54 protein-coding genes and 1 tRNA gene (2 of these 55 running past the window's edge) are annotated in these 57,218 nt (G+C 54.7%); 42 read left to right on the forward strand and 13 right to left on the reverse strand.

All coding sequences use genetic code 11. The annotated features are described in order from the left end of the window. The 5 genes from BQ5383_RS12270 to BQ5383_RS12290 all read left to right on the forward strand — a co-directional run. Positions 1 to 317, forward strand: the final stretch of a protein-coding gene (locus BQ5383_RS12270; protein ID WP_071432394.1) for a ComF family protein. The gene continues 331 nt to the left of window position 1, outside the view; only the last 317 of its 648 coding nucleotides appear in the window; the start codon falls outside the window, past its left edge; its stop codon occupies positions 315 to 317. Between the two features lie 413 nt (positions 318 to 730). Further along, complete coding sequence (gene mreB, locus BQ5383_RS12275; protein ID WP_071432397.1) at positions 731 to 1,750, forward strand: rod shape-determining protein; 1,020 nt, start codon at positions 731 to 733, stop codon at positions 1,748 to 1,750. A gap of 74 nt (positions 1,751 to 1,824) precedes the next feature. Further along, a complete protein-coding gene (locus BQ5383_RS12280) occupies positions 1,825 to 2,553 on the forward strand; it encodes a DUF2461 domain-containing protein (RefSeq protein ID WP_071432399.1) in 729 nt (242 codons plus the stop codon). Between the two features lie 316 nt (positions 2,554 to 2,869). After that, positions 2,870 to 3,430, forward strand: a complete 561-nt coding sequence (locus BQ5383_RS12285; protein WP_071435066.1) for an RNA polymerase sigma factor — start codon at positions 2,870 to 2,872, stop codon at positions 3,428 to 3,430. Further along, positions 3,427 to 4,449 (forward strand): hypothetical protein, encoded by a 1,023-nt coding sequence (locus tag BQ5383_RS12290; RefSeq protein WP_071432401.1) that lies wholly within the window; start codon positions 3,427 to 3,429, stop codon positions 4,447 to 4,449. Before BQ5383_RS12285 ends, BQ5383_RS12290 begins: the two co-directional genes overlap by 4 nt. A 427-nt stretch (positions 4,450 to 4,876) precedes the next feature. Here the strand turns inward: BQ5383_RS12290 and BQ5383_RS12295 are convergent, their stop codons facing one another. Genes BQ5383_RS12295 through BQ5383_RS20800 form a run of 3 tightly spaced genes read right to left on the reverse strand, consistent with a single transcriptional unit; the run spans position 4,877 to position 5,993 of the window. After that, positions 4,877 to 5,110 carry a hypothetical protein gene (locus BQ5383_RS12295; protein WP_071432403.1) on the reverse strand — a complete coding sequence of 78 codons (234 nt, stop codon included), beginning with the start codon at positions 5,108 to 5,110 and terminating at the stop codon, positions 4,877 to 4,879. Positions 5,111 to 5,150: 40 nt separating this feature from the next. Further along, a complete protein-coding gene (locus BQ5383_RS12300) occupies positions 5,151 to 5,636 on the reverse strand; it encodes a COG2426 family protein (RefSeq protein ID WP_235821978.1) in 486 nt (161 codons plus the stop codon). A gap of 54 nt (positions 5,637 to 5,690) precedes the next feature. Further along, positions 5,691 to 5,993 (reverse strand): hypothetical protein, encoded by a 303-nt coding sequence (locus BQ5383_RS20800; protein ID WP_139193418.1) that lies wholly within the window; start codon positions 5,991 to 5,993, stop codon positions 5,691 to 5,693. A gap of 258 nt (positions 5,994 to 6,251) precedes the next feature. Here BQ5383_RS20800 and hrcA point away from each other — a divergent pair, with 258 nt between their 5' ends. The 4 genes from hrcA (at position 6,252) to dnaJ (ending at position 11,130) form a co-directional block, all read left to right on the forward strand. Further along, complete coding sequence (gene hrcA / locus BQ5383_RS12305; protein WP_071432405.1) at positions 6,252 to 7,295, forward strand: heat-inducible transcriptional repressor HrcA; 1,044 nt, start codon at positions 6,252 to 6,254, stop codon at positions 7,293 to 7,295. A 20-nt stretch (positions 7,296 to 7,315) separates the two neighbouring features. Then, complete coding sequence (gene grpE, locus BQ5383_RS12310; protein WP_083389956.1) at positions 7,316 to 7,891, forward strand: nucleotide exchange factor GrpE; 576 nt, start codon at positions 7,316 to 7,318, stop codon at positions 7,889 to 7,891. A gap of 99 nt (positions 7,892 to 7,990) precedes the next feature. Next, positions 7,991 to 9,817, forward strand: a complete 1,827-nt coding sequence (gene dnaK, locus BQ5383_RS12315) for a molecular chaperone DnaK (RefSeq protein ID WP_071432409.1) — start codon at positions 7,991 to 7,993, stop codon at positions 9,815 to 9,817. A 140-nt stretch (positions 9,818 to 9,957) separates the two neighbouring features. Then, positions 9,958 to 11,130, forward strand: coding sequence for a molecular chaperone DnaJ (gene dnaJ / locus BQ5383_RS12320; protein WP_274952758.1), 1,173 nt, complete (start codon positions 9,958 to 9,960; stop codon positions 11,128 to 11,130). Between the two features lie 607 nt (positions 11,131 to 11,737). On the opposite strand, the gene BQ5383_RS12325 is transcribed toward dnaJ, so the two are convergent. From BQ5383_RS12325 to BQ5383_RS12335, 3 genes are all read right to left on the reverse strand, one after another. Then, positions 11,738 to 13,096: a sodium-dependent transporter gene (locus BQ5383_RS12325; protein WP_071435069.1), complete on the reverse strand. Its 1,359-nt coding sequence runs from the start codon at positions 13,094 to 13,096 to the stop codon at positions 11,738 to 11,740. Positions 13,097 to 13,397: 301 nt separating this feature from the next. Beyond that, positions 13,398 to 14,291, reverse strand: coding sequence for a DMT family transporter (locus BQ5383_RS12330; protein ID WP_071432413.1), 894 nt, complete (start codon positions 14,289 to 14,291; stop codon positions 13,398 to 13,400). Beyond that, positions 14,288 to 14,887: a hydrolase gene (locus BQ5383_RS12335; protein ID WP_071432415.1), complete on the reverse strand. Its 600-nt coding sequence runs from the start codon at positions 14,885 to 14,887 to the stop codon at positions 14,288 to 14,290. Before BQ5383_RS12335 ends, BQ5383_RS12330 begins: the two co-directional genes overlap by 4 nt. Positions 14,888 to 15,251: 364 nt before the next feature. Between BQ5383_RS12335 and BQ5383_RS12340 the strand changes: the two genes are divergently transcribed. Further along, positions 15,252 to 15,328 (forward strand) — tRNA-Val (locus BQ5383_RS12340). A gap of 50 nt (positions 15,329 to 15,378) precedes the next feature. Here the strand turns inward: BQ5383_RS12340 and BQ5383_RS12345 are convergent. Next, positions 15,379 to 15,936 (reverse strand): hypothetical protein, encoded by a 558-nt coding sequence (locus tag BQ5383_RS12345; RefSeq protein ID WP_071432417.1) that lies wholly within the window; start codon positions 15,934 to 15,936, stop codon positions 15,379 to 15,381. A gap of 301 nt (positions 15,937 to 16,237) precedes the next feature. Between BQ5383_RS12345 and BQ5383_RS12350 the strand changes: the two genes are divergently transcribed. The 3 genes from BQ5383_RS12350 to BQ5383_RS12360 are packed head-to-tail and all read left to right on the forward strand — an operon-like array spanning position 16,238 to position 19,816. Further along, the gene (locus BQ5383_RS12350) at positions 16,238 to 17,191 is read left to right on the forward strand and encodes an AAA family ATPase (RefSeq protein ID WP_071432419.1); all 954 of its coding nucleotides are present in this window, start codon (positions 16,238 to 16,240) and stop codon (positions 17,189 to 17,191) included. Next, positions 17,191 to 18,537 (forward strand): DUF58 domain-containing protein, encoded by a 1,347-nt coding sequence (locus BQ5383_RS12355; protein ID WP_071432421.1) that lies wholly within the window; start codon positions 17,191 to 17,193, stop codon positions 18,535 to 18,537. Before BQ5383_RS12350 ends, BQ5383_RS12355 begins: the two co-directional genes overlap by 1 nt. Further along, positions 18,530 to 19,816, forward strand: coding sequence for a hypothetical protein (locus BQ5383_RS12360; protein WP_071432423.1), 1,287 nt, complete (start codon positions 18,530 to 18,532; stop codon positions 19,814 to 19,816). The genes BQ5383_RS12355 and BQ5383_RS12360 overlap by 8 nt, the downstream gene beginning before the upstream one ends. 301 nt (positions 19,817 to 20,117) lie before the next feature. On the opposite strand, the gene BQ5383_RS21350 is transcribed toward BQ5383_RS12360, so the two are convergent. Further along, positions 20,118 to 20,960 (reverse strand): hypothetical protein, encoded by an 843-nt coding sequence (locus BQ5383_RS21350; protein WP_071432425.1) that lies wholly within the window; start codon positions 20,958 to 20,960, stop codon positions 20,118 to 20,120. 272 nt (positions 20,961 to 21,232) lie between these two features. On the opposite strand from BQ5383_RS21350, the gene BQ5383_RS12370 reads away from it, so the two are divergent. The 11 genes from BQ5383_RS12370 (at position 21,233) to BQ5383_RS12420 (ending at position 29,361) form a co-directional block, all read left to right on the forward strand. Next, complete coding sequence (locus BQ5383_RS12370; RefSeq protein ID WP_071432427.1) at positions 21,233 to 21,601, forward strand: putative DNA-binding protein; 369 nt, start codon at positions 21,233 to 21,235, stop codon at positions 21,599 to 21,601. A 21-nt stretch (positions 21,602 to 21,622) separates the two neighbouring features. Next, positions 21,623 to 22,966, forward strand: coding sequence for a signal recognition particle protein (ffh, locus tag BQ5383_RS12375; protein WP_071432429.1), 1,344 nt, complete (start codon positions 21,623 to 21,625; stop codon positions 22,964 to 22,966). A 78-nt stretch (positions 22,967 to 23,044) separates the two neighbouring features. Then, positions 23,045 to 23,287 (forward strand): 30S ribosomal protein S16, encoded by a 243-nt coding sequence (gene rpsP / locus BQ5383_RS12380; protein WP_071432431.1) that lies wholly within the window; start codon positions 23,045 to 23,047, stop codon positions 23,285 to 23,287. 111 nt (positions 23,288 to 23,398) lie between these two features. Beyond that, complete coding sequence (locus tag BQ5383_RS12385) at positions 23,399 to 23,632, forward strand: KH domain-containing protein (RefSeq protein ID WP_071432432.1); 234 nt, start codon at positions 23,399 to 23,401, stop codon at positions 23,630 to 23,632. 78 nt (positions 23,633 to 23,710) lie between these two features. Then, positions 23,711 to 24,232, forward strand: coding sequence for a ribosome maturation factor RimM (gene rimM, locus BQ5383_RS12390; RefSeq protein ID WP_071432434.1), 522 nt, complete (start codon positions 23,711 to 23,713; stop codon positions 24,230 to 24,232). Further along, positions 24,222 to 25,007: a tRNA (guanosine(37)-N1)-methyltransferase TrmD gene (trmD, locus tag BQ5383_RS12395; RefSeq protein ID WP_071435071.1), complete on the forward strand. Its 786-nt coding sequence runs from the start codon at positions 24,222 to 24,224 to the stop codon at positions 25,005 to 25,007. Before rimM ends, trmD begins: the two co-directional genes overlap by 11 nt. Before the next feature lie 252 nt (positions 25,008 to 25,259). Then, the gene (locus BQ5383_RS12400; RefSeq protein WP_071432436.1) at positions 25,260 to 25,523 is read left to right on the forward strand and encodes an HPr family phosphocarrier protein; all 264 of its coding nucleotides are present in this window, start codon (positions 25,260 to 25,262) and stop codon (positions 25,521 to 25,523) included. A gap of 94 nt (positions 25,524 to 25,617) precedes the next feature. Beyond that, complete coding sequence (gene uvrC, locus BQ5383_RS12405; RefSeq protein ID WP_071432438.1) at positions 25,618 to 27,462, forward strand: excinuclease ABC subunit UvrC; 1,845 nt, start codon at positions 25,618 to 25,620, stop codon at positions 27,460 to 27,462. 120 nt (positions 27,463 to 27,582) lie between these two features. After that, on the forward strand, positions 27,583 to 28,137 hold the full coding sequence (gene rsmD / locus BQ5383_RS12410) for a 16S rRNA (guanine(966)-N(2))-methyltransferase RsmD (RefSeq protein WP_071432441.1): 555 nt from the start codon (positions 27,583 to 27,585) through the stop codon (positions 28,135 to 28,137). Then, positions 28,134 to 28,643 carry a pantetheine-phosphate adenylyltransferase gene (coaD, locus tag BQ5383_RS12415; RefSeq protein ID WP_071432443.1) on the forward strand — a complete coding sequence of 170 codons (510 nt, stop codon included), beginning with the start codon at positions 28,134 to 28,136 and terminating at the stop codon, positions 28,641 to 28,643. Before rsmD ends, coaD begins: the two co-directional genes overlap by 4 nt. 106 nt (positions 28,644 to 28,749) lie before the next feature. Further along, entirely contained in the window at positions 28,750 to 29,361 is a 612-nt protein-coding gene (locus tag BQ5383_RS12420; protein WP_071432445.1) for a hypothetical protein, read from the forward strand. A 228-nt stretch (positions 29,362 to 29,589) separates the two neighbouring features. Here the strand turns inward: BQ5383_RS12420 and BQ5383_RS20805 are convergent, their stop codons facing one another. Beyond that, entirely contained in the window at positions 29,590 to 29,811 is a 222-nt protein-coding gene (locus tag BQ5383_RS20805; RefSeq protein ID WP_139193419.1) for a hypothetical protein, read from the reverse strand. Positions 29,812 to 29,934: 123 nt separating this feature from the next. On the opposite strand from BQ5383_RS20805, the gene mraZ reads away from it, so the two are divergent. The 12 genes from mraZ to ftsZ all read left to right on the forward strand — a co-directional run bounded on the left by mraZ (position 29,935) and on the right by ftsZ (position 44,222). Continuing rightward, positions 29,935 to 30,357, forward strand: a complete 423-nt coding sequence (gene mraZ, locus BQ5383_RS12425; protein ID WP_071432447.1) for a division/cell wall cluster transcriptional repressor MraZ — start codon at positions 29,935 to 29,937, stop codon at positions 30,355 to 30,357. Positions 30,358 to 30,374: 17 nt separating this feature from the next. Further along, complete coding sequence (gene rsmH, locus BQ5383_RS12430; protein WP_071432449.1) at positions 30,375 to 31,307, forward strand: 16S rRNA (cytosine(1402)-N(4))-methyltransferase RsmH; 933 nt, start codon at positions 30,375 to 30,377, stop codon at positions 31,305 to 31,307. A 58-nt stretch (positions 31,308 to 31,365) separates the two neighbouring features. Further along, positions 31,366 to 31,875: a hypothetical protein gene (locus BQ5383_RS12435; RefSeq protein ID WP_071432451.1), complete on the forward strand. Its 510-nt coding sequence runs from the start codon at positions 31,366 to 31,368 to the stop codon at positions 31,873 to 31,875. Positions 31,876 to 31,980: 105 nt separating this feature from the next. Beyond that, positions 31,981 to 34,230 (forward strand): penicillin-binding transpeptidase domain-containing protein, encoded by a 2,250-nt coding sequence (locus tag BQ5383_RS12440; RefSeq protein ID WP_071432453.1) that lies wholly within the window; start codon positions 31,981 to 31,983, stop codon positions 34,228 to 34,230. A 49-nt stretch (positions 34,231 to 34,279) separates the two neighbouring features. Then, positions 34,280 to 35,734 (forward strand): UDP-N-acetylmuramoyl-L-alanyl-D-glutamate--2,6-diaminopimelate ligase, encoded by a 1,455-nt coding sequence (locus tag BQ5383_RS12445; RefSeq protein WP_071432455.1) that lies wholly within the window; start codon positions 34,280 to 34,282, stop codon positions 35,732 to 35,734. A gap of 21 nt (positions 35,735 to 35,755) precedes the next feature. Then, complete coding sequence (locus BQ5383_RS12450; RefSeq protein WP_076944479.1) at positions 35,756 to 37,132, forward strand: UDP-N-acetylmuramoyl-tripeptide--D-alanyl-D-alanine ligase; 1,377 nt, start codon at positions 35,756 to 35,758, stop codon at positions 37,130 to 37,132. Between the two features lie 39 nt (positions 37,133 to 37,171). After that, the gene (gene mraY / locus BQ5383_RS12455; RefSeq protein WP_071432457.1) at positions 37,172 to 38,185 is read left to right on the forward strand and encodes a phospho-N-acetylmuramoyl-pentapeptide-transferase; all 1,014 of its coding nucleotides are present in this window, start codon (positions 37,172 to 37,174) and stop codon (positions 38,183 to 38,185) included. Positions 38,186 to 38,227: 42 nt separating this feature from the next. Next, entirely contained in the window at positions 38,228 to 39,367 is a 1,140-nt protein-coding gene (gene ftsW / locus BQ5383_RS12460; RefSeq protein WP_235821979.1) for a putative lipid II flippase FtsW, read from the forward strand. A gap of 7 nt (positions 39,368 to 39,374) precedes the next feature. Beyond that, entirely contained in the window at positions 39,375 to 40,502 is a 1,128-nt protein-coding gene (murG, locus tag BQ5383_RS12465; protein ID WP_071432459.1) for an undecaprenyldiphospho-muramoylpentapeptide beta-N-acetylglucosaminyltransferase, read from the forward strand. 87 nt (positions 40,503 to 40,589) lie between these two features. After that, positions 40,590 to 41,846, forward strand: coding sequence for a UDP-N-acetylglucosamine 1-carboxyvinyltransferase (gene murA / locus BQ5383_RS12470; protein WP_071432461.1), 1,257 nt, complete (start codon positions 40,590 to 40,592; stop codon positions 41,844 to 41,846). 9 nt (positions 41,847 to 41,855) lie between these two features. Beyond that, positions 41,856 to 42,749 carry a cell division protein FtsQ/DivIB gene (locus tag BQ5383_RS12475; protein WP_071432463.1) on the forward strand — a complete coding sequence of 298 codons (894 nt, stop codon included), beginning with the start codon at positions 41,856 to 41,858 and terminating at the stop codon, positions 42,747 to 42,749. A gap of 270 nt (positions 42,750 to 43,019) precedes the next feature. Continuing rightward, the gene (ftsZ, locus tag BQ5383_RS12480; protein ID WP_139193421.1) at positions 43,020 to 44,222 is read left to right on the forward strand and encodes a cell division protein FtsZ; all 1,203 of its coding nucleotides are present in this window, start codon (positions 43,020 to 43,022) and stop codon (positions 44,220 to 44,222) included. Positions 44,223 to 44,675: 453 nt separating this feature from the next. On the opposite strand, the gene BQ5383_RS12485 is transcribed toward ftsZ, so the two are convergent. Both BQ5383_RS12485 and BQ5383_RS20810 read right to left on the reverse strand, forming a co-directional pair. Next, positions 44,676 to 46,280 (reverse strand): WG repeat-containing protein, encoded by a 1,605-nt coding sequence (locus BQ5383_RS12485; protein ID WP_071432465.1) that lies wholly within the window; start codon positions 46,278 to 46,280, stop codon positions 44,676 to 44,678. Between the two features lie 120 nt (positions 46,281 to 46,400). Further along, positions 46,401 to 46,631: a hypothetical protein gene (locus BQ5383_RS20810; protein ID WP_139193422.1), complete on the reverse strand. Its 231-nt coding sequence runs from the start codon at positions 46,629 to 46,631 to the stop codon at positions 46,401 to 46,403. A gap of 126 nt (positions 46,632 to 46,757) precedes the next feature. On the opposite strand from BQ5383_RS20810, the gene BQ5383_RS12495 reads away from it, so the two are divergent. From BQ5383_RS12495 to BQ5383_RS12510, 5 genes are all read left to right on the forward strand, one after another. Continuing rightward, positions 46,758 to 47,918 carry an exonuclease SbcCD subunit D gene (locus tag BQ5383_RS12495; RefSeq protein WP_071432468.1) on the forward strand — a complete coding sequence of 387 codons (1,161 nt, stop codon included), beginning with the start codon at positions 46,758 to 46,760 and terminating at the stop codon, positions 47,916 to 47,918. Further along, positions 47,915 to 50,899, forward strand: coding sequence for an AAA family ATPase (locus BQ5383_RS12500; protein WP_071432470.1), 2,985 nt, complete (start codon positions 47,915 to 47,917; stop codon positions 50,897 to 50,899). Before BQ5383_RS12495 ends, BQ5383_RS12500 begins: the two co-directional genes overlap by 4 nt. A 127-nt stretch (positions 50,900 to 51,026) precedes the next feature. Then, entirely contained in the window at positions 51,027 to 52,661 is a 1,635-nt protein-coding gene (locus BQ5383_RS12505) for a peptidoglycan D,D-transpeptidase FtsI family protein (protein ID WP_071432472.1), read from the forward strand. A 124-nt stretch (positions 52,662 to 52,785) separates the two neighbouring features. Continuing rightward, the gene (locus BQ5383_RS20815) at positions 52,786 to 53,097 is read left to right on the forward strand and encodes a hypothetical protein (protein ID WP_139193423.1); all 312 of its coding nucleotides are present in this window, start codon (positions 52,786 to 52,788) and stop codon (positions 53,095 to 53,097) included. A 14-nt stretch (positions 53,098 to 53,111) separates the two neighbouring features. After that, positions 53,112 to 53,993, forward strand: a complete 882-nt coding sequence (locus tag BQ5383_RS12510; RefSeq protein WP_071432474.1) for a DegV family protein — start codon at positions 53,112 to 53,114, stop codon at positions 53,991 to 53,993. 82 nt (positions 53,994 to 54,075) lie between these two features. Here BQ5383_RS12510 and BQ5383_RS12515 read toward each other — a convergent pair whose 3' ends face one another. Beyond that, complete coding sequence (locus BQ5383_RS12515; protein WP_071432476.1) at positions 54,076 to 54,804, reverse strand: lysophospholipid acyltransferase family protein; 729 nt, start codon at positions 54,802 to 54,804, stop codon at positions 54,076 to 54,078. A 411-nt stretch (positions 54,805 to 55,215) separates the two neighbouring features. Next, entirely contained in the window at positions 55,216 to 56,811 is a 1,596-nt protein-coding gene (locus BQ5383_RS12520) for an MBL fold metallo-hydrolase RNA specificity domain-containing protein (protein ID WP_071432478.1), read from the reverse strand. 292 nt (positions 56,812 to 57,103) lie between these two features. Between BQ5383_RS12520 and BQ5383_RS12525 the strand changes: the two genes are divergently transcribed. Beyond that, positions 57,104 to 57,218: the 5' end (the start) of a flavodoxin family protein gene (locus BQ5383_RS12525; protein ID WP_071432480.1), read on the forward strand. Its footprint extends 425 nt past the window's final position; only the first 115 of its 540 coding nucleotides appear in the window; the start codon lies at positions 57,104 to 57,106; the stop codon falls past the right edge of the window.

A 57,218-nucleotide genomic window follows, 5' to 3' on the forward strand; every position in this document is an offset into this window, starting at 1 on the left:
ACAGAGGCTATAATCAGGCGGAGGTACTGGCCCGTGTGGTGGCCAGGGAACTTGGTGTGCCGCTGATTTCCAATTTGCTGGAAAAGCAGGATATTCTCACTCAACATAATCTGTCCGGCAGTATGCGGAGAAAAAGGGGAAGTGGATGCCGTCTGATTCCAGGTGTACGGCTGCAGGGTGAGCGCTTGCTACTGGTGGATGATATTTGTACGACAGGGACCACGCTGCAGGAGTGCGGATTGCTGCTGCGGCAGGCAGGAGCGTCAGAGGTAGCGGGCATCGTTTTGCTGCGCCGGCAAAAGGATAAGGAATTTTAAGGGGAAGAATCCGTATGCCCAGTATCAGTCTGCTTACAGCAGGAGGAAGACGGTGGAGGTATACTGGCCGAACCCAAGGTTTATGGCTGCTGCAAGGCCGAAAAAGGAAAAGCATCGTAATTTTGCCGCAGGCTGTGGCGGCAGTTTGAATGCTTTTGCCCCTTGCAGGAATGCAGGCGCTCAAAATGAGCCAAAAAGATTCACAAATTAGTCATAATATTCCCTCAAAGCTGCCTTGAAAGCTGGTATTTCCCCGTGATTTGCTTTTGACAAAGACGCCCGATTCATGGTACAATTTACAGGAATCACAGGCAGAAACAAAGAAATTGTCGGACCGGGAACCCTTTTGTTCCCGGCCTCGGAAGGGCCTTGGGCCTATATAGTTTCAAATCCAAAATGAAGGGGTAATCATCGTGTTCAGTAACGATATTGGTATTGATCTGGGAACCGCCACCACGATCATTTATGTCAACGGCAAGGGCATTGTTCTGAAGGAGCCTTCCATCGTGGCTCTGGACAGCAGCAACAAGGTGCTGGCGGTGGGCGACGCTGCCTGCCAGATGCTGGGCAAAACTTCCGACCGTATTCGGGTGGTCCGGCCTTTGGAGGAAGGGGTCATTTCCGACTATGAGGTTACTGAGCAGATGCTCAAGGAGTTTTTCAAGAAAATCAATCCCAGCAAATTCTTCAAGCCCCGGGTTTGTGTCTGCGTTCCCTCTGCCATTACTGAGGTGGAATCCCGGGCTGTCATTGATACAATGATCTCCGCCGGCGCCCGGAATGTATTCCTCATTGAGGAGCCGGTGGCAGCGGCTATCGGCGCTGGAGTGGATATCACGGTTCCCGGCGGCGTGGCCATTCTGGATATTGGCGGCGGCACCAGCGATATTGCGGTGCTCTCCCTCAACGGCATCGTGTGCAAAACCTCCCTGAAGATGGCGGGAAACAAGCTCAATTCCACCATCATCAAGCATATCCGCAGCACCTACAATGTTCTGATTGGCGATAATACCGCTGACCGCATCAAGAGAGATATCGCCACTGTCTGGATGGACGGGGTGGAGCCGGTGGAGTATGAGGTGAAGGGACGCAACCTGGTTACCGGCCTGCCTCAGAGAATTACCATCACCAATACGGAGTTGGTGGAACCCTTGCGGGCGGATGTGGAACACATCATCCTGGCTCTTCAGTCGGTGCTGGAGCAGACCCCGCCGGAGCTGGTGGCGGATATCCAGCAAAACGGTCTGATCATGACCGGCGGCGGAGCCATGCTTGGCGGTTTGGACAAGCTCATCAGCAGCCGTATCCGTATCACCGCCCGTCTGGCGGAGAATCCAGTGGAAGCGGTGGCTGTGGGTACAGGTGAATCCTTTGCCTATCTGGGCAAGCTGTACGACGGCTTTGTTACCTATACCCGTTATTCCAGCAAATAAAACAGTTGATCATCAGGGGGCGGCCCGCGCCGTCCCCTTTGTGCGTTTCATGATGGATCAGGAGGAAAGAAATCATGGCGTTTTCCCAAAGGACATTGGAGTTTTTGGTAGAAAACAGGCTGCAAAACAGCAAGGCTTGGTTTGACGAACATAAAGAGGAGTACCGCTTGCTGGTGCTGGAACCGATGATCCAGCTGACGGCGGCGCTGGGTCCTACGGTTCTGGATATTGATCCACAGCTGATTGTGGATCCCCGCCAGGGACGGAGTATCAGCCGGGTGCGTCGGGATAACCGTTTTACCCACGATAAATCCCTGTACCGGGAAGTGATGTGGTGCGTGTTCCTGCGGGACAAAAAGCTGTGGGAAGGGCCTCCCGCCTTTTATTTTGAGATCCGCCCGGACCGGTTCGATTTCGGTTGTGGTTATTATCAGGCAGGAGCCAACACCATGGCGGCCATACGGGAGATGATTCTCCGGAATGATCCGGTTTATCTGGAGGCCAGAAAAGCCTGGAAGGAAGGCGGCTTCCAGCTGGAGGGGGATAGCTACAAACGGAGCAAATATCCCGCCCAACCGGAGGAAAAACGGAACTGGCTGGACCGAAAGACTATGAGCTTCAATAAGGACTGCTTTGATTTCCAGCTGCTGTTTTCTGACCGTCTTGCGGATTATGTGGCCCAGGGTTTTCGGCAGTTGGCGCCGGTGTACCGGTTCTTCCTTCAGGCGGAGGCACGGGGACCGGTAGTGGAGGAGCAGCCTCAGCCTCAGGTTATTCCCCAGCGTCCTGCGGAAATGTGGTAAGCTTTATGATGCCCGCAAGACAGGCGGAATAAATGCAGGACCGCTTCCTGCTTTATTAAAATGAAATTCCCGCATCCTTGAAGATGACGGGATAACGCTGCAAGAGCTTAGAAACCGTGGGGCATCTAAGCTCTTTCTCTTTCAGGGGGCAGAAGCAGGGTACAAGGTGGGGGAAGGCTGCCGGTACAGATCATGCAGGTGGATTTTACAGGGAGCGGTCTGCTTCTCCACTGATTTTACCGCCGCCATATGCAAAAAAATTTTTGTAACCGGAAGGATTTTTTTCCGTCTTATAAACAAAGAAGGGGGTGCGGATGTGGAGGATCATGAGATCGTGACGCTGTACTGGGGACGGGACCCCAGGGCTTTGCTGGAAAGCCAGCGGCAGTACGGCGGATATTGCTATCGGATTGCCTGGAATGTGCTGGAAAATCAAGAGGACAGTGACGAGTGTGTAAACGATACCTGGCTGCGGGCCTGGAACGCCATGCCCCCGCAGCGGCCTTCCCGGCTGTCTCTGTTTCTGGGCAGGATCACCCGAAATCTGGCTTTGGACCGATGGCGGGAAAAACGGGCGGAGCGCCGGGGCGGGGGCAGGGTGTCTTTGGCCCTGGAAGAATTGTCTGAGTGCGTTACCAAAGGGGACAGTACCAGTGAGCAGGTGGAAGCCCACCAGTTGACGGAAGCGATAGGGCATTTTCTGGAAACGCTTCCCCGGGAGGACCGCCAGTTGTTCTTGGGGCGGTACTGGTACTGCCGGACCATAGGGGAACTGGGAATCGTATTTTCTTTGAAAGAGAACGCTGTCAAAACCCGGCTGTTCCGCATTCGGGGAAAGCTCCGGGAGTTTCTGGAAAAGGAGGGGATCGCGGTATGACGGGAGAGGAACGGCTGTTTTATGCCATTGGAGGAGTGGAGGACCGGCTCTTGAAGGACTGCGAGGAACTGTTTTCCCGTCCTGTAACGGTTCGCCGAAAGAAATGGCCGCTTCTGCCGGCGGCTTGCCTTTGCGCTGCATTGGCGGCGGGGCTTCTGCTGCGTTTTTATCAGCCCTTTTGGATGGAGAATGATTTGGAGGGAATTGCTCAGGATGAAGCGGCAGGCAGTGCTTGCAGCAGTTCCAGTATTGGAGGCAGCTCTTATAATGAGGGGGACTGTCCAGTGATTCCCTGGGAAGAGTTGTCTATAGCGGAACAATATACCACCCTGACGATAGAGGGACAGGAATATACTACCAGGCGTACGGAAATCTCCCAAAAGCAGCTGGGTCTGCCGCTGGGGGAGGAGCCCCTCACTGGCTGGGACCCTGTAACCTTTGAAGAGCACAGCACCTTGGCGAAGATCTATACCCTTAAGGACATCAACCTGGCCTGTGGAGTGGCAGTGGAGTTTTCTCAGGAGCCTGGACGATATTGGGTATACGGCGCTTTGGATTACCATCCGGAATCCTTGGGACAGCTGATGGAAAATATGGATCTGGAGCGACAGATGACTTTCGGCGTCCTGCGATATGAGGAGAAGCTCCCATTGGGGCAGACACGCACGGTAGAAGTGGAGTGCCCAGACAATGATTTGATATGGGATCTTCTGCGGCAGCAGGCAGATGCTCCGGCCATCACAAACTATGACCAGTGGATTCTCAGACGGGGCGGACAGGATATTGGGATGGAGATTTCTGTGGATCTCCCACTGTTTGGAGTGGAAAATCTCAGCATGACTTTCACCCGGGACGGCTGGCTGACCACCAATATTTTGGGCCATGGCACTGCCTTCTATCTGGGGGAAATCCGGATGGAGGAGCTGCTGGAGCAGATAAAAGGCCTGGAGGGGAGCATGGAATCCTCCTTCACAGAGCAGGACGGAGAAGCCGTACCATCACGCCCTCCTCAAAGATAGACAGCGCAAGAGGCTGAACATCCGGTCATAGCTAAGCCGGTGGCTGGAAGCAGTCCGATAAGGGCCTGATACCGGTACGCGTTTCAAGGCACACTGAATTTCATTTTTTCCTCATCACTAGCCCCACAAACTGTAAATGGGAACTGCTGTTCTGACGAAGGCTTTTTATCGGTGATCACTTTCTGCTGGCAGCTGGCTTCACTTGATGCTTAAAAAGAAAGCTTTTTGCGGGCACCTTCACTATCAGAGCCGATGGTTTTCCATTTCAATCAAAAAGACCGGCATTCCCTGCTTGGGCACAGGAATGCCGGTCTTTTCACTTTTTCTGCAGGACATGGTGCCTGCTATGCCGAAAATACCAGATATCAAAGCAGGATACCTGAGTTTTTCCTGCAGCTCTTTACACCCTGGGAAAAATCCTCACGTTTCATTGCTGCTGGTCATACCGGGAAGGCGAAGCGTCATTTTTCTCCCGCAGCCTGCGCCTATATCGTTTGGCATTGAGTACTCCGGCGCCAAAGTAAAGGATGATATTGAGAAACTGTACCGTCAGCAGCCAATCGGGGCTTCCTCCATCCAGAAAGTTTTTCAGAAAGGTCAGCGCCCATATTCCACAGCCCACAAACCAGAGCAGATACCAACGGGTCTCCTTTTTCTTCATAGGAATCCCTCCTTTGACGCGTCAGAGCAATTTTCACAGTTTACAGGATAATCCCCACTGCGCCCAGCAGACCGAAAGAGACCACTCCCATGATCAGTCCGGCGGTCAGCACCCCTCCGGTAATGACCAGGAATGCGGGAATGAGCCGCAGCCGCAGTACAGCGGCAATGAGACTGCCGGTCCACGCGCCGGTGCCGGGAGCGGGAACAGCTACAAAGAGAAACAATCCCAGCAGCTCATATTTTCCCAGCTTCCGGGCCTTTTCGTCCGCCTTATCAATGAGCCGCTGAAAAAAGCCGCCGCACACCCCTTTTTTAGCCAGGAAGGTGACCACCTGCTTGGAAAAAAGAATAAGAAAAGGTACCGGCAGAATATTCCCCAGCACCGAGATGGGATAAACCTGCCAGAAGTCCAGCCCCATGGCTACGCCTGCAGGGATGCCGCCCCGCAGCTCCACAATGGGCAGCATGGAGATAAAGAAAACATAAAGATACTTGTTTTTCAGTAAATTCATTAAAAAGTTCATAAGCCGCTCCTTTGTACTTCTGGTTGGACCTGAAGAAAATGGCTTTTGATATGATCAGCTTGGTAGTTTAGGTTTAAAAAAGGAGATGTCAGAAGGAAAAATGCCGGACCCCTGTCCTTTCCCAAGGGGACGACCGATGTTTTCAGGCGCTTCCTCCTTTGGGGAGTTTTCCTCCTGTGGGAAATATGAAGAAACTTCTGGAAATAAGTGGAATTCTGAAGGCTGAAGGGCATAAAACAAAGGTCCCATCGCCTGGTGAAGGGATGTTTCCATGACAGCGCCGTTTTTGTCCGATGCTTTGACCCCTTGTTCGTCGAGGAGATGTTCCTTGTTTGCTGCAAGTATAACTGTTTTCAACCTCCGGGAAAGACTTGGGAATGCTGAAACAGGCATTTGACCTTATTGTATCGGGTTTTTTGAAAAAAGACAATGGCAGGGCAATATTTTTTCTGTTCTTGCGGCGTGGAAAAGAGAAATTCGCACTCACCGGGGACGAGTGTCAAAAAAGTTGTAAATTAATTATGAAGTCTCTTGACAACGGCTGAAAATGATGTAAAATAATAATCGTTAGCACTCGAGATAAATGAGTGCTAAAAATGAAAGGGGCGACAAGTGATGGAACTGGATGAAAGAAAACTGAAAATCCTTGCAGCCATCACGGAAACATATCTTAAAACCGGTGAGCCGGTGGGCTCCAAACTGATCGCGGCGCTTTTGGGCGGCAGGGTTTCCCCCGCCACGGTGCGCAACGATATGGCGGTGCTTTTTGATCTGGGACTGCTGGAACAGCCTCATACCTCCGCGGGACGGGTGCCTTCCCATCTGGGTCTGCGGCTGTATATCGATCAGCTGATGCCAACGCAGCCCTTGACGCTGGAAGAGCGGCAGGAGATCGAGGCGCTTTTCAACCGGCGCAATCCGGACCCGGATAAACTGCTGGAGGATTCCGCACGGGCTCTGGCGAAATATACCAACTGCGCGGCCATTTCCACCACAATGTATAAGCAGAACGCTACAGTTCGTAAAATTGAACTGATTCCGGCCACTGCCCATACAGTAGTGATCCTGCTCATCGCCTCCAACGGTATGATCAAAAATAAGGTCTGCCGTGTGGATTTCCGCCTGACACCCAAGATCGTGGATTTCTTCACCAGCTTTGCCAACTCCAGGCTGGCCGGCAGAGGGATCAACGAAATCACCCGCAATTACATCAACTCCATCTCCTTCTCTCTGGGGGAGTACACCGATATCTTCTCTCCGCTGCTGACGGCAATTTATGATCTGTGCCGGGAAGCAAGCGACGGCAGGATCTATCGCAGCGGCACTTCCAATCTGCTGGAATATGGAGAGCTGCGGCAGATCGCCAATCAGTTGTTCCGGGTCATCAATTCCCGGGAAGAGCTGATGGACCTGATTGACCGGGATGAGAATGGTGTCCGGGTGAGCATCGGCAGGGAAAATCAGAAGCTGGAGCTGGCGGATTCCACCGTTATTATTTCCAAGTATAAAATCGGCGAAGACAGCATGGGGGCTGTGGGGCTGATCGGTCCTATCCGGATGGATTATGCCCGGCTGCTGCCCCACATTGAGTATTTTTCCCAGATGCTCGGCAAACTATTGAACGAGACCCTGGAGGATCAGGATGATCCCGGGGCGTAATACAGAAAGGGGAAAGCGTCTTGTCCAGAAAAGACAGCGAAAAGAAACCAGCGGAGGCTGTGGAGGAAGCAGTGGAAACTGCAGAGAATACGGAAACCGTTGGCTCTGAAGAGACAGCGCAGCAACAAACTCAGCAGCAGGAACCTTCTCCCCAGGAAAAGGAGCTGGAGCAGCTTCGGGGCCAGGTAACGGAAGAAAAAGACCGCTATCTGCGGCTGATGGCAGAATTTGAAAACTATCGCCGCCGTACCACCAAGGAAAAGGAAGCTGCATATCCCGAGGCTGTGGCCAACATTGTCAAAGAGCTGCTGCCGGTGGTGGATAACTTCCAGCGGGCTCTGGAAGCCCCCTGCAGTGATGAAGGTTACCGCAAGGGTGTGGAAATGACCTATGACGGCCTGATGGGAGTGCTGCGTACCATGGGGCTGGAGGAGTTCGGCGAAGTGGGAGAAACCTTTGACGCCAACCTCCACAATGCGGTTATGCACGTTGAAGATGAGAATCTGGGAAAAAATGTGATCTCCCAGGTGTTCCAGAAAGGCTACCGCATCGGCGAACGGATTTTGCGCTACGCCATGGTGCAGACCGCCAATTAAGCAAGTGATCAACCGTCCGGAGGGACGGATTTCATAAAAACAGAACCAAAAATCAAATTTTAAATAGGCGCATTGGGCGCCAATAGGAGGAAACAGATTATGAGTAAGATTATCGGCATCGACCTTGGTACAACCAATTCCTGTGTCGCGGTGCTGGAGGGCGGCGAGGCCGTCGTCATCCCCAACCCCGAGGGCGGCAGAACTACTCCTTCCGTGGTTGCCTTTAAGGATAATGAGAGAATGGTGGGCCAGATTGCAAAGCGTCAGGCCATCACCAATCCTGACCGGACCGTCTCTTCCATCAAACGGCATATGGGCAGCGACTACAAGGTGAATATCGACGGCAAGAGCTACACCCCCCAAGAGATTTCCGCTATGATCCTGCAAAAGCTGAAGAGCGACGCGGAGGCTTATCTGGGTGAGAAGGTCACCGAGGCGGTCATCACCGTCCCTGCATACTTCACTGACGCTCAGCGTCAGGCCACCAAGGACGCGGGCAAGATCGCCGGTCTGGATGTCAAGAGAATCATCAACGAGCCCACTGCCGCTGCTCTGGCTTACGGCATTGATAAGGAAAATGACCAGAAGATCATGGTCTACGACCTGGGCGGCGGTACCTTCGATGTTTCCGTCATCGAGATGGGCGAAGGCGTACAGGAAGTTCTGGCTACCGCCGGTAACAACCACCTGGGCGGCGATGACTTCGATGAGCGGGTGCTCAACTATATGCTCAGCGATTTCAAGGCCAATAACGGCATTGATCTGCGCAACGACAAGATGGCTCTCCAGCGTCTCCGTGAGGCTGCTGAAAAGGCAAAATGCGACCTGTCCGGCATGACCAGCACTCAGGTGAACCTGCCCTATATCACTGCTGACGCCACCGGCCCCAAGCACTTTGAGATGACCATTACCCGGGCGAAGTTCAATGAGCTGACCCACGACCTGGTGGAATCCACCATGGGTCCTGTCCGTCAGGCTCTGTCCGATGCCGGCCTGAAGCCCTCTGATATCAACAAGGTGCTGCTGGTGGGCGGCTCCACCCGTATTCCTGCTGTTCAGGAAGCGGTCAAGGAGTTTATGGGCAAGGATCCCTTCAAGGGCATCAATCCCGATGAATGTGTGGCTGTGGGCGCTGCTCTCCAGGGCGGTGTTCTCACCGGTGATGTCAAGGGCCTGCTGCTGCTGGATGTTACCCCCCTGTCCCTGGGCGTTGAGACCCTGGGCGGCGTGATGACCAAGATCATCGAGCGCAACACCACCATCCCCACCAAGAAGAGCCAGATCTTCACCACCCCTGCTGACAATCAGACCACTGTTGAGGTCCATGTCCTTCAGGGTGAGCGTGAGATGGCTGCTGACAACAAGACCCTGGGCAACTTCAAGCTGACCGATATTCCTGCTGCCCCCAGAGGTGTGCCGCAGATCGAAGTGACCTTTGATATCGATGCCAACGGTATCGTTCATGTTTCCGCCAAGGATCTGACCTCCGGTAAGGAGACCGGTATCACCATCACCTCCTCCACCAATATGTCCAAGGACGATGTGGAGAAGGCTGTCAAGGATGCTGAGCGGTATGCCGAAGAGGATAAGAAGCGCCGTGAGGCTATCGATCTGCGCAACAATGCCGATCAGCTGGTGTTCAATGTAGAGAAGTCCATGAGCGAAATGGGCGACAAGCTGCCCGCCGATGACAAGGCTGCCATTGAAGAGCGGATTAATGCGCTGAAAGAAGCGCTGAAGGGTGACAACCTGGATGAGATCCGCAATAAGATGAATGATGTCCAGGCAAAATTTGCTGACCTTGCTCAGAAGGCCCAGGCCGCCGCTCAGGCTGCTGGAGCTGCCGGCGCTCAGCCCGGTGCGGAGCCGCCCAAGAATGATGACGGTTATGTGGATGCCGATTACAGATCGGTAGATAACAACTGATAAGGCCCCCTGACGGGGCGTTGCGGGCAGGGCGGCGGTGCCGTCCTGCCCCCGCCTGTGTTCACAGGCCAATGGACAGAATCTAGTGAAAGGGTCCGTATTGCGGGAGCAATGCCCCTTGCGGAATGAGGGTGAACATTTTGCCGGAAAAAAGAGATTATTATGAGGTACTGGGGGTCTCTAAAGGCTGCAGCGAGGATGAACTGAAAAAGGCCTACCGAAAACTGGCCAAAAAGTACCATCCCGACCTGAATCCCGGTGATAAAGAGGCGGAAGCAAAATTCAAAGAGGTCAATGAGGCTTACGAGATCCTGTCTGATAAAGATAAACGGGCCCGTTACGATCAGTTCGGCCATGCGGGGGTAGATCCCAACTATGGTGCGGGCGCTCCCGGAGGAGCCGGCGGATTCGGCGGATTCAGCGGCGGCTTTGGGGATTTGGGAGATATTTTTGGAGACCTGTTTGGCAGCGGTTTTGGTTTTGGCGGCAGCACCAGGACCCGGGACCCCAATGGTCCGGTCCGGGGCAGCGATGTGGGCTGCCAGGTGGTGCTCAGCTTTATGGAAGCGGTCAAGGGCTGCAAAAAGCAGATCACCTTCCAGCGGCTGGAAAACTGCAGTGACTGCGGCGGCAGCGGCGCTTCTGCCGGCAGCAAGCCGGAGACCTGCCCCAACTGTCACGGCAGCGGCCAGGTGCGGACAGTTCGCTCCATCCCCGGTTTGGGCAGTGTCCAGACCACCAGCGCATGCCCCCGCTGCGGCGGCAAAGGAAAGATCATCAGCAATCCCTGTAAGAAATGCGGCGGCAAGGGTCGTGTCCGGGTCACCAAGACCCTGGAGGTCAGTATCCCCGCTGGTATTGATGATGATCAGACCTTCGCAGTGCGGGGACAGGGCGATCAGGGAATCAACGGCGGTCCTTCCGGCGATGTCCATGTGACAGTGTCGGTGCGGCCTGATCCCCTCTTCAACCGGGACGGTTTCAACATCTGGTGCGATATTCCCATTACCTATACACAGGCTGTGCTGGGTGACGATATCGTGGTGCCCACGGTGGATGGCCGGGTGGAATATCATGTTCCCGAAGGTACCCAGAACGGTGCGGTATTCCGTCTGCGGGATAAGGGTGTGCCTTCCCCCAGCGGCCGCGGCAGAGGCGACCAGTATGTTCGGGTGAACATTGAAGTACCCAAGGGCCTGACCAAAAACCAGAAGGATAAGCTTCGGGAGTTTGAGGCAAGCCTCAGCGACAAGAACTATAATAAACGCCAGGGCTTCTTTGACAAGCTCCGGGAAAAATTTGAAAATAAATAAAGCAGCCTTTTAAATAAGCTGCCGGGATTCGTTCCGGCGGCTTATTTTTGTTATGAGTGGAAACCAACGGCTTTGCCGGCGAAGGCATCATGTAAAAAGCTTTATTTTGGGGCATCGGGCAAAGCAAGAGATAAACAGGTGATCGCTGTCCATAAAAGCTTTCTCAAAACAGGGGCTGCCTGTTTGGGGGCCGTGGGGCAAGTGATGCAAGCAAAATAAAATTCAGTATTCTTTGAGACATATGCAGGAAACGGCCCTTCAGAGCTTGAGCAAACCATCCGCTCAGCGGGCAGTTTTAACTGCGGGCTTTGCGGGGCGGCGGGCAATACGCTGAAAGCTGCTCTCTGGCAACAGATAAAGGCAGTGGGCCGATGTTTTGCCCCGGTTTTTTTCCCTGTGCAGCGGCGCAGAACCATCAGTTACAAAAAACGCCCCCCTGCTTTTAACGGCAGAGGGGCGGTATGCTTGGGATCAGAATGAATATTTTCCAATTTGGATTGCAGCCAATTACAGCACGCAGCCTGATCAATGACTTGTTTCATCTTTGAGAAAGTCACATTGCAGCGAAGTAAGGAAAACCGCAGAAAAGGCAGATGAAGGATACCGCTCAGATTACCAGCAGACCCAGCGCATCCAGAACCGAACTGACCAGAACAGCAATAATAAAGATGGGCGCGATATAGCGGATCATAACAATAAACAGCTTCTCCCGGTGGAAATGGGAAGAGTGCTTTACTTCGCTCAAAATAGAATCCACGCCGATACCTTTGGAAACAAAAATACAGGTGCAGAAAGCAGCCACAGGCATCATCACGGAATTGCTGATAAAATCCAGAGAATCCAGGATGTTTTTCCCAAGGAAGGTGATTGCCGACCAGGGACCATGTCCCAGGGAAGAGGGGATACCAAGCGCAAGGCATATGACCAGCACCGCCATGCAGGCCTGGGGACGGGAAATGTGGAACTGATCCAGGAAAATGGATACAATGGCTTCCATCAGCGAGATGGTGGAGGTAATGGCTGCAAAAAGGACCAGCAGGAAGAAGATCGCTCCTATGATCCCGCCCATATTCATGCTGGCAAACACCTTGGGAATGGTGATGAACATCAGCCCCGCGCCGGCATTGAGAGCATCAGCGTCCCCGCCGGAGTAGGCAAAAACAGCGGGAATGATGATCAGACCGGCCAAAAAGGCGATGCCGGTGTCAAAGATTTCGATCTGTCCCACGCAATGGGCAAGGTCGGTATCCTTTTTCATATAGGAACCGTAAGTGATCATGATGCCCATAGCCAGCGACATGGAATAGAACATCTGCCCCATAGCGGCCACTACCGTCATCACCGAAAAGCGGGAGGGATCGGGAAGGATGTAATACAGCACCCCTTCCCAGGCTCCAGGCCGGGTAATGGAGAAGATAGCGATGATGACAGACAGAATCACCAGAAAAGGCATGAGGATTTTGCTGCATTTTTCGATGCCCTTTTCAACGCCCATCATCACCACAGCAAAAGTGGCCAGCAGACACAGCAGAAACCAGAAAATCGGCGACCAGGTGCTGCGGATAAAAGCGGAAAAATAACCATCGGCTGCGGCTTGCTGTCCGCCTCCGGTGAGGTAAGTGAACAGGTATTTGGCAACCCAGCCGCTGATGACCGTGTAATAGGGGAGAATGATCATTGGCACCAGCGAGGAGAGAATTCCTACAAAACCGAATCTTTTGTCCAGTGCGCGATAGGCTCCAACAGCGCTCAATCCGGTTTTCCGGCCGATGGCGATTTCAGCGGTCATCAGTGTAAAGCCGAAGGTGACAGCCAGGATGATATAGACCAGCAAAAAGATGCCGCCTCCATATTTGGCGGCCAGATAGGGAAATCTCCAGATATTGCCCAGGCCGACTGCGGAACCGGCAGCGGCCAATACGAACCCGATCCGACTGGTAAAACTGCTTCTGGCGGATGATTCCATAAAAACCCTCTTTCCGCTGCCGGATAAATTTTGAAAAAGAAAGGGCAGCCGGTATATTATGACATAAATACCTTTCATTTTCAATGTTACAGGGAAGGTTGAATGGAGTTTTTGGGTTCTTTTCTCCGCTTTTGAGAAAAGGAAGGGCCTTTATCGTGAAAAAGGACGAATTTTATTTCCCCGATACCTCATCTCAGGATAAACAATTTCCCTGAACTGTCAAAAAGGCCCCATCATCCACAGGGGAGTTGGGAAGCCTCTGGGGATAATGGAGCCTGTGAAAATAACAATGGCTGCTGATTTATTGTGCGGTTCCGGTCTGCCGGAGGTTGTGACGGAACAGCAGGACAGCAGTGCCGATAATGATGACATATCCCACCAGGCTCCAGCCATCCGGCAGCTGGTCGAAGATGAAGAAGCCCAAAACGGCGGAAAACAGAACCTGGGAGTAGTCGAATACGGAGATCTCCTTCGCAGGGGCAAAGCCATAGGCAGCGGTGACGCCAAATTGTCCCACAGAAGCCGCGCATCCCGCCAGAATCAGAATACCCAACTGTTCCAAGGTCATGGGGACATAGTGGAAAGCGATCCAGGGCAGCACCGCCAGGCAGGAGAAGAGGGAAAAGAAAAGCACGATAGCGGCTCCAGGTTCACCTCGCTGGGTCAGTCCCCGGACGCAGGTATAAGCCGCGCCGGAAAAACAAGCACCCAACAATCCGATGATGGAAGGAAATACCGCGGAAAAGTCCAGGGAGGGGTGGACAATAAACAGACAGCCGCAAAAGGCTGCCGCCACAGCCAGCTTCTGAATATTGTCTGCCCGTTCCCGCAGAAACAGCGCGGAGAAGATGATAACAAAGAAAGGAGTGAGCTTGTTGATGATGGAGGCGTCGGAAAGAATCAGGTGGTCCACCGCGTAATAATTGCACAGCAACCCGGCTGTTCCCAGGGAAGCCCTCAGTATCAGCAGAGGAAGATTAGGACGCTGCCAGTACCGTGTGGGCAGTTTGCTGCGCCACAGCATCCAGCCGGCCACCACCGCGGCCACCACATTACGGAAGAAGGCTTTCTGCACCGAAGGCAGGTCGCCCGCCAGCTTGACAAACACGTTCATCAGCGCGAAACCCAGGGCGGACAGCAGGATGCAGCAGATTCCCCGGGCGGTGGGGCTGAGGGAAGAAAAGAAGCGCTTCATGTCCGCTGTACCTCCGAGGTCCCTTTTTCCCGCAGGTAGGTGGATTCCAGGTCCGCAAGGTGCAGCTTGACTGCCAGAGGATATTTATCGTAGGCCAGGCTGATGGCAAAGCTGCCGCCCCGACAGGCTTCGTCAAAGCCCCCCATATGCCAGCGGATGGCAGTGGCCTCCGCCGGTTTGAGCCGGACGAACCGCTCGATGAGAAAGACACTTTTTTCCCCGTGACCGTAGGGGAAGGAATCCTCCACTACATAATAGGGCTTTTTCTCCCACTGGCCGGTCTGTTCGTTTTTCACATTCCGGGTGGAGACCTTATAGAACTGGGCTTTGCACAGATCGTGGAGAAGGGCGCACAGAGCGAAGCTTTCGGGGTTATCTTCGCCCTCCACAAAGTGTTTTTCCATCATCGTCTCATACACGCTCACCGAATGCATCACCAGTCCTCCCGCGCAGGCGCAATGAAAGCGGGTGCTGGCGGGGGCGGTGAAAAAATCGGTCCCCTGGAGCCATTTCAGCAGCTCCTGGGCCCCTTCACGATGAATATTCTGCTCATAAATGTCCAAAAAACGCTGTTTGTAATCGAGGTTCAGGTCCATAATGGTCGGTTCTCCTTTTTGGATATTACGGCGGAAAAGAACGTTTTTCTCCTTCTATGTATTGGAAGCGGAGGAGAAACGGATACTTTCCCAAGGCTTACCAGAGGCATTATAGCATATTTTCTCCGGTTATGGTAAGATAAAGGAAAAAAGGAGGCGGTTTGTATGAAAAAGGCGTTTGCGGTTACGGGATTTATTCTGGGGATTGTTGGAGTAGTGTCCGGGGCGGCTGCGGTGGTTTTCAGCAGCATCAGCCTGGGAAGCAGAAAATAAGTTTTTTGGGTGTCCGGAAGAAAAAATGGAAAAAGAAAAATTACCCCTTGATTTTCCGGACAAGGTGTTGTATAATAGCAAAGCACCCAACGGAGGCGTAGCTCAGCTGGTCAGAGTGCCTGCTTCACACGCAGGAGGTCCACGGTTCGAGCCCGTGCGTCTCCACCAAAGAAATAAATCCGAACCTGTTTTATGAGGTTCGGATTTATTTTTTTCTATCAGAAGTTAGTACCTTGCGATGAATTGGCAGGAGCTCCCTGCAAAGTATGTTGGACCAACTGCTTCACCGAAAAATGCTTCGGGTTCAGGTATGGTCTGCCTTCCTCAATGAGGTCGAACAGGTGAAAATCAAAGGGCAGCCTTTCATCGCTGAGAAAATCATCGTTGATCCAAAGGATGGAGGAAAACTCCTCTGGTAAATGATCGGTACAGGTACAAAAAAGGACTTCCTCATCCAGGGAAGGAACACCGATGCAGCTCAGGCTGTACTCCAAAGTGTCCCCCAGAAATTTTTCCCGGTATCGCTCCAGGATGAAGGCCCACCGTTCCTTTCGATCCACATATCCAATGAGGTTTTCCGGTATGGTCTTCACACCGTCCCTTTCCCATTGCCCGGAAGGATCAAAATACAGCGAGTTCCACAGTCCCCGAAAAACTCCGCAGGTTACTTCACTGAGAAAATATCCCCCTACGATGGCCTCCAGTTTCCCGAACAGAGAGATGGAAACAGGAGGCTTCTCCTTTGGGGTGGCGAACAGATTTCCGAGCTCAATCATTCTGCGCACCTTCCTTTCTTTTAAACAGTATATCATACCACCAGATTTTTCCTCAACACAGTTATATCAGGGAAGCGAAAGTGATTGAAAAAAGCTTTTGTGTTGGAAATCTGCCGAATTTTTAAGAAAAATGTGCCTTGCCTCTGCTTTTCTCTCCATGTTACAATAAAGCACAAAGTAAAAGAACAGGAGCCACATCTTTTGCCGGAACGGAACCAAGCTTTTCTTTTTCCAGAACCGGTCATGAGAACAGTGGTTCCATTTTTTCGGATGGGAAGACCTCAAAAAGGGAGGAAGCAATATGGAGGAAATCAAAAAACTGGCGGACCGCATGACGGCGGAAACGGAAAAGATCATTGTGGGCAAGACCCATCAGATCCGTCTGATCTTGATGGCGGTGCTCAGCGAAGGCCATGTGCTGCTGGATGATCTGCCTGGGGTGGGTAAAACCACGCTGGTCAAAACTCTTTCCAAGGTGCTGGGCTGCGACAGCCGAAGGGTGCAGTTTACCCCGGACCTGCTGCCGTCGGATATTGTGGGTATGAGGATCTACGATCAGCAGCGGGGACAGTTCCAGCTGATGGAGGGCCCTGTGATGACCAATCTGCTGCTGGCGGATGAAATCAACCGGGCAATTCCCCGCACCCAGTCCGCCCTGCTGGAATCCATGGAGGAGCGTCAGGTGACCATCGACGGTCAAACTCACCCACTGCCCCAGCCCTTCCTAGTGATGGCCACCCAGAATCCGGTGGAATCGGAGAGCACCTTCCGGCTGCCGGCAGCACAGATGGACCGCTTTCTCATCCGCCTTTCCCTGGGCTATCCCCAGCAGAAGGAGGAGGAGGCGATGCTGGCCAATCTGGGTAACGGTATCCCGATGGACAAGGTGGGACGGGTGGCGAATCCGGAGCTGCTGTGCCGCCTCCAGAAAGAGGCGCTGGAGGTACAGGTGGCCCCCAACGTTACCGCTTATATGGTTTCCATTACTCAGGCCACCCGCAGCCATCCTCAGCTGAAGCTGGGAGCCAGTCCCCGTGGTTCACGGGCGCTGTACCGGGCTTCCAAGGCGTGGGCGGCAATGGCGGGCCGGGATTTTGTAACGCCGGATGATGTACAGACACTGGTGGAGCCGGTATTGGCCCATCGCCTGCTGCCCACCAATGAGGCTCGGGTGGCGGGAGCCACAGCAGGGTCTGTTTTGCAGGAGATCCTCACTGCCGTACCGGTGCCCCCTGGACGGGAGGAGCGCTTCTGATGGCTGTCAAAAAGATGGGCGGTCATATTGATCCCTATGGCAGCAGTCTGCTCATCGGCCCTGTGGCTCTGGCGGTATGGGGAGTGCTGCTGATTGCGGCGATCCTCACAGGACAGACGCTTTTTTCCCTGCTGTTGCTGGGAGCTCTGCTGACCGCTCTTTTGGCCCGGCTGTGGGGCCTCGGTTCCCTTAAAAATGTAAGGGTAGGACTGCGGGCCGATACCACCCGGGTCTACGCCGGAGACCGGCTGACGCTGACCTACCAGGTGGAGAACGGAAAATTTCTCCCCCTCATCTGGCTGGAGGTCCTCCAGCGCCTGCCCAAGGATGGGTGCATGGAACCGGAGGACCAGGAGCTGTTGGGGGAAATGCCTCTGCCGGAGGAGGAGCTGGAACAGGTACGCAGCCGGTATGCCCAAGCGGTGCGGGAAGCGGAAAAGAATCCGGACCAGGGGAAGAAGCTGGGACCGCTGGTGGAGACCTGTCCGGCGCTGCGAAGCAAATTTTCCTTTGTGCTGTGGTATCAGCAGCTGGAATGGGACTGTGTCTGGCTGGCAAAAAAGCGGGGACTGTGGCATCCCAAGGAGCTGCTCCTGCGGTCAGGAGATGGGTTCGGTCTGGCTCAGGCGGAGCAGTTGTGTCCTGTGGAGAAAAAGCCCCTTCTGGTGGTCTATCCCAAGCTGGTGCCGGTAAACGCGGCTCCTCTCCTGGGTAATTTATGGGAAGCGCAGACCGGTTCCGCCGGTACCTACGAGGATTGTACCATCCTTCGGGGAGAGCGGGATTACCAATGGGGAGACCCCTGGAAACGGATCGACTGGCGGGTGGCAGCCCGGGGCGGCGGCTTGCAGGTGAAGCTCTATGAGACCATCCAGCCCAAATCCATCCATTTCCTTTTGGACGGCGCCTCTTTTCTGGGACGCAGCGAAGACAACCGGGAGCTGGAGGAGGCTATCAGTATTGTGGCCTCCCTGATGGTGAACTTATCCGCCGCTCAGGTCCACTGCGGGCTGAGTTTGCCCAGGACTCCCTCCATGGCCTCTGCGGACCTGTTTCCGGGGGAGGAGACCACCGCTGACGATCTGCTTTTGTATCTGGCAGGCTTCCGCTGCATGGGCGATGTGACACGGCTGGATGGCCTGCGGCTGGCAGGACTGCGGGAGCGGATGGGGCAGGTGTATCTGGTTACCTGGAAGGACAGCGACGCTGGAAATCAGATCCTGCTGGAATCAATGGGCAGCGGCGGCGTCACCATCCTCACCTGGGAGACACCCCAGGAACAAGGAGCGGGAGAATACCGGGTTCTGCCGCTCCGTTCCCTGAAAGGAGGTGCGCCCCATGGATGAACAGCGGTATTTTACCCGCTTCTGCACCCTGTTTACCGAAGGAATGTTCCTTTGCTGTCTTTTCGCCATGATCGGCGGCATCAACTCCCAGCCCCCTCAAAGTCTGGAGGCGCTTCCTTATACGCTGTGGTGCGGTATAGCAGGGTTAGTGATGACCTGGTTTTTGGGAAAGGAACGGACGGTTCCTCAGCTGGCTTTGTTTGGTACGGCGCTGTGGGCGCTGGGTTCCGGGGTGGTCCTGGCCCTTTCCTCCCTGGATGGGGTGACCGGATATGCCTTCGGGCTGTTGTTTGTGGCTGAGCCGCTGCTGCGGAGCGTCCAAATAGAGCTGAAACCGGCAGGAAAACGTCAGGCACTGAATCTGTTGGAGCTTTCAGTCCTGGGAACAGCGCTGATGCTGCTGGCAGGAGCGGGAGGTTTTTCTCTGCCTCCTATGGGCCGGGAACTGCTGGTGCTGACCATTCCCCTCAATCTCTTCCATTTAGTCCGCAGCCGTGTTGCGGGAGGAAAAACAGCCGCTCAGGTTTCGGGACGGTTTGTGGGGATGTTGGGAGCGGTTCTTACAGCAGGAGCCATTGCGCTGCTGACAATGGTGATGATAGCTGCCGCTTCCCAACCGGCCAGAAAGCTGCTGTCCGCTTTTTTCGGGGGTATCGTAGCCGGATTTACCTGGATCGGAGATCTCCTCAGCCGGGGTATCATGTGGCTCATTCTGCTGCTGCCCCCAGCTGACGAAGGCTACTGGGCAGAGATGCAGCAGGCAGCCCTGGAAAAGACGCCCCAGGCCCAGGAAGCCCTGGTCAATACTCTGCCCCCCTGGGCGGCGGGAATAGCGCTGCTGGTGATTCTGATACTGGCTGTGGCTGCTGCTGCCGCTTTGCTGCGCGGCGTCCGGGTGGGCCGTATCGGGGGCAAAAGGGTGAAAGCAAAAGCCAAGGTCCGTCGTCCCGGATTATGGAGCGCTTTGAGACGCTGGGGCAGCGGTACCATGGAGCGGTTCCGCTTTTGGCTGAGATCGGTGCGTTTCCGCCATACTCCCCAGGGTCTGCTGATTCGTTTGGAGCGATGGGCCATCCTCCACCGCTGCCCCAGAAAACCGGGGGAAACCTGTCGGGCTTTTCTGGAACGCATAGGGAGCCAGCCTCGTTTTCAAAGTGGAAGAGAAGAGCTTTCCCTGATGGCGGAGGCGCTGGATCGGATTTACTACAAGGGAGAAAAAATTGCGTTGGAGCGAAATGTGACCCAACGTTTGGAGCGGCTGCTGGAGGGAAAGGAATAACTAGCGGCAGCGAAAATGGATAGGACCGGACACTTCCAGGGGGACCCAGTCCCCCTGGATACGCCGCATGGTTCCTGACGAAACCAGCGGCGATACCCCCGGTTTTGCGCCCCAGTGGGCGTGGGTCGAGGTATAAAAATCAGGCATTTATGATTTTGAATTTTGTTTGCTCTTTAAAACAGGCTTTTCTGCAGTTTGAGGCGGCGGGGTTTATCCCCGCCGCCTCGCAGTTTGCCGGCAACCTTATTTTTATAAAGAAGTAAAGACAAAAACTTGTTTTGGCGGCAGGCAGCCAGCGTTTTTATCCCTCTGCCTCGGTTCCTGCCCCACAGATATAAAAAGCGTAGCTGGCAGTTCCGCCATAGCCGTGTTCCGGCTTCCACCGGGCCTGAACCTCATAGACAAAGGCTCCTGGTTTCAGGGTGATCTCCATTCCATTGAATGAGACCTCTTCACTGTCCGTTTCAGGCTGGGACCAGTACCGGTCGCTCCAACAGCGGACCCACAGAATTTCATCCGGTTCCACCTGAAAGCGGAGAAGGGCCGTTTGTTCGGTCGTTTCCAGCAGTGTCAGCATTTCTTTGCAGTCCAATGGATGGAGACTGTCTGCGATGATGAAATCATCGGTGCCGTCGTGATTTTTCTTCTGCCAGGAGTAACCGCCTCTCAGGGCTTCAACACAGGTGCTGTCGCTGACAACACTAAGCGTCGGGGGCTGCTCCAGGATAACAGGAGCGTCGCCGCTGTCAAGGAGCTGGTTGCCGTAGGCGTTGAGGGCGTTACAGGGATCGTGGGCAGTGCGGTACCCGATCCCGTCGATGACCAGAAAGGGAGAATAGGCCAAAACAGTCCTTTCCCGCCCATCATCCATTACCAGGGTGAACAGCACCCCTTGTCCCGCGTACTGGGTATAGGAATCATCCCGATCATAAATCACAGTGTCCCGCAGCAGCTCCGCCAGCTTCTGGTGATCGGTGACCTCCAGGGTGATATCCGGCGGCGTCAGAGTGACGGAGGCAAAGAGAATGTCCTGCGGGTCCAGTCCTTTAAAAGGTCTTTTTGCCCCGCCTTCGCCCAACAGCACAAGGGTTCCCAACAATATTACAGCCACAAGAGCTGACAAAAAAATCTTTTTTCTGCTCATAAAAACGCCTCCCTTTTTGGATGCCTTTGTATTGTTTCTTTCATCCATAACAGACGAAAAAAGTGCTCAAAGGTTACATCTTTCCAAATTCTAGGGGCGATGGAGAAAAAACTTTTCGCTGTAAAAGGGGAGAAAGACAGAAGAAGGCTGAAAAAGATGGATTTTTGAGAAAAGGTGTAAAGGAAAAACCTTGACAACACCCCGGAAAGCCGCTATAATAGCAAAGGTTGAATGAATGTAAAGTAATTTTCTTTACAAGAGGGGGCGTTGGTGTGGCCAAAAACCTGGAAATCTCCATCCTGCTGGATTTCTATGGCAGTATGCTCACCGACAAACAGCGGGATGTGGTGGAGCTTTATTACAATGAGGATCTTTCCCTGGCGGAGATCGCCGCCCACAGCGGCATCACCAGGCAGGGGGTCCGGGATTCCATCAAGCGGGCGGAAGCACAGCTGACGGAATATGAAGAGCGGCTCCATCTGGCGGCCAGGTTCCGGGATATTCAGGAATCTTTGGAGGAGATCATCTTTCAGGCAAAAGAGATCCAGGATTTCAACCGGCGGTTCGGGGCTCATAATGAAATTTTCGACCGAACCCAGCGGATCATCCAGCTGGCCAACCATATTGATGAAGAAGAATAAGGAAAGCGGGGAGAACGCCTCATGGCCTTTGAGGGATTGACCGAAAAGCTTACAGCAACTTTCAAAAAACTGAAAAACCGCGGCAAGCTCAGCGAATCCGACGTCAAGGAAGCCATGCGGGAAGTTCGTCTGGCCCTGCTGGAAGCGGACGTCAACTATAAGGTGGCCAAAGAGTTTGTGGCCAACGTCACCGCCAAGGCGGTGGGCGAGGAAGTGCTGAGCAGCATGACCCCCGCCCAGCAGGTCATCAAGATCGTCAATGAGGAACTGACCGCGCTGATGGGTTCCACCAACGAGCGGCTGAACCTTACTTCCCGCATTCCCAACGTCATCCTTATGTGCGGCCTTCAGGGTTCCGGTAAAACCACCCATTCTGCCAAGCTGGCTTATCACTTCCGCAGTCAGGGCAAACGTCCTCTGCTGGTGGCGGCGGATGTTTACCGTCCCGCGGCTATTGATCAGCTGAAAGTAGTGGGCGAAAAGGCTGGTGTTCCGGTCTTTGAAATGGGTCAGACCGATCCCGTGGAGATCGTCAACAAGGCCCTCCGCCAGGCAAAGGATTACGGCAATGATATTGTGATCATCGATACCGCCGGACGCCTTCATATTGATGAGGCGCTGATGGATGAACTCAAACGGGTCAAGGAAGCCTCCCAGCCTCAGGAGATCCTGCTGGTCATCGATGCTATGACCGGTCAGGATGCGGTGAATGTGGCAACCAGCTTCGACCAGGCGCTGGGCATCACCGGTGTGATCCTCACCAAGCTGGACGGCGATACCCGCGGCGGCGCGGCCCTCTCTGTGCGGGCGGCAACGGGAAAGCCGATCAAATTTGCCGGTACCGGCGAAAAAATCGGGGACCTGGAGCCCTTTTATCCGGACCGGATGGCCTCCCGTATTTTGGGAATGGGAGATGTTCTCAGCCTCATTGAGAAGGCGGCCGGACAGGTGGATGAGAAAAAGGCCGTCCAGATGGCCAAGAAGCTCAAGGATGGCCTCGATTTCAACGACCTGCTGGAGCAGATGGGCCAGATGAAAAAGATGGGTTCGCTCAGCAAGCTGGTGGAGATGATCCCCGGCGCCAATAAAGTAAGCGATGAGGAGCTGGCCAAGGGTGAGGAACAGATGAAGCGCACCGAAGCCATCATCCTGTCCATGACCCCGGAGGAGCGCGCGAAGCCCGCCCTCATCACCCCGCCCAGAAAGCGGCGCATCGCCGCCGGCAGCGGTACCAAGGTGGAGGACGTCAACCGTCTGCTGCGCCAGCTGGAGGAAACCCAGAAGATGGTGAAAAAGCTGGGCGGCTTAAAGAAGAAAAAAGGCCGTCTGCCCTTTGGCGGGATGCCGCCGATGCCGGGAGTATGATCCCAGCGGAATTTTAAGAAGGATTCTCCCGGTGACCGCCGGTTGAATAGAAAATATTTTATTTTGGAGGAAAAATAAATGGCTGTTAAAATCAGACTGCGCCGCATGGGCGCCAAGAAAGCTCCCTTCTATCGTATCGTTGTTGCGGATTCCCGCTATCCCAGAAACGGCCGCTTCATTGAGGAAGTGGGCTACTATGATCCCACCAAGGAGCCCTCTGTGGTCAAGGTAGACGCTGAGAAGACCAAGAAGTGGATCGCCAACGGCGCTCAGCCCACCGACACTGTCAAGAACATTCTGAAGAACGAGGGCATCCTGTAAAAAGGCTTTGGAGAGCGTCCGAAATCCTTCAGACGCCATCTTTAAGCCCTCCGGCGGGAGAAAATCAAGCTCCTTTCCGCCTGCGGGACCCCTCATCGGAGGAGGAGAATTATGGAAAACCTGATCGTAGCGATTGCCAGAGGTCTTGTGGACGACAAGGACGCTGTTACCGTTACCGCCGACGCGCCTTTGGAGGATGGCACCATTGTGTATCATCTTCATGTGGGCCCTGACGATATGGGCCGCGTCATCGGCAAGCAGGGACGGATCGCCAAGGCGATCCGTACAGTAGTTCGCGCCGCTGCCAGCAAGGTGGATCAAAAGGCAGCAGTGGAGATCGACTGACGGCAGAGCAGGATTGGATCGGAACGGGACCGTGGAACATACGGCCCCGTCCTTTTTTCAGTGGGAGGAAGGAAGCCGATGAAAAAAGAATTTTTGGAATGCGGCAAAATCGTATCGGTTCATGGCCTTCGGGGAGATGTGCGGGTACAGCCTTGGGGAGATTCTCCCGAGGACCTGTGTGCCTTGAAGACCCTTTACCTGGACGGCGGAAAAACTGCTGTGGAGGTGGAACGGGCACGGGTACAGAAAAACATGGTGCTTCTCAAGCTTCGGGGCTGTGATACCCCGGAGGCGGCCCAGGCCCTGCGCAACAAGGTGCTTTATATCCATCGCAGCCAGGAAAGTCTGGAGGAAGGGCAGTACTATCTTCAGGACCTGCTGGGGATGCAGGTGTACGATGCCGATACCGGTAAACTTTACGGAGAATTGTGTGACTGGTCGGAAACCGGGGCGAATGATGTTTATCATATCCGCTTTGCCGACGGCAAAGAGCGGCTGATTCCCGCAATCCCTCAGGTGATCGTCAAGGTGGACGTGGAGGGAGAGCGGATGGAGATCCGGCCCCTGAAAGGACTTTTTGACGATGAGCCTGAGAATTGATATCGCCACCCTTTTTCCCGATATGTGCCGCCGGGTCACAGAGGAGAGCATTATTGGCCGGGCGGTGAAGGCCGGGAAGCTGGATATTCGGGTGCACAACATCCGGGAATACGCTTTCAACAAATGGAACCGGGTGGATGACACTACCTATGGCGGCGGGATGGGGATGCTGATGCAGGCGGAGCCCATCTATCTCTGCTGGCAGGATGTGGCGGTGGATCTGCCGAAGAATCCTCATGTGATCTATATGAGCCCCCAGGGAAAGCCGCTGACCCAGCAAAGGGCCCTGGAGCTGTCCAAAATGGAATCGCTGTTCATCCTCTGCGGTCACTATGAAGGGGTGGATCAGCGGGTGCTGGATGAGATTGTGGATGAGGAGATTTCCATTGGCGATTATGTGCTCACCGGTGGGGAGCTGGGAGCGCTGGTGCTGGTGGATTGTGTGGGGCGTCTCTGTCCCGGAGTGCTGTCCAACGATCTCTGTTTTGAGGAAGAAAGCCATTATAACGGTCTGCTGGAGTATCCCCAGTATACCAAGCCGGCGGTATGGCGGGGCAGAGAGGTGCCGGAAATTTTGCTCAGCGGTGACCATGGCCGCATCCGGGATTGGCGGAGGGAGCAGTCCCTTCTCAACACCCTGCACAAACGGCCGGATCTGCTGGAAAAGGCGCCTTTGACCGACCGTGACAAAGTGTTTTTGGCTAAAACGCGTCAGCAGGAGGAGCCAAGCTCCCGGGACACTGAAGCCGCGGAAAACGACAAATGCGACATATAAGCTTGCTTGTGTCAGCTAAAAAGTTGCTTTTCCACCTAGTAAAGTGTACAATATGCTGGTGTTGTTGAAAACTTTGTAGTGACAACGCACAAATAAGAACCTTTGAATGGGGCAATATATAGAAAACAGGCAGAAAATGCCTTCGAAAGGCCAGTTTCGGGAAATTTACCGTTGACTGATAAAAGCAAATTGTTTTATAATTTAGCATGAACCTGGCCAAACTGAAATTTGCTGCATAGGAGAGATCGAATTATGTATGTAAAAGAAGTAACCGTCCAGAACCACGTTGGCCTGCACGCTCGTCCCGCTACCTTCTTTATCCAGAAGGCGAATGAGTTCAAGTCCTCCATTTGGGTGGAGAAAGAGGAGCGCAGAGTGAATGCCAAGAGCCTGTTGGGCGTTTTGTCCCTGGGCATTGTTGGCGGCACCACCATCAAGATCATCGCGGATGGCTCTGATGAGCAGCAGTCCGTAGAGGCGCTGGTAAAGCTGATTGATTCTGGTTTTGCCGAGTAATCAAAGCTGAACAAAAGTTACTGGAAGGTGCGTAGTCAGACCGCTGGCCACGCACCTTTTGCCCGTTTGAAGGTGTTTGGGGGGAGGTGGAAGAATGGATGAGCAGCGTCTGGCGCAGCTGCGGAAAAAAACGCTGCTGCTGCCTCAGGAGCCTGGGGTCTATCTGATGAAGGACAAGAGCGGGACCATCATCTATGTGGGCAAAGCCAAGTCCCTGAAAAATCGGGTCTCCTCTTACTTTCGCTCGGTGGAAAAGCACCTGCCCAAGGTGTATAAAATGGTGGAGCATGTCCAGGATTTTGATTATATCGTCACCGACAGCGAATTTGAGGCGCTGGTGCTGGAATGCAGTCTCATCAAACTTCACAACCCCAAATATAACATCCTGCTGAAGGATGACAAGGGCTATCATTACATCCGGGTTTCCAAGGGCCCTTACAGCCGCATCACGGCGGAAAAGCAGAGGACCGACCCGGATTCCACCTATCTGGGGCCCTATGTTTCCAGTATGGTGGTCAATGAAACGGTGGACGAGGTGGTGAAGGTTTTCCGTTTGCCCACCTGCAACCGCCGTTTTCCCGAAGATTTCAGAAAGGCGCGTCCCTGCCTGAACTATCATATCAAGCAGTGCATGGGAGTTTGTACCGGCAAAGTATCGCTGGAGACCTATCAGGAAGCTCTCCAGGAGGCGCTGGAGTTTATTAAAAAGGGCGGCAGCCAATCGGTGGAAAGCCTGACCAAAAAGATGGAGCAGGCCGCCGAGGAGCTGGACTTTGAGCGGGCGGCCCGGCTGCGGGACAGGCTCCGGGCTATTGACCGGGTCACCCAGCAGCAGAAGGTGATTGCGTACAACCACGCCAGCCTGGACGTTATCGCCGTGGTGCAGCATGAGGAAACGGTGTACCTGGCGGTGCTGGTGTTCCGGGAGGGACGCCTGCGGGATAAAAAGAGCTTTGCTGTGGACTATTTTGAGTCGGTGGACCATGTGCTGCTGGAATTTATCCTCAGTTATTACCAGCCGGGAGATGATATTCCCGCCGAGGTGTTTGTGGACCGGGACTTTGAGGACCGGGAAATGGCGGCCCAGGTAGTTTCCGGCAGAAGCAGCCGCAAGCTGGTCATCACTGTTCCCCAGCGAGGGCAGCCCCTTCAGCTGGTGGAAATGGCCCGCAACAACGCCGCCCAGGAGCTGGCCAGAAAGACCAGCCGCACAGGCCGGGAGCTGACCGCTGTGGACGAGCTGGGGCAGCTGCTGGGGATGGACCGTCCGCCTGCCTATCTGGAGGCCTATGATATTTCCAATATCGGCGGACAGACCATTGTAGGCGGAATGGTGGTGTTCGAGAATGGACGCCCCCAGAAAAAATACTATAAACGTTTCACCATCCGGGACCAGGACGGCCCCGACGACTATGCCGCCATGGACCAGATGCTTTCCCGGAGACTGGAACGGTATCTTCATCACGAGGGAGCTGCCGATGGCTTTGAACGCCTGCCTGACTTGTGGCTCATCGACGGCGGCGCGGGTCATGTCCATGTGGCCCGGACAGTGCTGGAGCGGTATGGAGTGCAGATCCCGGTGTTCGGCATGGTGAAGGATTCCCGGCACCGCACCAGGGCCATCACCGCGGATGACCGGGAGATCTCCATCAGCCAGAGCCGCAGGGTATTTGCGCTGGTAACAGCGGTGCAGGATGAGGTACACCGCTATTCCATTGAATTTTCCCGGAAAAGCCATCAGAAAAGCGGCATGACTACCCGCCTGGTATCGGTGGAAGGAATCGGAGAGGGAAGGGCGGCGGCATTATTCCGTCACTTCAAAACCTATAAGGCATTGTGCGAGGCAACACAGGAGCAGCTGGCCCAGGTGAAGGGAATGAACCGGACCGCAGCAGCCAATTTGTACCAATTCCTTCACCAAAATGATGAAAAAGATTGACACCGAAGCTCAGGTTTAATAAGATAGTAGAAGAACACCCTTGGATTATGCAGCGGGGTCTGTAAAAGTCTGATGATGTCAGCTGGAATTTTTGCTTTCCGGCGGAAATGGAGTATACCTTTGAGAGTCATTACCGGTACAGCAAGAGGAAGAAAACTTGTAACTTTAGAGGGAATGGATGTCCGCCCCACCACCGATATGGTCAAGGAGGCCATGTTCAGCATCCTCCAGTTTGAAGTGGAAGGGGCCAGCGTTGCCGATTTGTTTTGCGGCTCCGGCCAGCTGGGCATTGAGGCCCTCAGCCGCGGGGCGCGGTATTGCGTGTTTGTGGACCAGTCCCGGGATTCCCAGAATATCACCCGCCAGAATTTGCAGTCCACCGGTCTGGCGCAAAATTCCAAAGTGGCGGCGATGGACTGCCTCTCCTTTCTGCGCACCACCTCCGGCGGCTTTGACATCGTGCTGATGGATCCGCCCTACGGCAAGGGGCTGGCGGCAGCGGCGCTTCCCCTGGCGGCTGAAAAAATGTCTCCCGGAGGCGTGATTCTTTGCGAAACAGGCAAAGAGGAAGAATTGCCGGAACAGGCGGGGGACTTTGTCCTTTACAGAACCTATCGCTATGGCAAGATCAAGCTGTGGGTCTATCGCCGCGGACAGGAGGAGGAAAACGCATGAAAACAGTGGTATGCCCCGGCAGCTTTGACCCTGTGACCAACGGTCATATGGATATTATCCGCCGGGCCAGCGGTTTGTTTGACCGGGTGGTGGTGCTGGTAGCCGCCAATCAGGAAAAGCGCAATCATTTTACTCCCGTGGAGCGGAAAGCCATGATCGAAAAGGTTCTGGCGCAGGACCCGTCCATGAGCAACGTGGTGGTGGATCTGTTTGACGGACTGCTGGTGGATTATATTGCCGCCTGCGGCGCCAGCGCCATTGTCAAGGGCCTCCGGGCTGTGTCGGACTTTGAATATGAGTTCCAGATGGCCATGACCAATCATAAGCTGCTGCCCCAGTGTGAGACCATCTTTTTTACCCCCAGCCCTCAGAATATGTATCTCAGCTCCAGCATTGTCCGACAGGTGGGAGGCTTAGGCGGCGATATTTCCAGCTTTGTTCCCTCCTGCATTCATGATGAGATCCGGGCGAAGCTTCTGGAGGAGCACCAGAATATGAGCCGGTAAAAAGCGCGGCACTTCGCTGCCTGTATCGGCGGAGGGTTCCGCTTGATACCACAGGTCCGGGAATGGCCGGTATGCCGGCAGCTTTCCCAAAAGGGAGGATTTACGAATGGCTAACATCGACGTATTACTCAATAATCTGGACGAAGTGCTGGAGAATTCCATGAATCTCCCGCTCTCCGGCGGCAGATGCATTGTGGACGCGGACAAGGTCCGGGATATTATCGATGAGATCCGTCTGAATATGCCCACCGAGATCAAGCAGGCCAAAGCGGTGGTGGCGGACCGCAATGAGATTTTGTCCATGGCCAGAAAGGAAGCGGAGGGGCTGATCCGCAAAGCGGAGGAGCGGGCCAAGGCTCTGGTAGATCAGGCGGCCATCACCCGCCAGGCCAACGCAAAGGCGCTGGCAATGCTCAACGAGGCCAATCAGAAGGCCACTGAGATCATGACCCAGGCCACCACCAAGGCTTCCGATCTCACCAGCCAGACCACCAGCAAGGCCACCGATACGCTGACTCAGGCAAATCTTCGTTCCAGAGAGATGAAGCAGGCGGCTTATGATTTTTCCGAAAACGCTCTGCGGGCTACGGAGGAATCACTGGCCAAGGCCCTGGCAGAGGTGCGGGCTACCCGTCAGGCGCTGAAAACCACTGCGGTGGAGTCCATGAGGGGCGCCCAAGGGGCTGGTCAAAGCGGCGTGCCCGGTCAAAAGGGCTGACAAAACAGAATTTTTACGGTGAAGAACGCTGTGTCTTCCGTTTCTTTCAAGAGGCGGCAGACACAGCGTTTTTTTATTGCTCGTAAACAGGATGGGAATTGGGAAAAGACGGTTTTTGACAGACTAAAAAATTCAATGGAGATGAAATGGTGGTACCCAATAAAAATTTAAAGAACTTTTTTCTCTGTGATTTTATGAAGAAAAGGAGAACAGGATGGTGCGGGGTGTTCACCACCATTCACCACCACACCATTCAAAACCGGATGTTAAGAGTGGTGAAAAGCTTCCTCTGCAATCACTTTCAACCAATTTTCCACTGATTTTTCTCCTTTCATCACCACCAGTGAATAAATCCTCCTTTACAGCGCCCTCTTGTTTTTGTGTAGAGAAGGTGTCGAAGATTGGCGAAAATACAGCATTTATCACGACTTTTCCAGAAAAAACCACCACCTTTGCAAATCCACCCTCTTGCGCTAAATGGTGGTTTGTATTATAATTTTGGTACATGGTGGTGAAAAGCGGTTAATTTATGGTGCTCAGTGGTTAAAAACTTCTGAAAAGGTGGTGGGAAGGATGCTCATAGGACAATACGAACACAGTATTGACGCCAAGGGCAGAATGAACTTTCCCGCCAAATTTCGGGAGGACCTGGGGGATAGTTTTATCATCACCAAGGGTCTGAAGCCCTGCGTGGCGGTTTATTCCATGGAGGGCTGGAAGGCGTTTGAAGAAAAGGTGAATCGACAGCCGGAAGCCAAGGCCATGGAACTGAGGCACTTTTATTTTGCCAGCGCCACCGAGGTGGAGCCGGACCGCCAGGGAAGGATCGTCATCCCCAGCCATCTGCGGGAGTATGCCAACCTGGAAAAGGAAGTGCTGGTCATTGGTACCGCTCCTTTGGCGGAGATCTGGAACAAGTCCGCCTGGAAGGAATATAACGCCACCCTCACCGCCCAGCGGATGATGGAGACGCTGGATTCCCTCAATGATTTTTAACGGGAGGCAACAGGCTGATGGAATTTTCCCACAAGTCGGTGCTGCTTGAGGAGTGCATCGATGGACTTCATATACAGCCCGATGGGATTTATGTGGACGGCACTGCCGGCGGAGCAGGTCATTCCCGGGAAATCGCCCGGCGTCTGACCACAGGGCGGCTGTTTGCTTTGGACAAGGACCCCACGGCGGTGGCAGTGGCCACCGAAAGGCTGGCCTCCTTTCCCACGGCGAAGGTGATTCACACCGATTTTGCCGATATGCCGGCGGTACTGGCTGAACAGGGGATCGTCCCCGGCACGGTCAACGGCATTTTGCTGGATCTGGGGGTTTCCTCCTACCAGCTGGATACAGCGGAACGGGGCTTTTCTTATATGCAGGACGCGCCTCTGGACATGAGAATGAGCCAGGAAGGACTGAGCGCCTGGGATATCGTCAATACTTATGATGTCAGCTCTCTGGCCCGGATCATCCGGGAGTTTGGAGAGGAACATTACGCCCTGCCCATCGCCAAGAAGATCGCCCGGGCAAGGCAGGACCATCCCATCGACACCACAGGGCAGCTGGTGGAGCTGATTCGTCAGGCCATTCCTCCCAAAGCCCGCAGCGAGGGAGGACATCCGGCCAAGCGTACCTTTCAGGCCATCCGTATCGCCGTCAACAGCGAGTTGGACAGCCTCTCCCGGTGCCTGGATACCGCCTTTGAGCTGCTGGCCCCCGGCGGCCGGTTTGTGATTATCACTTTTCATTCCCTGGAGGACCGGATGGTCAAGCAAAAATTTGCCGCGCTGTGCCGTGGCTGCACCTGTCCGCCGGATTTTCCCGTGTGCGTCTGCGGCAACAAGCCACGGGCAAAGCTGATCAACCGTAAGCCCATTGAGGCGGGAGAAGAGGAGCTTGCGGAAAACAGCCGCAGCAAATCAGCAAAGCTGAGGATTTTGGAAAAGCTGTAAGCTTTCACAAAAAAAGAGTTAAAAGCAAACAAAAGGAAGAAGAAAGGAGCGAACCGTCATGCGAAACAGTGCGGCGCCCAAATATTTGGCCGGGACAACCAGCACAGCCAAGGATTACGATTTGTCCCGTTATGAAGAAGAGCAGCGGGAAGTACAGCCGGAACTGACGGTCCGTTCCGGCAAGGAGATGAAGCCCACCGTCAACAAGCTGCGCCTGTTTGTATGCGCGGTGCTGGTGGTGGCGCTGGTTTCTCTGAGTATCTGCAACAACGTTATGATGATCGAGCTGGGAGACCAGTTAGAAACTTATAACGCTCAGCTGGCGGAGCTTCAGGAGGAAACCCTCCGCCTTCAGTCCAAGCTGGAGGGAACCACATCCCTTTCTGATGTACAGCAGTATGCTTCCTCCAACCTGGCTATGGGGCCGGTGGAGAGCTATCAGATCACCTATGTGAACCTGGGAGTGGAAGACAGCGTGGAGCGCACAGAAAACACACCGGACAATACCCCGGTTTACATTCTGATGCAAACCCTTGGTGGATTGCTGGAATACCTGCACATTGGTTAAAATAAATATAGAACAACAAACTAAGAGGTAAGCGAACAAGATTCCTTAGCTCTTAGTTTTTATTCGGAGGTTTTTTCGGCCCCCGGCAGCAAGGAGAGTGATGGAATGATGTTCAAACTGTCAGGAAACAGCACACGTTTTCGGCTGATCGTGGTGGGAGTGCTGCTGACAGTGGTGGGCTTTGGATGGGTGATACGGAATCTGTATCAGATTCAGTTGGTCAACGGTGATTTTTATCAGCAGCGGGCGGTGGCCCAGCAGCTGCGCACCACCTCCATCAACGCCAACCGGGGAGCCATTTACGACACCAATATGAATAAGCTGGCGGTATCCGCCACTGTATGGACAGTCCTCTTTTCTCCCGCCGACATCACCGACGCGGAAGCGGAGGTGCTGGCCGATGGTATGAGCGAGATCCTGGGTGTGGACCGGGAGTTTATTATTGAAAAGGCCAAGAACAAAAAGAACTATTACCAGGTGGTCAAGCGGAAGGTGGATAAGGAGGTGGCCGATCAGGTCATCGAATTCGCCAGCAAAAACGGCATCAAGGGCGTTTCCCTGGAGGAGGATACCAAGAGGTATTATCCTTACGGTTCTTTGGCTTCTACGGTGCTGGGCTTTGTCAATGGTGAAAACCAGGGCGCTTACGGCCTGGAGGCTTACTACAACAACACCCTCAGCGGAACTCCCGGGCGGGTGGTATCCGCCAAAAACGCCTGGGGCAACGATATGTCGTTCCAATACCAGGATATGTACCAGCCCCAGGATGGCAACAGCATTGTGCTGACCATTGATCAAACGGTCCAGTCAGTGATGGAGCGGCATCTGCGCACCGCGGTCATTGAGCACGGGGTCCGCAACCGGGCTGCCGCGATCTTTATGGACGTCAATACCGGGGCGATTTTGGGTATGGTGACCATGCCGGATTTCGATCCAAACAATCCAAATGAAATCGCCGATGCCGCTACCAAAGCGGAGCTGGATGCCATGGACCAGGATTCTGAGGAATACCAGCAGCGGCTCTTTGAAGCCCAGACGGAGCAGTGGAACAACAAATGTATTTCCGAGCCCAACGAGCCTGGTTCGGTTTTCAAGATCATCACCCTGTCCTCAGCGCTGGAGACTGGTTCGGTGGAGCCGGAGGATCATTTCTATTGCCCCGGCTACCATATGGTGGGCAGCATCCGCAAAAGCTGCTGGAAGACAGCGGGGCATGGGGATCAAACCCTGACCCAGGCGGTGGAGAATTCCTGCAACCCTGCCTTCATGATGATCGGTCAGGCGCTGGGCGCCCACAATTTCTACCAATATTTCGCCAGCTTTGGCCTGACCCAGCCTACCGGTATTTCTTTGCCCGGTGAGGCGGGGAGCATCTACCACAGTGAGGAAGCTTTGGCCAATCCCCTGGATTACGAAAACTCTCTGACCAGCTGTTCCTTCGGTCAGACCTTCAAGGTCACTCCCATCCAGCTGATCACCGCGGTGTCCGCGGCGGTCAACGGCGGCTATCTCTACCAGCCCTACCTGGTCAAACAGGTGCTGGACAGCCAGGGAAACGTGGTGGAGAACATTGAGCCCCAGATGAAGCGCCAGGTCATCTCTGAGGAGACCTCCGCCGAGGTGGCCAAAATGCTGGAAAGCGTCGTGGTCAACGGTTCCGGCCGCAACGCCTACATCCCCGGCTACCGCATCGGCGGCAAGACCGGTACTTCTGAAAAAATCGACCTTTACAACCAGACCGGTGAGATGCGCTACATCCTTTCCTTCACCGGTGTGGCGCCCATGGACGATCCCCAGTACGCCTGCCTGGTGCTGCTGGATGAGCCGGACCTGGACAGCGCCAATGCTTACGGTTCCACCATCGCCGCCCCCATTGTGGGCTCCATCTTCTCTGAGGTGCTGCCTTATCTGGGTGTAGAGAAGGTCTACAACGAGCGGGAATTGGAGCAGGCAGACGTTTATCTGGATAATCAGGTGGGCAAAGGCCCTCACGCTGCCCAGAGTGCCCTGACTCAAAAGGGGCTGAACAGTGAAATTCTGGGTGCGGGCGGTACAGTGGTGGCTCAGGTCCCTGAGGCCGGTACCAAGGTTCCTCCCGGCAGTACGGTGATGCTCTTTACCGACGAGGCTTCCCAGTCCGAGCAGGTGGTGGTTCCCGACGTTCGGGGCAAGAGCGGTCTGGCGGCAAATCAAATGATCCTCAATGCCGGGCTGAACATCCGGGTCACGGGAGTGGGAGTGGAAAACCAGTACGCCGTGGCCGCAAAACAGGATATCGCCGGCGGTACCAAAGTACCCCGGGGAACAGTGATCACCGTGGACTTTGCCAATTCCTCCATGCAAAATATTTACTGACAGTGAAACTCCCATGGCCGCTGCCGGGGAGGAAAGGAGCGTGGGCCTTATGACCCTGGATCAGTATCTTTTGGATCTATCCTATCGTACAAATCTGCAGCATCCGCAGCAGACAGAGATTACCGCCCTCACCAGTGATTCCCGTCAGATCCGTCCCGGCTGCATCTTTGTCTGCATCAAAGGGGGAAAATTCGACGGTCATACCGCTGCTCCTCAGGCGCTTGCGGAGGGAGCCGCCGCTGTGGTGACAGAGCGGGATCTGGGCCTTGAAAAGCAGATTGTGGTAGAAAACACCCGCAGCGCCTACGCTTTGCTGTGTGCCGCCCATTTCGGTCATCCCTCCCGGCGGCTGAAGCTCATCGGCGTCACCGGTACCAATGGCAAAACCACCGTGACCTATCTGCTCAAAAGCATTCTCACTGCCTGCGGCAAAAAAACAGGATTGCTGGGCACCATCCATAATGAGATCCTGGATATGGTCTTGCCTGCCAAATACACCACTCCCGACCCCTATCAGCTCCATGCCATGCTTGCCAGAATGGTGGAAGCGGGCTGTGAATATGTGGTGATGGAAACCTCCTCCCACGCCCTGGACCAGCATCGCCTGGATGGCTGCTCCTTTGAGGCTGGCATCTTTACCAACCTCACCCAGGACCACCTGGATTATCATGGAACGATGGAAAACTACTTCCAGGCCAAGGCAAAGCTGTTCGGGCTGGCCAAAAGGGCTGTGGTCAACGGGGATGACCCCTATGGACGCAGGCTGAAAGAGAGCCTGGGGGCCGGATGTGTCACCTGGTCCCTGGAAGGGGATGAGGCTGATTACGCTGCCAGGGAGATCACCTTCGGAGCGGATGGAAGCCGGTTTCTTTTCACCAATAAAGGAGGATTGTCTCTGCGGGTATCCATCCCCATGCCGGGACGTTTTTCCGTCTCCAACGCTATGGCGGCAGCGGTGACCGCTGTGGAGCTGGGCTTTGCCCCGGAGGATGTGGCAAAAGGGTTGGCTGCCTGCACCGGCGTTACCGGCCGTGCGGAAGTGATCCCCACCGGGCGGAATTTCACGGTGATACGGGATTATGCCCATACCCCCGATGGCCTGGAGAAGATCACCAGCACTCTGCGGGAGTTTGCCACCGGACGGATCATGACGCTGTTCGGCTGCGCCGGCAACCGGGACCGGACCAAGCGCCCCGATATGGTGCGGTGCGCCGCCCGGTATTCGGATTTTATCGTCCTCACCTCCGACAATCCCCGGGATGAGGACCCCATCCAGATCATAGAGGACGCAAAGCCTGGATTTGACAAATGTGACACACCCTATATAATTATTCCTGACCGATATACGGCGCTGATTTGGGCGCTGGAGCATATCCAGCCGGGAGATATCCTGCTGCTGGCGGGAAAGGGTCATGAGGACTATCAGGTGCTCCATGACGAGACCATTTATTTTGATGAAAAGGTTTTGGTGGAGCAGCTGCTGGCGGAAATGCCGGAAAAATAAACGACAAGGCGGTTTGTGATTGTGGAGAAGTGTAGTGTCAGCGATATTGCCCGGGCCTTGGGTACCGCCTGGACAGGGACGGCAGAGGTCAGCAGCCTTTGCACTGATTCCCGTGAGGCGGCGCCGGGGAGCCTGTTTGTGGCCATTCCCGGAGAACGGGTGGATGGTCATGATTTTGTGAGCAAGGCTCTTGCTCAGGGAGCCACCTGCGCTCTGGTGGAGCGTCCGGGGGATTATCCGCCGGAAAAAACACTGCTGGTGCCAAACACTGTGGAGGCCATGCTTACGCTGGCGGCTTGGTATCGGAGCAAATTTTCCCCCAAGGTGGTGGGGGTGACCGGCAGTGTGGGCAAAACCACCACCAAGGATATGATCGCAGCGGTGCTGTCGGCCAGATTTCGCACCATCAAAACCATCGGCAACCAGAACAATGAGATCGGCGCCCCCAGGACCCTGCTTTCCATCGGCGCGGACACCCAGGCAGCGGTGGTGGAAATGGGAATGTGCGGTTTTGGGGAGATCCGGGCTTTGGCTCAGGCGGCAAAGCCGGATGTGGGCGTGATCACCAACATCGGCGTTTCTCACCTGGAGCAGCTGGGCACCCGGGAAAATATCCTCAAAGCAAAGCTGGAGCTGGCGGATTGTCTGCCCGATGGCGCGCCTCTGTTTCTCTGTAGGGACAATGACCTGCTCTCAGGGGTAAAGATTCCCCGTCTGCGGGTGATTTTCTATGGTCTCGACAAAAAGGACTGTGCCATTGGTGGTATGATACAGGAAAGCACCCCCACCCGGACCACCTTCCTCATCCGTTGGCAGGGCAGGGAATATCCCGCCCAGGTTCCCGGAGCGGGAAAGCATCTGGTCCTCAACGCCCTGGCCGCTTTCGGCATTGGTGTGGAGCTGGGAATGACTCCGGAGGAAGCGGTGGCGGCGCTGGAGCATTATGTTCCATCAGGAATGCGCCAGCATGTGGTGGAAAAAGGCGGTCTGACCGTGGTGGAGGACTGCTACAATGCCAGCCCCGATTCGGTGAAGGCGGCGCTGGACGCCATGAAGGACTTCCCCTGTCGGGGACGGCGGATCGCGGTGCTGTCCGATATGCTGGAGCTGGGCAGTCAGACGGTGCAGGGACATCGGGACTGCGGCCGCCGGGCGGCAGAAGACGGGGTGGACGCCCTGTTCCTCTTTGGAGATCAGGCAGAGGAGTATGCTGCCGGGGCCCGGGATGGTGGGCTGGAGGAGATCCGCATCCTGCCGGACCGGGAGGCGCTGGCTCAGGCGCTGCTTCAGGCTGCTGGGCCAGGGGATCTGATCTGGTTCAAAGCGAGCCATTCCATGCGTCTGGAAGAGACGATCGAGCTGTTTTATCAGGGCCTGGAGGAACAGGCCGCCAAATAACGACACAGCCGCTTCGGCGGCGGAAATGGATGTACAACGATGGATGGATTATGGATCATTTCCGCGGTGGTCATTTCTTTTGGTATCACCGCCATTTCAGGGATCTGGCTGCTGCCGATCCTGCGCAAGCTGAAATTCGGGCAGACTATTCTGGATATTGGTCCCAAATGGCACAAAAATAAGCAGGGTACCCCCACCATGGGCGGACTGATGTTTATTATTGGCGTCACTGTGTCGGTGGTGGTCAGCTATATGCTGCTGCGTTTCAATTCCCCCCTGGGGGAGCGCCCCGACAGCCCCATGATCAAGGCACGGCTGCTGTACGGTCTGATGCTGGCCATCGCCTTTGGTCTTATCGGCTTTGCGGATGACTATATCAAAATCATCCGCAAGCACAACGAGGGCCTTACCCCCCGGCAGAAGCTGCTGCTGCAAACCATGTTTGGTATCATCTATCTGCTGCTCCTTTACATCAGCGGCAGCCGCTCCACTGTATTGACCTTTCCTTTTCTGGGCAGTATTGATATTGGGATTCTTTATTATCCCTTTGCCCTTTTCGCTATTCTCGCCTTGTCTAATGCCGTCAATTTCACCGACGGTCTGGATGGGCTGCTGTCGTCGGTCACCTTTGTGGTGGGCATCGCCTATATGATCATCACCTCCATCCTTCAGATGTGGGAGATGGGCATTATGGCGGCGGCTATGGCCGGCGGCTGCCTGGGCTTTCTCATCTGGAACTTTTACCCCGCCAAGGTGTTCATGGGGGATACAGGCTCTCTGTTCCTGGGGGGATTGATCATCGCCCTGGCCTTCGGCACCGGTCTGCCGGTCTACATCGTCCTTATCGGACTGATTTATGTGGTGGAGGCCGCTTCGGTGGTCATCCAGATGACCTATTTCAAGCTTACCCACGGCAAACGCATCTTCAAAATGAGCCCCATCCACCATCATTTTGAGCTATGCGGCTACAGCGAGGTACAGATCGTGGTAGCCTTCACGCTGGTGACAGCGGTGGCTTCTGTGCTGGCTATTTGGGCGGTGCGGCTGCTGTAAACTGCTGCCGGATTCTGGATTTCGTAAAGGAGGTGACGCCCCTTGTCCCTGCTGTTTGGCGACAAAAAACGCCCGCAATACGCCAAGGGCGGTGTGGATCTGACCTTTCTGCTGTTTGTGCTGGTGCTGCTGGTGTTTGGACTGGTGATGATGTTTTCCGCCAGCTATGCTTATGCCTATTATTATGATGGCAACAGTTTCCATTACATCACCCGTCAATTGATTTTCGCCATTATGGGCTTGGGCGCCATGGCCTTCTTTGCTTCCTGGGATTATCATATCTGGCATCGGTTCGCCTGGCTGTCTTTGGCGGTATCGGTGGTGCTGCTGATTTTGGTGTTTACCCAGCCCTCTGTCAACGATGCCCACCGGTGGATCTGGATCGGCAGCCAGAGCTTCCAGCCCTCAGAGATCGCGAAATTTTCTCTGGTACTGGTGTTTGCTCACATGATTTCCATCAATTACGACAAGATGAAAACCTTCCGCTATGGTATTCTTCCCTTCGGTGTGATTCTGGTACTGCTGGCGGGTCTGATTATGCCGGAGCCACATCTGTCTGCCACCGTTCTGGTAGTGCTGCTGGGAGCGGTGATGATCTTCGTGGGAGGAGCCAGCCTCAAATGGTTCGGCCTGGCGGCCTTGGGCGGCGGAGCCCTGGCAGGTGTGGCCATGATGATCCCCGCGATCCGTGACCGGGCCATGTACCGGATCGAAATTTGGCTGGATCCCTTTCTGGACCCTCAGGGGGCGGGATTTCAGACGGTGCAGTCCCTGTATGCTATCGGTTCCGGCGGATTGCTGGGAGCGGGCATCGGCAATTCCCGTCAGAAATATCTGTTCCTGCCGGAGCCGCAGAATGACTTCGTTTTCGCGGTAGTTTGCGAGGAGCTGGGCTTTGTGGGGGCAGTGCTGGTGATTCTTTTCTTTGCTCTGCTGGTATGGCGGGGGTTGATGATCGCTGTCAAAGCCAGGGATCGCTTCGGCACCATGCTTGCCACCGGTCTTACCGCCCAGGTGGGGCTTCAGGCGGTGCTGAATGTGGCGGTGGTCACCAACAGCATCCCCAACACTGGCATCAGCCTTCCCTTTTTCTCTTATGGAGGCACGTCGTTAATGATGCTGCTGGCCCAGATGGGCATTATTTTGTCGATATCGCGCCAGACGGCGCTGGAGAAGGAGTAGTATCCTCATGAAAAAAATCCTCTTCGCCTGCGGCGGCACCGCGGGCCATATTAACCCGGCTCTGTCCGTGGCCACCATCATCCGGCGGCAGCACCCGGAGATCCAGATCCGTTTTGCAGGCAATCCCGATGGTATGGAAGCCCGGCTGGTGCCCAAAGCGGGCTTTGAGTTTGTTCCTTTTCGCTCCATGGGCATCCAGCGGAAGCTGACCCCCTACAATATTTACCGAAACGTTAAATCGGTGCTGCTGCTGATGACGGCGGAGGGAAGAGCCCGAAAGGTCCTGCGGGAGTTTGAGCCGGATGTGGTGATGGGTACCGGCGGTTATGTCAGCGGACCGCTGCTGCTGGCGGCTTCCCATTTGGGCATCCCCACCCTGACTCATGAGCAGAACGCTTTTCCCGGGGTGACCACCAAGCTGCTGTCGAAGCACGTAACCAAGGTGCTGCTGGCGGTGGAAGCGGCGAAAAAGCATCTGGACCCAAACGGCACCTATGAGGTGGTAGGCAATCCTGTGCGTCCGGAAATCCTTACAGCGGACCGGGCGGCGTCCCGAAAAGCCCTGGGAGTGAAGGAAGATCAGTTCTGTCTGCTGTCCTTCGGCGGCAGTCTGGGAGCCCAGCGGGTCAATGAGGCGGTGGCGGACGTCATGGCATGGCACGCGCCGCTGGGAAGCATCCATCATATCCACGCCACCGGACAGTACGGAGTGGAGCTGCTGCCCCGTCTGCTGGAGGAGCGGAAGGTGGAATATAAAAATAATCCCAATTTCGACATCCGGGAATATATTGACGATATGCCCGCCTGTCTGGCTGCTGCGGATCTGGTGATCTGCCGGGCGGGCGCCAGCACCCTCAGTGAGCTTCAGGCGGCTGGACGGGCTTCCATCCTGATTCCATCCCCCAATGTGGCGGAAAACCATCAGTATCACAACGCTATGGTTTTGGTGGAGCATAATGCCGCCAGAGTGCTGGAGGAAAAGGACCTGACTGGTGAGAGCCTGACAGAGCTGGTGCGTCAGCTGCTCAGCGACCGGCAGCTGACCCGCACACTGGGTGAAAACGCCAAAAAGATGGCTGTCACCGACGCGGCGGAGCGGATTGCCGGGGAGGTTTTGGAGCTGATGGGCCGGTAAGAGGCGGCACCAGATTTCCCTCAGAGGCATAGGATACTCCTGCCGGCGGTATTTTCCGCCGAGTCCAATCCGAAAGGATGCAGGAGGATGTCTCACTACATAATCAACGGGGGCAGAAGGCTGGAGGGGACGGTGCGGCTCCACGGAGCCAAGAATGCCACCCTGCCCATCCTGGCTGCCGCCACCATCTGCGGCGATTCCGTGATCGCCAACTGTCCCTGCCTCACCGATGTGGAGGTGGCGCTGGATATCCTCCGCCACTTGGGCTGTGACGCCAGACGGGAGGAGGACCGCATCATCACCACCCAGACCGTGGGAGGCAGCTGCGTCATTCCGGACCGGCTGATGGGGGCGATGCGCTCCTCCATTGTCTTTTTGGGGGCAATGATCTCCCGGTTTGGCTGTGCTCAGGTGACGTTGCCGGGGGGATGTGAGCTGGGCAGCCGTCCCATTGATCTTCATCTGTCCGCCCTGCGGCAGATGGGGGCGGAGATCCATGAGGATTGCGGAGCACTGCGCTGCAGCGCCCCTCAGGGCCTTCATGGCGCTGACATTACCCTGTCCTTCCCCAGTGTGGGGGCAACGGAGAATATCCTCATTGCCGCCGCTGCCGCAAAAGGGGAAACGATACTGCGGGGAGCTGCCCGGGAGCCGGAGATCGGAGACCTGATCGCCTTTCTCAAAGGCTGTGGCGGAGATATTTCCGCTGACATTGACGGCACTATCTGCATCAGGGGAGTATCCCAGCTCCATGGGACCAGCCATCGGGTCATTCCAGACCGGATCGCCGGAGGAACATATCTGTGCGCGGGCGCCATCACCAATGGCGAGGTGGAGCTGGAGGAAGCGGAGGCGGCTCATCTGCTGTCCACCCTGGCCTGGCTGCATAATGCCGGATGCCGGGTGAACGTCAATGGGCGGAAGGTCTGGCTGCGGGGCACGCCGCGTCTGCGGGAGCTGGGCATGGTGAAAACCGCTCCTTATCCGGGATTTCCCACCGATATGCAGGCGATTTTGATGGCGGTGGCCGCGGTTGCTCAGGGAACGACGGTATTTGTAGAGAACATTTTTGACGGACGTTACCGCCATATTCCGGAATTGCGGAAGCTGGGATGTGATATCTCAGTTCAGGGGCGCGTGGCGGTAGTCAATGGCGGAGGTCCCCTTCATGGAGCGCCGCTGCGCTGCACCGATCTTCGGGGAGGCGCGGCAGTCGTTCTGGCGGCAATGGCGGCGGAAGGGGAAAGCCAGGTGGAAGGAATTTATCATATTGACCGGGGCTATGAGTGTATGGAACAGCATCTTGCCGCCCTGGGAGGGGATATCATCAGAACAGGACGGTAGGGCTTGCCTATGAAACGCGCCAGGTATGAACAACCGAAAAAAAAGAAAAAGCGGCGCCGGTTGGCGGCTACCATTGCGTTTATTACCGCGGTGGTGGCCTGCGCGGCGGTCATCTGCCTGCTGATGTTCTTTAACATCTCCGACATTACCGCTTCCGGTCTGGTGCGTTATACCACTCAGGAGATCGTGGACGCTTCGGGGATACAGATCGGCCAGAATATTTTCGCAATTGACTCCAAGAAGGTGCAGCAGCGAATCAAAGAGCGTTTTCCCTATGTGGATCAGGTGCGGCTGCACCGTTATCTTCCTACCAGTGTGGAGCTGGAGGTAGTGGAAACTCAGGCGGCGGTGGCCGTTGTAGGGGCGCCGGACCGCTATACGCTGCTCAGCAAGAGCGACCGGATCGTGGAACAGGTCCAGGATGTCAGCACCGAGGGATTGCCTTTGGTGGTGGGAACAGATTTTACGCAGCTTCCAGTGGGTTTTGAGGCCACACAGGAGGCTTTGGATACCCTGGAAAAGCAGGCCAGGGACAATCAGAAGAAAAAGCTGGACCCTCCGCCGCTGCTGGAGGAAACCCGTCAGGCACTGGATGTGATGGTGATGGTCCATTATGTGCTGGATGCCGCGGAACAAACGGGATTTGAAGGCATCCGTTACATCGACGTCAGCGATCCCCTGTGTTTGACGGTATTGTATGAGGACCGGGTTCTCATAAAGCTGGGTACCGAGTTGGAGCTGCCGTATAAGCTGAAATTCGCGGCGACGGTATTGGAGGAGTCAGGAGACTACTTTTCCGGTACAGTGGATGTCAGTCTGTCGGCGACCAATCAGCGGGCCTACAGCCGGGAAGAGGATATCATGCCGCTGCTTCAGGAGGATTACCTGGAGGGGTATTATTAAAGCAGAAAAAGCGGGCTTTTATAACGGCTTTATCTTGGGCAAGTGTTGGGTTTTCGCTCCATAAAAAAGAGGTATTCCCTCCTTTACCCCCCAAATGCGGACCTGTCTTTTCAAAAATTTGAGCTGCGACAGAAAACCGCATCCAATGTCGAAGGATGTCAAAGGTTTTTGGGAAAAGTTCCTGAATTCGTGTTGCGCCTTTGTGGAATCTATGGTAGAATATCAATAATTGGAATCATGGGATGTCCATACTATCGGAGGAATGTGAAAATGGGATTGAAGATGAATATTGACCTGGATACCGCTTCCGAAAAGGTTGTTTCCATAAAGGTCGTCGGCGTGGGCGGCGGCGGCGGCAATGCCGTTAACAGAATGTGCAGTGTGGGAATGAGCAGCGCGGAGCTGGTCTCTCTGAACACAGATATACAGGCCCTGCGTTCTTCCGGGGCTACTTACAAGCTTCATATCGGTGACAAGGTGACCAAGGGTATGGGCGCCGGCGGCAATCCGGAAATCGGCGAAAAGGCCGCGGAGGAAAGCCAGGAGGAGATTAAGGCCCTTCTCAAGGGAACTGAAATGCTCTTTATCACTGCCGGTATGGGCGGCGGTACCGGTACCGGCGCGGCTCCTGTGGTAGGACGTATTGCCAAGGAAATGGGCATCCTCACCGTAGGTGTTGTGACCAAGCCCTTCAATTTTGAAGGCAAAGTGCGCATGAAGCAGGCGGAGGAAGGCATTGAGCGTCTCAAGAGCAATGTGGACGCTTTGCTGGTTATTCCCAATGAGCGTCTGCGCCACATTTCTGAAGAACCCATCACTCTCTTCAACGCCTTTGCAGCTGCTGATGATGTGCTGATGCAGGCGGTACAGAGCATCTCCGATTTGATCAATATCCGCGGCGTGGTCAACCTGGACTTTGCCGATGTTTGCTCCATCATGACCGGCGCCGGCTTCACCCACATGGGTGTGGGTCGTGCCTCCGGTCCCGACAAGGCCGAAAAGGCGGTCAAGCAGGCTATCACCTCTCCCTTGCTGGAAACTTCCATTACCGGCGCGCAGGGCGTTATTGTCAACTTCCTTACCTCTCCCAACATCGATCTGGAAGACCTCAATACCGCTTCCACCCTCATTTCCGATGCGGCCCACGAAAATGTGCGCCTGATCTGGGGTGTTGCCTTCGATGAGAGCATGGAGGACGATCTGCGGGTTACCATTATCGCCACCAACTTTGACAACGGCTGCGGCGTTCCTCTTTACGAAAGCCCCAGAGAAGTGGAAGCGAACCGCCGCCAGGAGAAGGAGCAGGCGGCTGCCAGAGCGGCTGCGGCCCAGGCTCAGTCCCAGCCCCAGAGCGCTCCCCGGAAGGAAGAACCTGCTGCTGAGCGTTCCATCCATGACATTATCAACGACACCAGCAAGGACTTTGAGGATATTGACCTGACTGATATTCTCAAGATGCTCAATAACCGCTGAATATGATTTTTAACATAGTGGCCTCCGAAGCTTTGTGTTTAGGGGGCCATTACGCATATTGGAAAAAGTGCGGCGCGTTTTCGGCGGCGTTCTCTGTTTTGCCTCTTGGCAGATGGGATATGTATAAAAAATCGGGACACATCCTGGTTGATTTGTTCTCATAAACAGGTTTTACAATAATTTGAGCGGCTCCTGAACATAAGGTTCCGGGGGCCGCTCAGACTGTAAAAAACGATTCATTGCAAAGAAGGAAGAAACTTAAATCTCATCCGCCAGGCTGCCAAACCGGCGATGTAGCTGCTGGCTTTATAGGGCACTGATGGTGTGCCTGTGGATATCAGATCTTCTGGAAAAGCAACGAACTTTTTTGATAGATTCAGCGGCGCCCGGAAGCCTTGTGTTCCGGGCGCCGCTTTGGGTAAGGAAAAATATAAAGAGGATGCTGAAACTGTCTTATCCGGGCAGAGTGATCTGGGCAAGGCAGCATTTTTTGGCCCCGTCTTCGGCGGTGTACTCCATAACGCACACCATCGTATCAGGGCAGAAGCCGATGACATCGCTGAATACCGTCTCCAGCACGGTATTGCCGGAGCGGTCCAGCAGCAGGATTTTGCCGTCCTTGTTGGCAAAGGCGACATTTTTCCCTGGGATAAAGTCTCCTACAGCGTCATACTCCGCAGGGATGACAAATTGACCGTCGCCCCCCAGATAACCCCATTTTCCGTCGTTGGTGGAGGCCATGATGGGATAATTGGGGTCGGCCCCCCAAATGCTCCCCGAGAAGATAACGTTTCCGTCCTTATCCAGAATGTTGTAGCAGCCGGGTCCGTCAGTGGAAAGGAGATAATAGCCCTCGCCCAGCCAGGCCGGAGCGGAAAGGGTATTATCATATTGAATGGGCAGCACCAGCTGGTTCTCCTTATCCACCAGTCCGTATTTGTTGTCCTGCTGGCAGCAGGCGATACCAGTGGCCTCGAAGCCCGTGATAAACTGATATTGAGGTTGGATGGTCGCCATGCCGGTAGTCAGATCGGTGATAGCTCCCCAGAGGTCCCCCTGCCGTACCGAAGCGGAGTGCTCATAGATATAGATTTCATCCCAGGCTGGTTCCGCGATGACCTTACCGGAGGCGTCTATGATGCCCACTTTTCCATCTCTGGTGCCGGTGGCATAGCCGTAGGAGAAGTACCCGATTTTATCCCACACCGCTTCCTGAAGGCAAGCGCCGGTGCTGTCGTACAAGGCGTATTTTCCGTTGATGCTGACCCGGATGAGGTCCGGCGCAGTCTCACTTTCTCCCCGTCTCACCACATCGAAGCCGTCGCAGGGGATGGAAACAAATTGCTGCTGTCCGTCGCTGATGGTCAGTACGCCGTCATCAAACAGAGCATAACCGCCGTTTGTAAAGGAGGTGAGATTTGAGCCCTCCTCCAGAGTAAAGAGCAGATTGCCCGCCGAGTCCAGGCACACCTCCTGGCCCGCTTCGTTGAGAGCGGTGTAGGCAACGCCGATATCAGAGATAGTGTAGGAGGGAATCATACGGGTATACACAAAGGGGATCACTTCCTCACCTGTGCGGAAGTCCACCACCCCTTCCTTGCCGTCCTTCATCAGTACGATCTGTCCATTTTCCCCGTTCCAATAACCGTTGGGATTACCGTCATAAATGAAATCGGTGACGATTTTCCCCTCAGGACTGGCCACAGCGGTTTTGCCGTCCCGTTCCAGCAGCAAGCAGTCACCTGTCAAATATCCCCGGGGGCCGCCCTTTCCGGAATCCAGATGGGCGTCGTATTGTGCCGGGCTCAGCAGGGTCAGACCGTAACCCTTGGCAGGAATGGCCAGAACATCCGGCAGCGTCAGGGCGTCCGCCTCCAAAGCAGGCATTTCAGAGGCGGCAGAGGTGCTGCTGCTTTCCTCCGGTTGGCTTTCCTCCAGTTGACTCTGTTCTGTGGGAACACTTTGACTTTCGGAAATATTGCTGCTGTCGGTGGAAGATTGCTGGCACCCTCCCATCAGCAATAAAATGGCAAGAAGCAAAGCAAACTGCTTTTTCATTATAACAACTCCTTTCGTTGATGCTGGTTCGGTTCCATGACCAGCCCTCTGATCAATAAAACGAACAAAAGAAGAGAAATATTGATTGGGATGTTCAAACTATTGAATGATACAGGCAGATCAAAGAAAAAAGATGGAGCATTGGTCATAATGAAACCAAAAGCGGCGCCCTGTCATAGGACCTGCTGCAAAAAATGTTGGGATCAGCGGCAAAAATGCCAAAGTTTGTGGGAGCTCTTTTGGCGTTTTTTCATCGCTGCGATTTTGCAGGAGCTTATTGCGCCGCTTCGCTGAAATGGGCTCTGCTGCTCTAAAAAATAAGATCCAGATTTCCATTTTCAACTTTTTCAACCATTTCTGTCTTTATTCCCGCAAATCCGCCGGCACACTGTACTTTTCGTGAAAAATCAGGTAAAATGGACAAAGACGGGAAGGGAATTCCTCTCTTTCCATGGTGACAAAAGGAGCGTAATGCCGATGAAATTTCTCCACCTGTCCGATCTCCACTTCGGCAAACTTCTGTTTGAATACAGCCTCCTGGAGGATCAGGAGTATTGGTGCCGCCAGGTGCTGGACCTTCTTCAAAATGATCCCCATGACGCGGTGATCATTGCGGGGGATCTGTATGACCGCAGTGTTCCCCCTGGGGACGCGGTAGCGATGATGGACCGTTTCCTCACCGCTTTGGTTTCTCAGCTGCGTCTGCCGGTGCTGGCCATTGCCGGTAATCATGACGGTTCCCAGCGTCTTGCCTTTGGCGCGGGTCTGTACCGGAACAGCGGGCTGTATCTGTCCGCCCTGCCGTCCCGGGAGGTGGAGCGGATCACCCTGGAGGACCGGTGGGGGCCGGTGGATTTCTGGCTGCTGCCCTATCTGACCCCGGCGGATGGAAAGACCCTCTTTCCTCAGGAAAACCCCCATACCTTTCAGGAAACCTACCGCCTGATGATGGAAGAGAATCTTCCCCGGTTGGTGCCGGGACGCCGCAATGTGTTGGTGGCGCACGGCTTTTTCTGCCGTCTGAGCCCGGAACATCCGGTGGGAGAGCTGGAAACCTGCGAATCGGAAACCACTGTGGGCACCGCTGATCTGGTGGATGCCGCACTGTTTGAGCCTTTCCAATATTGTGCCTTCGGCCACCTTCACGGCAGCCAGCGGGCGGGGTCGGAACGGATGCGCTATTGCGGCTCCCCTTTGGCCTATTCTGTCTCGGAGGAACGTCAGGTGAAATCGGTGCTGTCAGTGGAGCTGGATGGCCAGGGAAACTGTACGGTCACCCCCATTGTTTTTTCCCCTTTGCGGAAGGTTCGTTCGGTATCAGGAACCATGGAGGAGCTGTGCGCCCCTACCGGCGGAACCTTTGTCAGTGATGATTATGTTTTTGTCAACCTCATGACGGACGGTGTGGAGCCGGATGCCGCCCGGCGGATCCGCAATCTCTATCCTCATTATCTGGGCATCCGATATGTTTCGCCTCTGGAGAAGGAGACAGTCCTGGGAGGCGGGGAAGCGCTGCGAAAACTGGATTTGTGTCAGGCTTTCAGAGCCTTTTATGAGCAGACCCAGGGCGAACCGCTCACCGAGGACGCCATGCGGGCGGTACGTCAGGCAGCGCAGGAAAAGGAGGAACAGTCATGAAGCCTTTGTTTCTGACCATGACCGCCTTCGGTCCCTTTGCGGGCCGGGTGGAGATCGACTTTTCCGCAGCGGTCACAAACGGCATCTTTCTCATCAGCGGCAGGACCGGAGCCGGCAAGACCACCATTTTTGACGCCATCACCTTTGCTTTGTACGGCAAGGCAAGCGGCAGTTCCCGGCGCAGCGAGGATTTTCGCAGCAAAAATGCCGCTTCATCCACAGAATGCAGCGTGGAGCTTACCTTTGCTTTGGGGGACCGGCAGTATACCGTCTGGCGGCAGCCCCGGCAGGTGGTGGAAAAACGCCGCGGAACCGGTACCCGTGTGGCGGAGCATCGGGCTCAGCTGACCCTTCCCGGCGGACAGGTGCTGGGAAGTCTTTCTGAGGTGGACCAGAAGATCAGCGAACTGCTGGGGATGAACTGTGAGCAGTTCCGCAAGATCATCATGCTGGCCCAGGGGGAATTCCGGCAGCTGCTGGAGGCCCCCAGCAGAACCAAAATGGAGCTGTTCCGCCGTATTTTCGGCACCGGGGAGTATGAGCGCTTCACCAAGAGATTGGGGGAGCGCAAGCAGCAGCTGGAGGCGGAGGCGGCTGTCCATACGGGTGTGCGGCAGCGGCTGGTGGATGCTTTGGTGGAGGGGGGAGTGACGCCCCTGACTGCGGTACCCAATGCGGCTCATCTTCCTCTGGAAACAGTGGAGGGGATGGTGAACCCGTGGCTCAGCCAGCGTACAGCCCAGGCCAAACAGTGGCACAAACAGCTGGAGGAGCTGACTGCCCGGCGGGAAAAGCTGGATCTGGCGGGGGCAAAGGCATTATGGGACAAGTTTGCCCAATTGGAAACTCTTTCCGAAGAGCTGAAAGCTTTGGAAAAACAGACCCCCGAGGCTGAAAAGTGGCAGGCCCGTCTGACCGCCATTGGAGAAGCCCGGATTATCCGTCCACTGGAGGAAGAGCGGGCGCAGCTTCTTGTCCGTCTCAAAAGCTATGAAAAGGAGCTGGAGGAGCAAAAGCGTCTGCTGCAAGAGGGAAAAGAGGCGCTGGCTTTGGCGGAGGCGCAGCAGGCTCTGGCGCCCCAGCGGCAAAAGGAGCTGGAAGAGACCGTGGCGGCGTTGGCCCGTTTGGAGCAGCAGCGGCAGCAATTGAGACAGCTGGAAGAGCAGCGGGCGTCTCTGAAAAAGGATCAGCAGACCCTGGAGGACCTCCAGCGCAAGCTGAAGGCCAATGGCAGCCAGCTGGAGTGGGCCCAGACCCAGGGAGCCATTGAGAAAATAGATCGGGAAGCTTTTCAGATCGATCAGCTTCTCAAAGCCATCGATGAGATGGGCTATTGCATGATGGAGCACCAGACCAGACTGGATGTTTACCAGTCACAGTATACCATGTTCATCCAGTCTCAGGCGGCGGTGATTGCCGGACGCCTCCGGGAGGGGGTGCCCTGTCCGGTCTGTGGGTCTCTCCAGCATCCCAGCAAAGCCACAATGACAGGAGAGCCTGTGACAGAGGAGCAGATCCGCCATCTTCATGAGCAAATGAACGCCGCTTACAACAGTCTCAACGCGGCACGGGAGCGGGTGCAGAGCAACTACCTGCGGCTGCAGCAGCTGGAGGAAAGTCTCACCTTTCCGCCGGAAGAGATTTATAAAAACAATGAGCAGATTCTCACCTTGAAAACAAAGCTGGTGCGGGAGCGGCAGCAGCTGACATTGTCGGCGGATTCCTGCCTGGCGGATCTGCGGATGTATGATCCTTCCATTCCCCGCCGCCCAGGAGCGGAACTGCGGGACATGGCAGCCATCACCCGGCAGAAAGAGGAACTGACAGCTCAGGCCGCCGCCCTGGAAGGAGCGCTGAATGCCCGTCAGGCGGCTGTGAAGGAACAGGAAAGACAGCTGAACGCCCAGGGCATCTCTGAGGAGGAAAGCGGGCGGCAGGCAAAGGAGCTGGAAGAGCGGCAGGGGCGTATCCGCCGTGAGATGGAAGAGGCGAACAAGGGGATGCAGCAAGCCAGCCGTCAGGTGGAAAGCGCCTCGGCCAAGGTGGGACAGCTGGAAAAGCTGCTCACTGACGGCAAGGCAGAGGAAGGGGAGAAAAAACGGCAGCTGATCCATGTAATGGAGGAGAGCGGCTTCAAAACCAGGGAGGCCTATACAGCAGCCCTGGAGGACCGCTCAAAAGAGGGGGAGCTGACCGCAAAGCTCAATCGTTGGCGGGAGGGGAAAATCTCCCTGGAAGCCCGCACCACTGCCCTGAAAGAAGAAATCAAGGACAGACAGCGTCCTGATCTGGCGGAGCTGACCCGGCAGGAAGAGGAGCTGCGCTGCCGGGAGGAGGAGGCCCGGAAGCAGTGGACCGTTTTGGAGGCGTCGGTGACCCTCTGCGGCAAACAGTGGAAGCAGCTGCGGGAGGAGTTCCGCACAAGTGCCCGTACCGATGAGGAATACCGGCTGGTAGCCAAGCTTTACCGCTGCGCCAACGGGGACAATCCCAAGGCGATCAATTTTGAGACCTATATTCTGGGGGCCTATTTTGAGGACATCATCAAGGTTTCCAACCGCCATCTGGCCCGGATGACCGACGGACGGTATCAGCTGCTCCACAAGGAGGACCCGGCGTCCCACGGAGCCCGCTCAGGCTTGGATCTGGAAGTGCTGGACAACGATAATGGTCAGAAGCGCCCTGTTACCACCCTTTCCGGCGGTGAGGGATTCAAGGCGTCCCTGGCCCTGGCTTTGGGATTGGCGGATGTGGTGCAGATGTATTCCGGCGCCATCCGTCTGGAGACCTTGTTTATCGACGAAGGCTTTGGTACTTTGGATCAGGAATCGCTGGAAAGCGCTGTGGATACCCTTCTGACCCTGCGCAATGATGGCCGGATGGTAGGGGTTATCTCCCATGTGGAGCTGCTGCGGGAGCGCATTCCCGCTGTTTTGCAGGTGGAGCACACCCCAAACGGCAGTACGGCCCGATTTGTGTGACAGTTTTTATCATTGGCAAGGACCTCTGTACCCTGGATACGGAGGTCCTGTTTTTGTCCTCTTTTCTTTCCAAAATCCGCATGAGCGGTTCCCCTTCGGCCCATCCTAAGAGGAAGGAGGAATGAGGATGGAAAAACGAATTGTCTATGCCTATATTCTCACGCTGGCGCTGATGACCGGCCTGATGGTCCGTCTGGCGGTTCTCAGCCAGGGAGAGGAATTTCGCACAGCGGCGGCGGTTCAGTCCAGCTATGGTCTGGAGGTGGGGGAGAGCCGGGGGACCATCTATGACCGGAATTTGAAGCCCCTGGTCAACAACAGTTCCCGGCTGGTTCTGGCGGTGGCTCCTACGCCGGAGGCTGTGACAGCCCTTCGGGAACAGCTGCCGGCGGAGGAGTTCCAGGAGGATTTGCCCCTGTTGGAGAACGGCAAGCCGGTGGTTATTCCCGCGTCCACCCCGGTGAGCGGACAGGGAATAGAATGCTTTCGTCTGCCGGTACGCAACAGTCAGCAGCAGCTTGCCCCCCATGTCATCGGTTATGTGGATGGCAGCGGCACAGGGGTATGCGGTGTGGAAGCAGGCTATGACCAATTGCTTGAAAGCTGGGGCGGAGAGGTGGAGACCCATTATCTCATCAACGCCTTTGGGGGAGCGCTGACGGGAGGCGCGGTGCAGGTAACAGATACCAGGCCGGAGGAACAGGGTGGAGTAGTGCTGACCCTGGACCGGAAGATACAGCAGTTGGCGGAACAGGCAGGGGAAGAGATTCCTGCCGGAGCGGTGGTGGTGATGGACCCGGACACGGGGGAAATTCTTGCCATGGCCAGTTTTCCTGATTACTCCCCGGTGGATGTGGCATCGGCTCTTGAGGGGGAGAACAGTCCGCTGTTCAACCGGGCAACAGCGTCCTACAGTGTTGGCTCTACCTTTAAAATCTGTGTGGCTGCGGCGGCTCTGGAAATGGGATTCACCCCGGAATATGAATACGTCTGCCCCGGCTATTATGACCTGGGGGAACAACGTTACTACTGCCATCAGCGGAGCGGTCACTGGCAGCTGGCCATGGCGCGGGCGCTGCGGCAGTCCTGCAATCCCTATTTCATTAATCTGGGCCAGCAGATCGGTGCGGCCCGGCTGTATCAGATGGCCAGTGACATGGGCTTTGGCTCGGCAGTAAAGCTGGTGGAAGGGGTGGTCGCGGCCACAGGGACATTGCCTCTGCCGGAAGAAATAGACCTGGGAGAGCTGGCAAACCTCTCCTTTGGTCAGGGCAAGCTGACCGCCACGCCGGTACAGGTGACCCAGATGATGGCGTCCGTAGCCAATGGAGGAATGGCGGTACGTCCCACTTTGTTTGCAGGTACCACAGAGGATGGGGCGACGATAGAGCGTCCCACTCAGCAGGAACCCAGGAGGATCATGTCTGCCCAAACCGCACAACAGCTGTTGGAGCTGCTGGGAGGAGTAGTGACAGAAGAAGGTAGCGGCAGACAGGCGGCTCCTCAGTTTGGACAGGCAGCGGGAAAGACGGCTTCCGCCCAGACAGGCAGCTATGTGGATGGCAAAGAGGTGGTCCATGGCTGGTTTACCGGAGCATGGCCTTTGGAGGATCCCCGCTATGTGATCACCGTGCTGGTGGAAGGGGGAGAATCAGGGGGAGAACTGCCGGCTCAGGTGTTCCGGAAAATTACCGAAGGTCTTGCTCTGCTGGAGGATCAGCATTTATATCAGGATGTTACCGGGGAAGTGATTCTCCCATAAAATGTTTTTAAACTATTTGTCAGTCAGGCTGGGCTATGGTATAATAAACAAAAAGAAAGATGCCTTTTTATGGCCAGAACGGTCAGCGAAATGATGGCCTTTATTTTGTCATGACCAGCAGTTCATGGACGCTTATCGTGTTGGCTTATCAAATGAAAAATCCCCTCACTGGACAAAGCGCAGCACACCGCGCAAGATACGAAACAGACATGGTGGGCAGTTCTGTCACAGCGGTCCATTTTTTGTCTTTCAGGTGCTTGCAAAGCTTTGCTGGCCTTTCAAAGGGGGGATATTGTTTCCTTGTCGTGCCGTTTTGCAGCAAACAGGAACGCTTCGTTTATTGTCTTTCCCAAAACAGCATGAGGTGCAGATGGATTTTACCGCTGCTGAATCCTTTTCCGGCAGCAGGCTGCTATTTTTCATTGGAAAATGGTAAGAGGAGGATATACCATGGCCGACAGAGAATATGTTTTAACCACTGACAACACCACTGATTTTCCCGAAAGCTTTTTGGAGGAGTGTGGAATAGAGTTTATCTCCCTCAGCTATGTGATTGATGGTGTGATTTACGACGGCGTCAAGCGGAAGCTGGGAAATAAAGAATTTTATGACCGCATCCGCGGCGGAGCCATGCCGGTAACCCAGCAGGCAAACCCTGAAGCCAGCAAAGCTTTTTTTGAGCGCTTTTTGAAAGAGGGGAAGGACATCCTTCACATCGCTTTCAGTTCCGGCCTCAGCGGCACTTATCAGAGTGCTCACCTGGCGCAGATGGAGCTGGCGGAAGAGTATCCGGACCGGAAGATCATTGTGATCGACAGCCTTTGCGCCTCCATGGGAGAAGGACTGCTGGTGTATGAAGCATGGCGGCGGAAAAATGAGGGTATGGATCTGGAGACCCTGGCAAAATGGGTGGAGGACCACAAGCTGCTGCTGTTCCATGATGTGGTAGCGGACGATTTGTTCCACCTCCAGCGGGGCGGCCGTGTAAGCAAAACAGCGGCCATTATGGGCACTGCGCTGGGAATCAAGCCGATGATTTATGTCAACGATGAAGGCAAGCTGATCCCTTATGGCAAGGTGCGGGGTAAGAAGGCTGCTTTCAACGCTATGGTGGAGCGTCTGGCCAAGACCATTGACACTTCTGTTTCCAACGAGGTTTTCATCAGCCACAGCGATTGCCTGGAGGAAGCCCAGGCGCTGGAGGAGATGATCCGTCAAAAAGCCGGTATCCATAACTTTAAAATCAGCTATATCGGTTCGGTAATCGGCACCCATACCGGTGTTGGTACAGTGGCACTGTTCTATTTTGCTTCCGGACGCACTCCCAAATAAGTTCAGACGCACATGAAAAAGCCCCGGCGCTTTAGCGGTATAATAACAATGCCGCTTGGAGCGCCGGGGCTTGCTGTTGATTTTAAACTGTCTGCAAACGATTTTTTGCCTGTACCACCTGTTCCCGCACAATATCTCCGATTTTTTTGCCTTCCTCCGGGGTCAGATGGTCCGTATATACCGGCGGCAGGATTTGAACCGTGACATCAGCGGGATGGATCAGCATATGATTGGCTTCCATCGCTTTGTAAGTACCTTCAATGACCACAGGAACAATGGGCGCTTTGTTTTTCAGCGCCACGCGGAAACCGCCGCTTTTAAATTCTCCCACTTCTCCGCCCCGGCTCCGGGTTCCCTCGGGAAAGATAATAAAGGAATGTTTTTTCTCCTTCAAGGCTTTGACAGCGTCGTTGAGGGCGGAAACAGCCTGTCTGGGATTGTCACGGTCAATAAAAACACAACCCAACAGCTCCATCCATTGCCGAATGAAAGGGATTTTACGGATGCTTTCCTTGGACACCAGGGGATGAGGCTTATCCAGGGCGGTAAGAAGAACAGGAATATCAAAATACCCCTGATGATTGCTGACAAAAATCACCGGCTGATCGGGGATGTTTTCCAGGCCCTCCACATGAACTTTTACACCCGCCAGTTTCATCAGGGAGTTGGCCCAGGTGGGTACCTTTTGCTCCAGCAGCCGGTCCAGCGCCTCCTGATCGCCATCAGCCTTCAGCCGCTGGGCCTTTTTCATGGTAGGCAGGAGCAGCAGCAGATAAAGCCAAAAATAGATAAACCAGATGATTGTTCGCATATGGACACCCCTTGCAGTGATAATAAAACGACAGTTTTGCAAATAATTGTCGAAAATGATCAAAAAATGAAGGCTGTTTTTCTATGATACTACCATTTTTACTATATTTCAAGGGGGAGGGTTGAATGCTTCTTCCATCTATGGCAGGCTGCGGACCCGCAGAAAAATCAAAACAAAAGAATAACGGGCAGTAGGATACGGCAGCTGCCAGTTTCAGATATTTCCATGGGGAGAAGAAAATTTTTATTGATCTGCTGATGACTGAAAACGAAAGGATTTTCTAAAACAGAAAGGCGCCCCACCTGTTTTCAGTATCACTACCTTTAACAAATGGGGGGCAGCCTTAAAAAGGGCCTGCGGCTTCTTTATTTTCCGTTTTCCAGAACTGCCCAATCATGAAACGATGAACGGTCAATCGTCCCATTTATCGCACAGAGCGTTGATTTGATCCGCAAATTTCGCCATATCCTTATTGGTGCGGACTTCATACCGGGCCACAATGGACAACAGCCGCTGGGCCGCTGCCTGAAGCCGTCCAAATACAGTATTGGTCTTTTTCTTCCGTTCGGCTCTGGGCACCTGAGCGATACCGGGATCCAGCAGGCGGTTGGCCAACAGATCATAGCGGGCGGTATAGTTGGGAGCCATGGCGTCCAGCCCCTGCTGCTGGAGAAGTTTGGTAAATCCGTCGCAAACGGTTTGCTCTCCGTGGACGACAAAGACCTTGGTGGGAGCTGGCGAGAAGGAACCTACCCAGCGCAGCAGCCCTCTTTGGTCGGCGTGCCCGCTGATGCTGTCCATCTTGGTGATTTCCGCCCGGACGTCGATTTCCTCTCCGAAGAGCTTGACAGAGCGGGCGCCCTCCAGCAAAGAACGGCCCAGCGTACCGGCTCCCTGGTAGCCTACAAAGAGGATCGTGCACTCTTTTCGCCACAAATTGTGCTTCAGATGGTGTTTGATCCGGCCGGCTTCGCACATGCCGCTGGCTGAGATGATGACTTTGCAGTCCTCGTTGAAATTGATGGCCTTGGATTCATCACTGGTGACCGAAACCTTCAGCCCCGGGAAGCTGATGGGATTGATGCCGCTGCGTACCAGCTCCATCGCTTCCTTGTCGTAGTAGCCTACCGTATTTTCATTAAAAATATGGGTAGCCTCCACCGCCAGCGGACTATCCACATACACATCGAAATTGTCATGACCGGTGACCATATGATCGGTTTTGATTTTCCGGATGAAGTACAGCAGTTCCTGGGTACGGCCCACCGCAAAGGAGGGAATGACCACGTTGCCCCCCCGGTCAAAGGTGCGCTGGATGACCTGGGCCAGGTTGGCTGCATAATCCGGTGTTTGATCGCTGTGATTCCGGTCACCGTATGTAGATTCCATCACCACATAATCAGCGTCGGTCATATACTGGGGATCTTCGATCAAAGGTTGGTTGAGGTTGCCGATATCGCCGGAAAAAACAATGGTTTTACTTTGTCCGAATTCGGTGACCTTTACCTCAATGCTGGCGGAGCCCAACAAGTGTCCCACATCTACAAAACGGACGGTAATACCCTCGCACAGCTCCACCGGTTCGTTGTAATTGCAGGGAACAAATTGGGCCATAATGCCCTCAGCGTCATCAATGGTATACAGCGGTTCCACCGGCAGGCGTCCGGCACGTTTGCCTTTACGGTTTTTCCATTCGGCTTCAAATTCCTGAATGTGAGCGGAATCCCGAAGCATAATGCCGCACAAATCGGTGGTGGCGCCGGTGGCGTATACAGGACCGTGATAGCCGTATTTATAAAGCAGCGGCAGACGGCCGGAATGGTCGATATGGGCGTGGGTCAGCAAGACATAATCCACATCTCCCGGTACAAGGGGAATGGTTTGATTGTCATATTCATCAGGCCCCTGCTGCATACCGCAGTCTACCAGAATTTTTTTGCCCAGTGCCTCCAGGCAATGACAGCTGCCGGTAACTTCATGGTCCGCGCCGTAGAAAGACAGTATCATAGTCATTCCTCCCTATTTAAGAAAGATGATACAAAAGTTTTTTGTGCTTTATGCCTATATTTTATCATGCTTTGCTCCTCCCCGCAATGGACAAATATGAATAATGTGTATTAGTTTGACAGGAGAATTGTTAAAACGTCAAAAAAATCTGATTTTCTTCTTAAAAGATGCGGAAAAAGAAGAATTCTCTTGACCGATGACAGGCCAGTAATGCTATAATAAAATACAGAAAGCCCCGTCTGTTTTGGTGTGGTTTAAGACGGGAGCTGGTTTGTAAGGGAGGAAGGATGAAATGGGCAAAAGAATTTTGGTCATTTCCGCTACCCCCAGAAAGGGCGGTAACTCGGAGCGGCTATGTGATCAGTTTATCAAAGGAGCCAGGGAATCGGGACATCAGGCGGAAAAGG

Origin of the sequence: Angelakisella massiliensis (genome assembly GCF_900104675.1) — a bacterium.
Lineage (GTDB): Bacteria > Bacillota > Clostridia > Oscillospirales > Ruminococcaceae > Angelakisella > Angelakisella massiliensis.

Coding starts and splice junctions, on each gene's coding strand:
- BQ5383_RS12495 (WP_071432468.1), top strand. CDS start 46,758: ATGAAATTTCTCCACCTGTCCGATCTCCACTTCGGCAAACTTCTGTTT.
- BQ5383_RS12345 (WP_071432417.1), bottom strand. CDS start 15,936: ATGATTGAGCTCGGAAATCTGTTCGCCACCCCAAAGGAGAAGCCTCCT.
- BQ5383_RS12515 (WP_071432476.1), bottom strand. CDS start 54,804: ATGCGAACAATCATCTGGTTTATCTATTTTTGGCTTTATCTGCTGCTG.
- BQ5383_RS12295 (WP_071432403.1), bottom strand. CDS start 5,110: ATGAAGAAAAAGGAGACCCGTTGGTATCTGCTCTGGTTTGTGGGCTGT.
- BQ5383_RS12360 (WP_071432423.1), top strand. CDS start 18,530: ATGGATGAACAGCGGTATTTTACCCGCTTCTGCACCCTGTTTACCGAA.
- BQ5383_RS12280 (WP_071432399.1), top strand. CDS start 1,825: ATGGCGTTTTCCCAAAGGACATTGGAGTTTTTGGTAGAAAACAGGCTG.
- BQ5383_RS12475 (WP_071432463.1), top strand. CDS start 41,856: ATGAAACGCGCCAGGTATGAACAACCGAAAAAAAAGAAAAAGCGGCGC.
- BQ5383_RS12520 (WP_071432478.1), bottom strand. CDS start 56,811: ATGATACTGTCTTTCTACGGCGCGGACCATGAAGTTACCGGCAGCTGT.
- BQ5383_RS12435 (WP_071432451.1), top strand. CDS start 31,366: ATGCGAAACAGTGCGGCGCCCAAATATTTGGCCGGGACAACCAGCACA.
- BQ5383_RS12300 (WP_235821978.1), bottom strand. CDS start 5,636: ATGAACTTTTTAATGAATTTACTGAAAAACAAGTATCTTTATGTTTTC.
- BQ5383_RS12420 (WP_071432445.1), top strand. CDS start 28,750: ATGGCTAACATCGACGTATTACTCAATAATCTGGACGAAGTGCTGGAG.
- BQ5383_RS12510 (WP_071432474.1), top strand. CDS start 53,112: ATGGCCGACAGAGAATATGTTTTAACCACTGACAACACCACTGATTTT.
- rsmH (WP_071432449.1), top strand. CDS start 30,375: ATGGAATTTTCCCACAAGTCGGTGCTGCTTGAGGAGTGCATCGATGGA.
- mraZ (WP_071432447.1), top strand. CDS start 29,935: ATGCTCATAGGACAATACGAACACAGTATTGACGCCAAGGGCAGAATG.
- BQ5383_RS12385 (WP_071432432.1), top strand. CDS start 23,399: ATGGAAAACCTGATCGTAGCGATTGCCAGAGGTCTTGTGGACGACAAG.
- BQ5383_RS12505 (WP_071432472.1), top strand. CDS start 51,027: ATGGAAAAACGAATTGTCTATGCCTATATTCTCACGCTGGCGCTGATG.
- BQ5383_RS12440 (WP_071432453.1), top strand. CDS start 31,981: ATGATGTTCAAACTGTCAGGAAACAGCACACGTTTTCGGCTGATCGTG.
- coaD (WP_071432443.1), top strand. CDS start 28,134: ATGAAAACAGTGGTATGCCCCGGCAGCTTTGACCCTGTGACCAACGGT.
- BQ5383_RS12325 (WP_071435069.1), bottom strand. CDS start 13,096: ATGGAATCATCCGCCAGAAGCAGTTTTACCAGTCGGATCGGGTTCGTA.
- BQ5383_RS12355 (WP_071432421.1), top strand. CDS start 17,191: ATGGCTGTCAAAAAGATGGGCGGTCATATTGATCCCTATGGCAGCAGT.
- rpsP (WP_071432431.1), top strand. CDS start 23,045: ATGGCTGTTAAAATCAGACTGCGCCGCATGGGCGCCAAGAAAGCTCCC.
- murG (WP_071432459.1), top strand. CDS start 39,375: ATGAAAAAAATCCTCTTCGCCTGCGGCGGCACCGCGGGCCATATTAAC.
- BQ5383_RS21350 (WP_071432425.1), bottom strand. CDS start 20,960: ATGAGCAGAAAAAAGATTTTTTTGTCAGCTCTTGTGGCTGTAATATTG.
- BQ5383_RS12500 (WP_071432470.1), top strand. CDS start 47,915: ATGAAGCCTTTGTTTCTGACCATGACCGCCTTCGGTCCCTTTGCGGGC.
- murA (WP_071432461.1), top strand. CDS start 40,590: ATGTCTCACTACATAATCAACGGGGGCAGAAGGCTGGAGGGGACGGTG.
- rimM (WP_071432434.1), top strand. CDS start 23,711: ATGAAAAAAGAATTTTTGGAATGCGGCAAAATCGTATCGGTTCATGGC.
- BQ5383_RS12445 (WP_071432455.1), top strand. CDS start 34,280: ATGACCCTGGATCAGTATCTTTTGGATCTATCCTATCGTACAAATCTG.
- BQ5383_RS12330 (WP_071432413.1), bottom strand. CDS start 14,291: ATGAAGCGCTTCTTTTCTTCCCTCAGCCCCACCGCCCGGGGAATCTGC.
- BQ5383_RS12335 (WP_071432415.1), bottom strand. CDS start 14,887: ATGGACCTGAACCTCGATTACAAACAGCGTTTTTTGGACATTTATGAG.
- ftsZ (WP_139193421.1), top strand. CDS start 43,020: ATGGGATTGAAGATGAATATTGACCTGGATACCGCTTCCGAAAAGGTT.
- dnaK (WP_071432409.1), top strand. CDS start 7,991: ATGAGTAAGATTATCGGCATCGACCTTGGTACAACCAATTCCTGTGTC.
- mraY (WP_071432457.1), top strand. CDS start 37,172: ATGGATGGATTATGGATCATTTCCGCGGTGGTCATTTCTTTTGGTATC.
- BQ5383_RS12485 (WP_071432465.1), bottom strand. CDS start 46,280: ATGAAAAAGCAGTTTGCTTTGCTTCTTGCCATTTTATTGCTGATGGGA.
- BQ5383_RS12350 (WP_071432419.1), top strand. CDS start 16,238: ATGGAGGAAATCAAAAAACTGGCGGACCGCATGACGGCGGAAACGGAA.
- hrcA (WP_071432405.1), top strand. CDS start 6,252: ATGGAACTGGATGAAAGAAAACTGAAAATCCTTGCAGCCATCACGGAA.
- ffh (WP_071432429.1), top strand. CDS start 21,623: ATGGCCTTTGAGGGATTGACCGAAAAGCTTACAGCAACTTTCAAAAAA.
- uvrC (WP_071432438.1), top strand. CDS start 25,618: ATGGATGAGCAGCGTCTGGCGCAGCTGCGGAAAAAAACGCTGCTGCTG.
- BQ5383_RS20815 (WP_139193423.1), top strand. CDS start 52,786: ATGGACGCTTATCGTGTTGGCTTATCAAATGAAAAATCCCCTCACTGG.
- BQ5383_RS12290 (WP_071432401.1), top strand. CDS start 3,427: ATGACGGGAGAGGAACGGCTGTTTTATGCCATTGGAGGAGTGGAGGAC.
- BQ5383_RS12400 (WP_071432436.1), top strand. CDS start 25,260: ATGTATGTAAAAGAAGTAACCGTCCAGAACCACGTTGGCCTGCACGCT.